The organism is Muricauda brasiliensis (assembly GCF_003057865.1).
Classification (GTDB): Bacteria; Bacteroidota; Bacteroidia; order Flavobacteriales; family Flavobacteriaceae; genus Flagellimonas; species Flagellimonas chongwuensis.
The window spans coordinates 633,449-691,119 of record NZ_QBTW01000011.1; the positions used below are offsets into that span (position 1 = coordinate 633,449).

46 protein-coding genes (2 of these 46 running past the window's edge) are annotated in these 57,671 nt (G+C 42.4%); 24 read left to right on the forward strand and 22 right to left on the reverse strand.

Going from position 1 to position 57,671, the window contains the following annotated elements:
* Positions 1–235: the beginning of a 5-formyltetrahydrofolate cyclo-ligase gene (locus DCK90_RS08805; protein ID WP_108245805.1), read on the reverse strand. 329 nt of this gene lie to the left of the window's left edge; 235 of the gene's 564 nt are visible here — the first part of the coding sequence; it begins with the start codon at positions 233–235; the stop codon falls past the left edge of the window.
* A 482-nt stretch (positions 236–717) separates the two neighbouring features.
* Here DCK90_RS08805 and uvrC point away from each other — a divergent pair, with 482 nt between their 5' ends.
* The 8 genes from uvrC (at position 718) to DCK90_RS08845 (ending at position 13,213) form a co-directional block, all read left to right on the forward strand.
* Positions 718–2,511 (forward strand): excinuclease ABC subunit UvrC, encoded by a 1,794-nt coding sequence (gene uvrC / locus DCK90_RS08810; protein WP_108245806.1) that lies wholly within the window; start codon positions 718–720, stop codon positions 2,509–2,511.
* 3 nt (positions 2,512–2,514) lie between these two features.
* Positions 2,515–4,788 carry a patatin-like phospholipase family protein gene (locus tag DCK90_RS08815; protein ID WP_108245807.1) on the forward strand — a complete coding sequence of 758 codons (2,274 nt, stop codon included), beginning with the start codon at positions 2,515–2,517 and terminating at the stop codon, positions 4,786–4,788.
* Positions 4,789–5,123: 335 nt separating this feature from the next.
* On the forward strand, positions 5,124–5,906 hold the full coding sequence (locus DCK90_RS08820) for a DUF3108 domain-containing protein (RefSeq protein ID WP_108245808.1): 783 nt from the start codon (positions 5,124–5,126) through the stop codon (positions 5,904–5,906).
* 13 nt (positions 5,907–5,919) lie between these two features.
* Positions 5,920–6,894 (forward strand): tryptophan 2,3-dioxygenase family protein, encoded by a 975-nt coding sequence (locus tag DCK90_RS08825; protein ID WP_108245809.1) that lies wholly within the window; start codon positions 5,920–5,922, stop codon positions 6,892–6,894.
* Between the two features lie 7 nt (positions 6,895–6,901).
* Positions 6,902–8,191, forward strand: coding sequence for a M23 family metallopeptidase (locus tag DCK90_RS08830; protein ID WP_108245810.1), 1,290 nt, complete (start codon positions 6,902–6,904; stop codon positions 8,189–8,191).
* Complete coding sequence (pgi, locus tag DCK90_RS08835) at positions 8,191–9,828, forward strand: glucose-6-phosphate isomerase (protein WP_108245811.1); 1,638 nt, start codon at positions 8,191–8,193, stop codon at positions 9,826–9,828. Before DCK90_RS08830 ends, pgi begins: the two co-directional genes overlap by 1 nt.
* Before the next feature lie 172 nt (positions 9,829–10,000).
* A complete protein-coding gene (locus tag DCK90_RS08840; protein ID WP_108245812.1) occupies positions 10,001–12,682 on the forward strand; it encodes a TonB-dependent receptor in 2,682 nt (893 codons plus the stop codon).
* Between the two features lie 93 nt (positions 12,683–12,775).
* Positions 12,776–13,213: a hypothetical protein gene (locus DCK90_RS08845; protein ID WP_108245813.1), complete on the forward strand. Its 438-nt coding sequence runs from the start codon at positions 12,776–12,778 to the stop codon at positions 13,211–13,213.
* A 54-nt stretch (positions 13,214–13,267) separates the two neighbouring features.
* Here the strand turns inward: DCK90_RS08845 and DCK90_RS08850 are convergent, their stop codons facing one another.
* Together DCK90_RS08850 and DCK90_RS08855 are read right to left on the reverse strand one after the other, a co-directional pair.
* Positions 13,268–13,669, reverse strand: coding sequence for a JAB domain-containing protein (locus DCK90_RS08850; RefSeq protein WP_108245814.1), 402 nt, complete (start codon positions 13,667–13,669; stop codon positions 13,268–13,270).
* Positions 13,670–13,766: 97 nt separating this feature from the next.
* Positions 13,767–14,804, reverse strand: coding sequence for an endonuclease/exonuclease/phosphatase family protein (locus DCK90_RS08855; RefSeq protein WP_108245815.1), 1,038 nt, complete (start codon positions 14,802–14,804; stop codon positions 13,767–13,769).
* Positions 14,805–14,905: 101 nt separating this feature from the next.
* Here DCK90_RS08855 and DCK90_RS08860 point away from each other — a divergent pair, with 101 nt between their 5' ends.
* Positions 14,906–17,641 (forward strand): TonB-dependent receptor, encoded by a 2,736-nt coding sequence (locus tag DCK90_RS08860; RefSeq protein ID WP_108245816.1) that lies wholly within the window; start codon positions 14,906–14,908, stop codon positions 17,639–17,641.
* Between the two features lie 9 nt (positions 17,642–17,650).
* Entirely contained in the window at positions 17,651–19,015 is a 1,365-nt protein-coding gene (locus DCK90_RS08865; protein WP_108245817.1) for a DUF5689 domain-containing protein, read from the forward strand.
* A gap of 3 nt (positions 19,016–19,018) precedes the next feature.
* Here the strand turns inward: DCK90_RS08865 and DCK90_RS08870 are convergent, their stop codons facing one another.
* A complete protein-coding gene (locus DCK90_RS08870; protein ID WP_108245818.1) occupies positions 19,019–19,549 on the reverse strand; it encodes a lipid-binding SYLF domain-containing protein in 531 nt (176 codons plus the stop codon).
* A 98-nt stretch (positions 19,550–19,647) separates the two neighbouring features.
* Positions 19,648–20,256: a DinB family protein gene (locus tag DCK90_RS08875; protein WP_108245819.1), complete on the reverse strand. Its 609-nt coding sequence runs from the start codon at positions 20,254–20,256 to the stop codon at positions 19,648–19,650.
* 275 nt (positions 20,257–20,531) lie between these two features.
* Here DCK90_RS08875 and katG point away from each other — a divergent pair, with 275 nt between their 5' ends.
* The 3 genes from katG to DCK90_RS08890 all read left to right on the forward strand — a co-directional run bounded on the left by katG (position 20,532) and on the right by DCK90_RS08890 (position 24,106).
* Positions 20,532–22,757 carry a catalase/peroxidase HPI gene (gene katG, locus DCK90_RS08880; protein WP_199912669.1) on the forward strand — a complete coding sequence of 742 codons (2,226 nt, stop codon included), beginning with the start codon at positions 20,532–20,534 and terminating at the stop codon, positions 22,755–22,757.
* 95 nt (positions 22,758–22,852) lie between these two features.
* Complete coding sequence (locus DCK90_RS08885) at positions 22,853–23,329, forward strand: ankyrin repeat domain-containing protein (RefSeq protein ID WP_108245820.1); 477 nt, start codon at positions 22,853–22,855, stop codon at positions 23,327–23,329.
* A complete protein-coding gene (locus DCK90_RS08890; RefSeq protein WP_108245821.1) occupies positions 23,330–24,106 on the forward strand; it encodes a nitrilase family protein in 777 nt (258 codons plus the stop codon).
* Here the strand turns inward: DCK90_RS08890 and DCK90_RS08895 are convergent.
* Both DCK90_RS08895 and DCK90_RS08900 read right to left on the reverse strand, forming a co-directional pair.
* On the reverse strand, positions 24,090–25,709 hold the full coding sequence (locus tag DCK90_RS08895; protein WP_108245822.1) for an Ig-like domain-containing protein: 1,620 nt from the start codon (positions 25,707–25,709) through the stop codon (positions 24,090–24,092). The genes DCK90_RS08890 and DCK90_RS08895 overlap by 17 nt on opposite strands.
* Positions 25,710–25,774: 65 nt before the next feature.
* Entirely contained in the window at positions 25,775–26,470 is a 696-nt protein-coding gene (locus DCK90_RS08900) for a ComF family protein (RefSeq protein WP_234414688.1), read from the reverse strand.
* Between the two features lie 48 nt (positions 26,471–26,518).
* On the opposite strand from DCK90_RS08900, the gene DCK90_RS08905 reads away from it, so the two are divergent.
* Both DCK90_RS08905 and DCK90_RS08910 read left to right on the forward strand, forming a co-directional pair.
* Complete coding sequence (locus DCK90_RS08905) at positions 26,519–27,415, forward strand: coiled-coil domain-containing protein (protein WP_108245824.1); 897 nt, start codon at positions 26,519–26,521, stop codon at positions 27,413–27,415.
* A gap of 36 nt (positions 27,416–27,451) precedes the next feature.
* A complete protein-coding gene (locus tag DCK90_RS08910; RefSeq protein WP_108245825.1) occupies positions 27,452–28,993 on the forward strand; it encodes a glycine--tRNA ligase in 1,542 nt (513 codons plus the stop codon).
* A gap of 101 nt (positions 28,994–29,094) precedes the next feature.
* On the opposite strand, the gene DCK90_RS08915 is transcribed toward DCK90_RS08910, so the two are convergent.
* The 7 genes from DCK90_RS08915 to DCK90_RS08945 all read right to left on the reverse strand — a co-directional run bounded on the left by DCK90_RS08915 (position 29,095) and on the right by DCK90_RS08945 (position 36,175).
* The gene (locus DCK90_RS08915; RefSeq protein ID WP_108245826.1) at positions 29,095–30,762 is read right to left on the reverse strand and encodes a formate--tetrahydrofolate ligase; all 1,668 of its coding nucleotides are present in this window, start codon (positions 30,760–30,762) and stop codon (positions 29,095–29,097) included.
* Positions 30,763–30,862: 100 nt separating this feature from the next.
* Complete coding sequence (locus tag DCK90_RS08920; protein ID WP_176619543.1) at positions 30,863–31,378, reverse strand: DUF3124 domain-containing protein; 516 nt, start codon at positions 31,376–31,378, stop codon at positions 30,863–30,865.
* A gap of 114 nt (positions 31,379–31,492) precedes the next feature.
* Complete coding sequence (locus DCK90_RS08925) at positions 31,493–31,975, reverse strand: GyrI-like domain-containing protein (protein WP_108245827.1); 483 nt, start codon at positions 31,973–31,975, stop codon at positions 31,493–31,495.
* A 6-nt stretch (positions 31,976–31,981) separates the two neighbouring features.
* The gene (locus DCK90_RS08930) at positions 31,982–32,329 is read right to left on the reverse strand and encodes an iron chaperone (RefSeq protein WP_108245828.1); all 348 of its coding nucleotides are present in this window, start codon (positions 32,327–32,329) and stop codon (positions 31,982–31,984) included.
* Between the two features lie 50 nt (positions 32,330–32,379).
* Positions 32,380–34,404, reverse strand: a complete 2,025-nt coding sequence (locus DCK90_RS08935) for a TonB-dependent receptor family protein (RefSeq protein ID WP_234414690.1) — start codon at positions 34,402–34,404, stop codon at positions 32,380–32,382.
* A gap of 66 nt (positions 34,405–34,470) precedes the next feature.
* Positions 34,471–35,577 (reverse strand): Gfo/Idh/MocA family protein, encoded by a 1,107-nt coding sequence (locus DCK90_RS08940; protein ID WP_108245830.1) that lies wholly within the window; start codon positions 35,575–35,577, stop codon positions 34,471–34,473.
* A gap of 37 nt (positions 35,578–35,614) precedes the next feature.
* The gene (locus DCK90_RS08945) at positions 35,615–36,175 is read right to left on the reverse strand and encodes a cysteine hydrolase family protein (protein WP_108245831.1); all 561 of its coding nucleotides are present in this window, start codon (positions 36,173–36,175) and stop codon (positions 35,615–35,617) included.
* 134 nt (positions 36,176–36,309) lie between these two features.
* Here DCK90_RS08945 and DCK90_RS08950 point away from each other — a divergent pair, with 134 nt between their 5' ends.
* Together DCK90_RS08950 and DCK90_RS08955 are read left to right on the forward strand one after the other, a co-directional pair.
* Positions 36,310–37,071 (forward strand): exodeoxyribonuclease III, encoded by a 762-nt coding sequence (locus DCK90_RS08950; RefSeq protein ID WP_108245832.1) that lies wholly within the window; start codon positions 36,310–36,312, stop codon positions 37,069–37,071.
* 63 nt (positions 37,072–37,134) lie between these two features.
* Positions 37,135–38,175, forward strand: coding sequence for an NADP(H)-dependent aldo-keto reductase (locus DCK90_RS08955; protein ID WP_108245833.1), 1,041 nt, complete (start codon positions 37,135–37,137; stop codon positions 38,173–38,175).
* Here DCK90_RS08955 and DCK90_RS08960 read toward each other — a convergent pair whose 3' ends face one another.
* From DCK90_RS08960 to panC, 6 genes are all read right to left on the reverse strand, one after another.
* On the reverse strand, positions 38,176–40,332 hold the full coding sequence (locus DCK90_RS08960) for an outer membrane protein assembly factor BamB family protein (RefSeq protein ID WP_108245834.1): 2,157 nt from the start codon (positions 40,330–40,332) through the stop codon (positions 38,176–38,178).
* 50 nt (positions 40,333–40,382) lie between these two features.
* Complete coding sequence (gene radA, locus DCK90_RS08965; RefSeq protein ID WP_108245835.1) at positions 40,383–41,741, reverse strand: DNA repair protein RadA; 1,359 nt, start codon at positions 41,739–41,741, stop codon at positions 40,383–40,385.
* A gap of 135 nt (positions 41,742–41,876) precedes the next feature.
* Positions 41,877–43,019, reverse strand: a complete 1,143-nt coding sequence (locus DCK90_RS08970; RefSeq protein ID WP_108245836.1) for an alpha/beta hydrolase — start codon at positions 43,017–43,019, stop codon at positions 41,877–41,879.
* Between the two features lie 25 nt (positions 43,020–43,044).
* On the reverse strand, positions 43,045–44,010 hold the full coding sequence (locus DCK90_RS08975; RefSeq protein WP_108245837.1) for a lysylphosphatidylglycerol synthase transmembrane domain-containing protein: 966 nt from the start codon (positions 44,008–44,010) through the stop codon (positions 43,045–43,047).
* 3 nt (positions 44,011–44,013) lie between these two features.
* On the reverse strand, positions 44,014–44,364 hold the full coding sequence (gene panD, locus DCK90_RS08980; protein WP_108245838.1) for an aspartate 1-decarboxylase: 351 nt from the start codon (positions 44,362–44,364) through the stop codon (positions 44,014–44,016).
* Between the two features lie 12 nt (positions 44,365–44,376).
* Complete coding sequence (panC, locus tag DCK90_RS08985; protein ID WP_108245839.1) at positions 44,377–45,225, reverse strand: pantoate--beta-alanine ligase; 849 nt, start codon at positions 45,223–45,225, stop codon at positions 44,377–44,379.
* A 102-nt stretch (positions 45,226–45,327) separates the two neighbouring features.
* Between panC and DCK90_RS08990 the strand changes: the two genes are divergently transcribed.
* The 6 genes from DCK90_RS08990 (at position 45,328) to DCK90_RS09015 (ending at position 54,934) form a co-directional block, all read left to right on the forward strand.
* A complete protein-coding gene (locus DCK90_RS08990; protein WP_108245840.1) occupies positions 45,328–46,137 on the forward strand; it encodes a glycogen/starch synthase in 810 nt (269 codons plus the stop codon).
* A 5-nt stretch (positions 46,138–46,142) separates the two neighbouring features.
* Positions 46,143–47,951 (forward strand): DUF4270 domain-containing protein, encoded by a 1,809-nt coding sequence (locus DCK90_RS08995; RefSeq protein ID WP_108245841.1) that lies wholly within the window; start codon positions 46,143–46,145, stop codon positions 47,949–47,951.
* A gap of 127 nt (positions 47,952–48,078) precedes the next feature.
* The gene (glmS, locus tag DCK90_RS09000; protein WP_108245842.1) at positions 48,079–49,926 is read left to right on the forward strand and encodes a glutamine--fructose-6-phosphate transaminase (isomerizing); all 1,848 of its coding nucleotides are present in this window, start codon (positions 48,079–48,081) and stop codon (positions 49,924–49,926) included.
* Positions 49,927–50,135: 209 nt separating this feature from the next.
* A complete protein-coding gene (locus tag DCK90_RS09005; protein WP_108245843.1) occupies positions 50,136–52,895 on the forward strand; it encodes a TonB-dependent receptor in 2,760 nt (919 codons plus the stop codon).
* Positions 52,896–53,057: 162 nt separating this feature from the next.
* Complete coding sequence (atpD, locus tag DCK90_RS09010; RefSeq protein ID WP_108245844.1) at positions 53,058–54,566, forward strand: F0F1 ATP synthase subunit beta; 1,509 nt, start codon at positions 53,058–53,060, stop codon at positions 54,564–54,566.
* 89 nt (positions 54,567–54,655) lie between these two features.
* On the forward strand, positions 54,656–54,934 hold the full coding sequence (locus tag DCK90_RS09015) for a F0F1 ATP synthase subunit epsilon (RefSeq protein WP_108245845.1): 279 nt from the start codon (positions 54,656–54,658) through the stop codon (positions 54,932–54,934).
* A 52-nt stretch (positions 54,935–54,986) separates the two neighbouring features.
* Here the strand turns inward: DCK90_RS09015 and DCK90_RS09020 are convergent, their stop codons facing one another.
* Both DCK90_RS09020 and DCK90_RS09025 read right to left on the reverse strand, forming a co-directional pair.
* On the reverse strand, positions 54,987–55,520 hold the full coding sequence (locus DCK90_RS09020; protein WP_108245846.1) for a GNAT family N-acetyltransferase: 534 nt from the start codon (positions 55,518–55,520) through the stop codon (positions 54,987–54,989).
* Positions 55,521–57,317 (reverse strand): M61 family metallopeptidase, encoded by a 1,797-nt coding sequence (locus DCK90_RS09025; protein WP_108245847.1) that lies wholly within the window; start codon positions 57,315–57,317, stop codon positions 55,521–55,523. It lies immediately after the preceding gene.
* 113 nt (positions 57,318–57,430) lie between these two features.
* On the opposite strand from DCK90_RS09025, the gene DCK90_RS09030 reads away from it, so the two are divergent.
* Positions 57,431–57,671, forward strand: partial view of a putative signal transducing protein gene (locus DCK90_RS09030; RefSeq protein ID WP_108245952.1) — the 5' portion only. It continues 146 nt past the right edge of the window; the window shows 241 of its 387 coding nt (coding positions 1–241); its start codon is at positions 57,431–57,433; its stop codon lies beyond the right edge, outside the window.

Genomic DNA, 57,671 nt, shown 5'->3' on the forward strand with positions numbered 1-57,671 from the left:
CAACTACTTTGGGAACCACTATATTCTTATCCCTGCCTTGCAACAACGTTATCAAGGGCAGCGTATCGACCTCGTTCTTGTCTTCGATACTCAAAAAGATATGGTAATAAAAAAAATCCCAAATAGGGATTTGAAGCGAACTATTGGCCAAGGCCAAACTTAAATCCGAGGCTTTTGTTGGAGATATTTCCGCTCTCAGATTTTTGTATTTTTTTCTCAGTTCATGTTTCAACATTGACTGTTGAAGATTTTGGGGTTGTTTGGGTACAATGGACTACTACTCTCCTTTTGTTGCAACGGAGAAAAAGATTTTGAAGAAAAGCATCAAAATCAAGTACATTCCCAAAACGATAATATAGTTTTCCATAGGATTGTAATTATATCGTTAAATGTAAGTAAAACATTTGAGAAGAATACCATGAAATGCACTTTTTATCGATGAAATGCATGATTTTTAGCAACAGTTTAACAAAACTTATTGATTGCCAAGCGCTTGATTGTAGGTTTCCCATAGTTTTTTTGTGGTAAATCCCCAGTTTTGATGAATATGGAATTTTTCAGGAAATTTTTCGCATTTTCTACTCACTTAAAAAAGTATCAATTAAGAAGGGTTATATGTCAATCCAAAATAGGAATTCATCAAGTTTAACAATAATCAAGACAATTAAAATATAACTTTGTTATAAAGTCAAGAACAGGTCACTTTTAGAGCAATCCATGTCCAAATCTACATCCTTAAAAGTACAATTGAGTGCGCTTCCCAATAACCCGGGAGTGTACCAGTTTTATGATGCGGACGGCAAAATTCTGTACGTAGGGAAGGCCAAGGACCTGAAAAAGCGGGTTTCTTCCTATTTCAACAAAAAGCAGGAGTACGGAAAAACCAAGGTACTGGTAAAGAAGATTGATTCCATAAAACATATTGTGGTGCCTACCGAGTCAGATGCCCTTTTACTTGAGAACAATCTCATAAAAAAATTGCTGCCGAGGTACAATGTGCTTCTCAAGGACGATAAATCCTATCCTTGGATATGTATCAAGAACGAACGGTTTCCTAGGGTGTTCTCCACAAGAAAGTTGATCAAGGACGGCTCGGAGTATTTTGGACCCTATACCAGCATGAAAACGGTGCGGACACTCTTGGATTTGATCAAAAGCCTGTATCCTTTGCGTACGTGCAACTATGATTTGTCAGAAGAAAAAATAGACGCGGGAAAGTACAAGGTATGTCTAGATTACCATTTGGGCAATTGTTTGGGGCCTTGTGAAGGTTTTCAAACGGAGAAAGAGTATCATGATCAAATTGAAGATATTAGGCAGATCATTAAGGGCAATTTAAAAGATTCCATTCAGGCCTTTAAACAACAGATGAAGCAGTATGCGGAGGAGATGGAGTTTGAAAAAGCGCAACGGGTGAAGGATAAAATTGATGTCCTTGAGAATTACCAGGCAAAATCCACGGTGGTCAACCCAAAGATCAACAATGTGGATGTGTTCACCATTATTTCTGATGAAACCCACGGATATGTGAACTTTTTACAGATTTCCCATGGCGCCATAATTCGGTCGCATACTTTGGAGATTAAAAAGAAGCTGGACGAAACCGATGAAGAGTTGTTGCAATTGGGGATAACGGAACTCAGGCAGCGCTTCAATTCAACATCTAAAGAAGTATACCTCCCCTTCCCCGTTACCGTAGAGGAAGATGCAAGGGTAACCCTTCCCAAATTGGGTGACAAACGCCGAATTTTAGATCTCTCCGAACGCAACGCGAGGTTTTATCGCCAAGATAGATTGAAACAGATCAAGATAACCGACCCTGACCGTCACACTAAACGGATCATGACCCAGATGAAATCGGATCTACGATTGTCAGAGGAGCCACGGCATATCGAATGTTTTGACAACTCTAACATTCAGGGCAGTAACCCTGTTGCGGCTTGTGTAGTTTTTAAGGACGGCAGACCATCCAAAAAGGATTATCGCCACTTCAACATAAAAACAGTGGAAGGCCCCGATGATTTTGCCAGTATGGAAGAAGTGGTCTTTAGGAGGTACAAAAGGTTGCTGAACGAAGAAGAGCCACTCCCACAGTTAATCGTAATCGATGGAGGAAAGGGACAACTGTCTTCAGCTTTAAAAAGTTTGGAAGTGTTGGGACTGCGTGGAAAAATAGCCATCATCGGTATAGCTAAGCGCTTGGAAGAAATTTATTTTCCGGATGACCCAGTGCCATTGTATCTGGATAAACGTTCGGAAAGCCTGAAAATAATCCAGCAGCTAAGGAACGAGGCCCACCGGTTTGGTATAACCCATCACAGAAACAAACGAAGCAAGGGCGCGATTAGTTCAGAATTGGTTAATATTGATGGTGTAGGAGAAAAAACTGCCCAACAATTATTGAAAAGCTTTAAATCGGTAAAACGAATCAAAGAAGCATCGTTGGAAACATTAACGGCCTCAGTGGGGGCATCAAAGGCCAAAAAAATTTACAAAACATTTCATAAATAGACCATGGGAAACAAGGCAATACTATTTACGGTTCTAATTGCTTTGCTCTGTTCAAAGGGGATTGCCCAGGATTCCCCGGAAAGCAGACCGCCAAAAGTAGGTCTTGTGCTCAGTGGAGGTGGAGCCAAAGGATTGGCTCACATAGGAGCATTGAAGAAAATCGAGGAAGCTGGTGTTAAGATAGACTATATTGGCGGAACCAGTATGGGTGCCATTGTAGGCGCATTATACGCATCCGGTTATTCTTCCCAAGAATTGGATTCCATATTCAGGAGCACCGATTTTACCGATTTAATACAGGACAACGTACCAAGGAGTGCCAAAACATTTTATGAAAAGGAAGATTCGGAACGCTACGCGCTTTCGCTGCCCTTCGAAAACTTTAAAGTATCCTTCCCACAGGCCATTTCTGGAGGGCAGAACATATACAACCTTTTGGTTCAACTATTGTTCCACGTAAAGGATGTGCAGGATTTTGGCAAATTGCCCATACCCTTTCTCTGTATGGCCACCAATGTGGAGACCGGAGAAGAGATTTTGTTGGATCACGGCTATCTACCGGAGGCCATTGTGGCGAGTGGTACCTTTCCCTCCCTTTTTGAACCTGCCGAGATAAACGAGCAAATTTTAATAGATGGTGGCGTGGTGAACAACTACCCGATCGCCCAAGTAAAGGCAATGGGAGCCGATATTATAATAGGGGTGGATGTACAACACGATCTGGCCACAAGGGAATCCCTTTCTTCCGCTACGGAAATTTTGTTGCAGATCAACAATTACCGCACTGTCAACGATATGAGGAAGAAGTCCAAGGAAACCGACGTTTATATAAGACCGGATATTGACGAATTCTCCGTAATTGCCTTTGACAGGGGTAAACAGATCATAAAAAGCGGAGAAAAGGCGGCCGAGGAAAAATTGGATGAACTAAAAGAAATTGCCCTAAGACAAAGTCATGCCCCAAAACCTAGAAAGAGAATCAAGGTGGCGGACAGCCTTGTCATTAACCGGATGATCATTGAGGGGAATGATCAATATACCCGGGGATACATAAAAGGAAAACTGCGGTTTGATCTGGCGGAAAAAATCTCTTTTGATGATTTACGACAGGGAATGAGCAACCTATCAGCAACGGGAAATTTCAAAGCTATTCGTTATGATTTGATTTCCAATGGTCTGGGAACGGACTTAATTTTAAAACTTAAGGAGAATCCGACCAAAATGTTCATTAAAATGTCCGCTCACTACGATGATTTGTACAAGAGTGCGGCGCTAATCAACCTTACCAAAAAGAATTTTTTGATGAAGGACGATGTGGCCTCGTTCGATTTTATTCTTGGGGACCACATCAGATACAATATGCAGTATTATCTGGACAAAGGATATTATTGGAGTTTCGGGATAAATTCCAAGCTGACCGATTTTGATTCGGAGATTGATTTTTCCCTCATCCAAGGTAATTTTGATGTTCCCCTTAACCCGAATATCCAAAGGATAAACGTAGATGTAACAGACCTTACCAATCAAATATATCTTCAGACCGTATTAAAGGAAGAATTTGCGTTTACCATTGGGGCGGAGCATAAATTTTTAAACTATAGTACAAGAACACTGGGCCAGTTGGATGTGGATCCAAATGTGGAAAATGATGCCTCGAACGGAAATCAAAGGACCAACTTCGAAAACTCGAACTATTTTAGTGCGTTCTCGCAAATAAAACTGGACACCTATGATGATAAGTACTTTCCCACCAGAGGGTTGATTTTTGATGGCGATTTTCATTTTTATGCCTTCTCGTCCGATTACAACGAAAACTTTTCAGAATTTGCCGTGGCCAAAGGAAAATTTGGAGGTGTCTTTTCCCCGGTCCACAATTTGAGCTTCAAATTGGAAGCGGATGCCGGGTTTAAACTAGGAACTACTCCAGTAAGTTCTTTTGACTTTATTTTGGGAGGCTTTGGAAACGATTTTGTAAACAATTTTGTGCCCTTTTTTGGATATGACTTCCTCAGTTTGCCGGGTAACAGTTACGTAAAGGGTTTCGGCCGTATGGATTATCGTTTTGCCCCCAAGCACCATGTGCTTTTTTCTGCCAACTACGCCACCGTTGCGGACGATTTGTTCAGGACGGGAGATTGGTTCGAGGAACCAAGTTTTTCAGGGTATGGACTTGGGTACGGCTTTGAATCTTTTTTGGGCCCTATCCAAATATATTATTCTTGGTCGCCAGAAATCAGTGAGGGTAATTTTTTCTTTAGTGTTGGGTATTGGTTTTAGTAAAAATCACTCGATCAAAAGACTCGATTCTCTTAATAATTTGTCAAAAAAACCAGTAAAACCAATCAATAATACAGAGGTTTAGTTAAAGTCCGTTAAAAACAATTTTTCCTACAAAACCTTGCCGTATCTTTACACCACATAAGGGGTGGTTCCCTTATAACTTTAAGTATTGGTTTTTCATAATTTAAAGTTTGGTTGGTTATTTAGGAAAAGCCCAGTCTCGAGACTGGGCTTTTTTTGTTTATACTATTTTGGAATAAGTTTTGTTTAAGTATATGTGAACAGTATAGCCCCTAAACTGATTTTACTAATTTTATACCAATAAATTGCACATGAAAAAGATAATCACATATACATTATGCCTTCTTTTTGCAATCTCGGCGTCGGCACAAAATCCGCGCCCGGCCTTTAAACCAGGGGAGTGGCTTAAGTTTAGGATTCACTATGGGTTTCTAAATGCCAGCTATGCCACGTTGCATCTTACATCGGAAACATTAAATAACGTTCCTGTGTACCACGTGGTCGGAGAGGGTAAAACCACGGGGTTTGCCAGTATATTTTTTAAGGTTGATGACACCTACGAAAGTTATTTTAATAGAGAAAATGGCAGACCGTACAAGTTCATTAGAAAAATAGATGAGGGTGGATATACCAAGGATATTGAGATTGATTTTGACTACAAACAGGACAAAGCTGTTCTCATGGACCACAAAAATGGGACACAACAGAATTTTACGATCAACAATCAAATACAGGACCTTATCTCAGCTTCATACTTTCTAAGGAGCAATTATAATCTGGAAGAATTTAAAGAAGGCGAATCCATTAATTTGGATATGCTCTTTGATGATGATGGCGTTTTTAAGTTCCAGTTGAAATATTTGGGAAAAGAAATCCTAAGGACCAAGTTTGGAAAGGTAGAATGTCTTAAATTTAGACCTTTGGTTCAGTCCGGTCGGGTTTTTAAGGAAAAGGAAAGTCTAACGCTATGGGTTTCCAACGATTGGAACAAGATACCCATCAGAATCAAGGCAGATTTGGCCGTAGGCTCCCTTAAGGCCGATCTTGATGGTTACAACGGACTGAAAAACCAGTTTAAAATAATAATGGATTAGTATATAGGTGTTAATGGATAAGGATGCAAAAATCGCTTCCCAAATCAATAAGCTGGAGGAAAAATACAAAAACTCGGGCCAGGACCTAAGCTCCTATTTGGACGGTCTTCTTTACGAAAGATATCTTACTTACTGGGATTATATCCACTTGGATACGTTGTTGAGCCTTCAAATACCAAGGACTCATTTCCCGGATGAGGAAATCTTCATCATGTACCATCAGATAACCGAGCTCTATTTTAAGCTTATTCTCCACGAACAAAAACAAATTGTTGAGGATAAATCCCAGGATGTAGCTTTTTTTATTGAAAAGGTCAGAAGAATCAATAGCTATTTTAAAGCCCTTATATCATCGTTCAGTATTATGATCAAGGGTATGGAACGAGAACAGTTCCTGCGTTACCGTATGGCACTTCTTCCGGCCAGTGGATTCCAATCCGTACAGTACAGGATGATTGAATTTTATGCAACACCATTGGAGAATATGGTGCATTCATCCGAGCGAGACTCATTTTCTTCTGAAAACAGTATAGAAGAACTGTTCGAGCATGTGTATTGGAAAAAGGGAGCCACCGATTTGGAAACAGGAGAAAAAACATTGACCTTAAAACAGTTCGAGGTAAGATATACGCCTCGACTCTTGCGAATAGCCAACCAAGTAAAGGACAGTACGGTATATCAAAAATATTTACAACTTCCAGAGGCAACCCAATGCAATGAAGAACTGATTTCGGCGTTAAAAGAGTTGGATTTGAACGCCAACGTAAATTGGCCATTGATGCACATGGGTTCGGCCCATAGATATTTGGCCCGGGAGGGCAAGGATGTAGAGGCGACTGGCGGAACTAATTGGAAGGACTATTTGCCGCCCAGTTTTCAGAAAATAATTTTTTTCCCAACTTTGCATACCAAAGAAGAGTTGGACACTTGGGGTAAACAATGGGTGGACCACGTTTTTAACCCCGCTAAAGAAGAATACAAGGAATAGAAGAAAAATGCAGAAAATTTTTGGGGCAATTTTGATGCTTGCCGTGATGGCAACATCTTGCAAACAGACAAAGGAACAACCGATAGAAGAAGTTGCAAAAGTTGAAGTGATAGAAAAACTTCCCGTATTGCATTATGGTTTTAATCTTGAAGAATTCAATGTAGTCCACGATACGGTCCGTAACGGTGACAGTTTTGGGGAACTTATGTTGAAGAACAAAGTGGATTACCCTAAAATCGCCCATATTTCAGAGAATTACCGAGATACCTTTGATGTCCGCAAAATCAGGGTTGGTAAGCCCTATATCATCCTAAAATCCAAGGACACTTCTGAGGTGGCCAAAGTCTTTATCTATCAAAACGACAAAATAAATTATACCGTGGTGGATCTGCGCGATACTGCGGCCTTTGCCTATAAGAACAAGAAGAAAGTTACGCTTAGGGAGCGCGAGGTAGGTGGAGTGATCAATAGCAGTCTATCCGAGGCAATGGATAATTTGGGGGTCGATTACACCGTAACTTTGAGTTTGTCCGAGATTTACGCATGGACCATTGACTTCTTCCGGCTGGAAAAAGGTGACAAGTTCAAAGTCGTTTTTGATGAACGATACATTAATGATACTATATATGCAGGAAGAGGGCCCATTAAGGCCGCACTTTTTGAGCACAAGGGAAAAACCGTGTATGCCTTTCCGTATGTGGCAGATTCCGTGAACAACATATTGGATTATTTTGATCAAGATGCCAATAACTTGAGAAGTACATTCCTAAGAGCGCCCATAAAATTTGGATACCGACTATCGTCTAGATACAATCTGAAACGCAGGATTGCCTACTACGGTTACAAAGTGCGCCCACATAAAGGAACCGATTACGCAGCACCTGTTGGAACCCCAATTGTTGCCACTGCAGATGGAACCGTGACCGAGTCGACCCGAAGGGGCGGAAATGGAAAATATGTGAAGATTAAACACAACGGCACCTACAGTACCCAATACCTCCACATGAAAGCCCAAAAGGTAAAAAGAGGAGAGTTCGTCCGACAAGGCGATGTAATAGGATGGGTGGGAATGACAGGTAACACTGGAGGCCCGCACGTTTGTTATCGTTTCTGGAAGAACGGAAGACAGGTGGACCCATTAAAGGAAAAATTACCCGAAGCCGACCCCATCGCCGATTCTTTAAGAATGGATTATATGGCACACATATCCCCGTTAAAAGAACAATTGGATTGCATAGAATTTATTGACATAGCACCTACAGAACCCGAAGAAACCTTAATATCATACACCCAGTAATGGCACTACCCACAATCGACCCCACAACTACGGAAGCCTGGAAAAAACTTAAACAACATTATCAAGAAACCAAAGACGTCCATTTAAGGAAACTATTTTCTAACGAAAAAGGCAGGGGCAAAAACCTATCCATCCATTGGGAGGATTTTTTGGTGGACTATTCAAAGAATAGAATAACGGATACAACCATTAAGTTGTTATTGGAACTTGCCGGGGAAGTGGGCCTTACCCAGGCCGTAAAAGGTTACTTTGATGGCGAACTCATTAATCAAACCGAAGGAAGGGCCGTATTGCACACAGCCTTGCGCGCCAAAAAGGGTACAGAGGTTTTTGTTGATGGCGAAAACATTGTAGATGAAGTTTTTGAGGTAAAGGAGAAAATTAAATCTTTTTCCGAAGCAGTAATATCCGGAGAACGTAAGGGCCATACAGGAAAAGCATTTACCGATGTTGTAAACATTGGTATCGGCGGTTCCGATTTGGGGCCGGTAATGGTGACTGAAGCCTTGAAATTTTATCAAAACGATTTAAAGACTCATTTTGTAAGCAATGTGGATGGTGATCTGGTGCACGAAGTATTGAAAGAACTTGACCCCGAGACCACTTTATTTGTAATCGTTTCCAAATCCTTCACTACACAAGAAACCTTGAGCAATGCACTGACCATTAAAAAATGGTTTTTGAAGACAGCATCAGAAAAAGATGTGGCCGACCATTTTGTGGCCGTATCTACCAACCTTGAAAAGATTAAGGAATTTGGAATTGCAGATGAAAATGTGTTCCCGATGTGGGATTGGGTCGGAGGTAGATTCTCCCTTTGGAGTGCAGTTGGATTATCCATAGCACTTTCTGTGGGTTACGAAAATTTTGAGGCCCTTTTGAATGGCGCCCATCAGATGGACGTTCACTTTAAAGAAACCCCGTTTGATGAAAACATTCCTGTCATTCTTGCCTTGATCAGTGTTTGGTACAATAATTTCTATCAAGCGGAGACCGAGGCCATAATTCCATACACACAATATTTGCACCGTTTTTCTGCCTACCTACAACAAGGTATCATGGAAAGTAACGGTAAGAGCATGGATAGGGCCGGGAACAGGGTCGGTCATGAAACGGGTACTATCATATGGGGCGAGCCCGGCACCAACTCGCAACATGCCTTTTTCCAGTTGATTCATCAAGGAACCAAATTGATTCCGACCGATTTTATCGGCTACAAGAAATCTTTGCACGGCGATGTGGACCATCATAATAAATTGATGGCAAACTATTTTGCACAGACCGAGGCTCTAATGAACGGAAAAACTGCGGAAGAGGTAAGGAAAGAATTGAAATCCCAAGGATTATCTGGCGAAGAGCTGGAAAAACTGCTTCCTTTTAAGGTTTTCGAGGGCAACAAGCCTACCAATACCATTTTAATAGAGCAGCTTACCCCTAGAAGCTTGGGCTCGCTCATCGCAATGTACGAGCACAAGATATTTGTACAAGGCGTGGTCTGGAACATCTTCAGTTACGATCAATGGGGCGTGGAACTCGGTAAGCAGTTGGCCAAAAATATTCTGAACGATATTGAAAATTCAGATATTGGCAAGCACGACAGTTCAACATTGAACCTTTTGCATTTTTTTAAGGAGTAAATTGCCATCTGCTCAAATCCCTGCATAAAGCCTAAACAATTGTCTGTCAGATAATTTGTTTTGTTAATTTAGTGTTAACTATATTTGCGTGATTTTAACTTTGACTTAATCGTAGAATGTCAAAAATGGATCACATTTGCAGCGCTAATTAAACACTTAAACACTGAATTAAATGAAAAGAATCTACTTGGCTATTGCGGCGATTTTGGTTTCCGCGATGGCATTTGCACAAGGAACTCTTACTGGTACGGTTACGGATGGTGACCTAGGAGGACCACTACCAGGAGCTACCGTTATGGTGAAGGGAACATCTAACGGAACAACTACCGATTTTGATGGCAATTTTACCATAGAGGTTAAACAATCCTCTGGAACATTGGTTGTATCTTACATGGGATTTATTTCCCAATCTATTGCCTTTACTTCTGCAGGAAACGTTGGAACTATTGATCTTGTTCCGGACGCACAAGAGCTTGGAGAGGTTGTTGTTGTAGGTACAGGGATTATTGACCTTGCTACGGATAGACAAACGCCAATCGCAGTTTCATCTGTGCCGATCAAAACGATTCAAGAGAAAATAGGTACGCAGGACGTTACTATGACTTTGGTGAACACGCCTTCTGTTTATGTTTCTGGACAAGCAGGTGGTTTTGGTGATACCAACATGCGAGTTAGAGGATTTGAGCAGGATAACACTGCCTTCCTTTTGAACGGTCAGCCGATCAACGGTATGGAAGATGGTTTAATGTACTGGTCCAACTGGTCAGGTATTAACGATATTGCTTCCGGTATCCAGATTCAAAGAGGTCTTGGTTCTTCCAAATTGGCCATTTCTTCCGTTGGTGGTACGGTTAACTTTGTGACCAAGGCTACCGAGATGAACGAAGGTGGATTCGGATATGCAACTGTTGCCAACAACAACTATATCAAAACATCTGCTGGGTACAACACGGGTATCTCCGATAAAGGTTGGGGTATGAGCGTTATGCTTTCCCACTGGCAAGGTGATGGTTACAACGAAGGTAACTTTGGTGAAGGTCAAACGTATTTCATTTCCGTTGGATACAGACCAAATGATTCACACAACTTCAACTTTTTGATTACTGGAGCTCCTCAGTTCCACGATCAAAACTTTACTAAATCCATTTCTTCTTATTTGGAGTATGGAAGAAGATACAACAATAACTGGGGTACTTTCCAAGGTCAATATATGACCGAAAGAAGAAACTTTTACCACAAACCAGTTGCTAACTTAAACTGGGACTGGAACATTAACTCTACTACCAACCTTTCCACTGTACTTTATGCCTCTTGGGGTAACGGTGGTGGAACCGGTAACTTGGGTAACAGGATTAGAACTGCCGAAGGTAGAATCGATTATGATGCGATTTATGCACAAAATGCACAGGTAACTAATGGTGCCGGTGTAAACTTTGGTGATGAACCAGCCTACATTACAAGATCTTCCATGAACTTGCATAACTGGTATGGATTGATTTCCAACTTGGAAAAACAATTGGGCGATAACTTGACTTGGAACATCGGTTTCGATTTAAGAACCTATTACGGAAAACACTTTAGGGTAGTTTCTGATTTCCACGGTTTGAATTCTTGGTCAGAAAACATTCGTTTGCTTGACCAAAACAATAATCACGAGCCTTATGGAACTTTTGGAACTTACAAAGTTTCCACAGCTACAGAAACATTTAAACCATCTGGTTGGGAAGCGGCTTTTGAGTCTTATCCTGAATTACAGAAAACAGATTATAGCAATGATGAGCGAATTTCTTACGGTGGTTTGTTTACCCAAATGGAATATGCTACGGATACATTCTCTGCCTTCTTCCAAGGTTCTGTCTCTAACCAGTACCACCAGAGATTTGACTATTACCAATATGCCGATGCAGCTTTGATCAACGGAACATCACCTCAAGGGACAGGTGAGCCTTTGCCAGCTGGAATCGAGCCTGGTGTTGATTCAGAAAAAGTAAATAACTTCGGTTATAACGCAAAAGGTGGATTTAGCTATACACCAACTTCTCAGCACAGCTTCTATGCTAACGTTGGGTACTACAACCGTCAGCCTTACCACGATAACATTTACTTGAACTTTACCAACCAAGTGAACCCGTTGACAGAGAATGAAAAAATCTTTGGTTTGGAAGCAGGTTATAACTATTCCAGCTCTATGTTCTCAGGTAGCATTAACTTGTACAGAACGTCTTGGAAAGATAGGGTAGCTACTAGTTCTGATGTTGTTGACGATGTTGTTACCTATACATCTGACTTCGGAACAGAGCAATTGCACCAAGGTGTTGAAGTGGACTTCAAATTCCGTCCGGTTGCCGGTCTTAGCATCAACGGTTTTGCTTCTATCGGAGATTGGGTATATAAAGGAGATGCTGTAAGCCAAGTAACAGATGAGAATAGAAACGTTATCAGCTTCGAATCTGAAGATTATGATGGTGGTAAGGTTGGTGGTGCCGCACAAACCTCTGGTGGTTTAGGTGTTGCCTACAGAATCAACAAAAACTTCTCTGTAGATTCTGATTGGAGATACTACACTGATCTTTATTCTGATGTTGGTGCTATCAAAGAAAACTTGAAATTGCCTACATTTAGCTTGTTGGATGCCGGTGCCACTTTTTCTGTGCCATTGGGTATGAACAAAACCAAGCAGTTGAAAATAAGGGCAAACGTGAACAACGTATTGAATCACATTTATATCTCTGAGCTTACAACCGCTAATTTTGTGGAGCCAGGAGACGAAACTTACAAAGGGATTAATGTTTCCAACCAAGGATACTTTGGTTTGGGTAGAACTTGGAACGTTACATTGCGTTACGATTTCTAATTCACCTTTTAATAAAATTAAAGCCCCTTGTGTTTGCAAGGGGCTTTTTTTATGCCCAAAATTCCGTATTTTTAGACACACAAACTATACCTAATGGAAATCATCAAGAACCTACACTCTTATTTGGCCTATGTGGTTTTGGCCGTTTTAGTTATCGCAGTAATCAATGCCATAGCGGGCTGGTTGGGCAAAAAGGACTTCACCCTTCAAAAAGACCTTCGTATAAGCTTGTTTGCACTTATTTTAAGCCATATTCAATTATTGGTAGGACTGTTGTTGTATTTCACCTCTGGAAACGGACTAAAGGCCGTTCAGACTTTGGGAATGGGTGGATTGAATGCTCCTGCAAGACTTTTGGCGGTAGAGCATCCATTCATAAATATTATTGCTTTGGTTTTGATAACCATAGGTTGGTCCCGTCACAAAAAATTGATGGAAAGTGAGCGTAAGTTCAAGACCATCTCTATTTTTTACGGACTTGGATTGTTATTGATTTTGAGCCGTATTCCTTGGGGACAGTGGTTTGCATAAAGTAATTCCCGCGAAGGCGGGAATCTTACACAGTTTACTTAGTAACCTTTTTCCTTAAATGGTCACGTAGTTTATCTCCGTGATTATAATATGGTCCAGTAGTTCTATTTCTAATATAGCGGCAGCTTTTTCCATACGTTCTGTGAATGCTATATCAGCCTCACTTGGCTCCAAGTTACCAGAAGGATGATTGTGGCAGAGTACGATTTTTTGGCATTGCTTGGCTGCTGCCAAACTTAAAACTTGGACTGGTGTGACAATGTTTCGGTTGTTCGTTCCAATCGTCACTAATTCAATGTACTCAATATCGTTTGCCGCATTGAGCCCAATGGTCCAGAAATATTCTTTTTGCCTGTGGAGTCTGTTTTGTCGCCACAAAACCTTTTGCATAATGCGCGCAATATCATCGGTGCCGGATATATGTTTGTCCTCGTCTTTGGGAAGTCGTACTGTCATGAGCTAAAGATATTAAATGTTTTGTCACCTTGAGCACAGTCGAAAGGCAGACAAAACATCTCGCCTGCACTCGATGTGATTATTTGTTGGAAATCCATCATTCCATCTCCTTCAATAAAAACAAATACGCAGGAAAGTGGTCGCTATACCCAGCCGTATAGCTACCACCCGAGTAGGTGCGCAACGGATAACCTTTAAACCGGCCTGCATCGGTTCGGATAAATTTTGTCGCAAAAATACCGGCTTTCCAGAAGGATAATGTAGTGTGGTCTTCGGTCACCAAATTGGATGTCATAAAAATCTGGTCAAACAAGTTCCACTTGTCTTGGTAGGCCAATGAACCAATTCCTTTTTTGAACATCGCTTCCATTGGGTTGTACAGGCTGACACTATCCAATTGGCGCTTTTTGCCCTTCGTTTTCAGGATTTTTTTCAAACTGTCATCAATGGGGTCATCGTTTAGGTCGCCCAAGGAAATAATCTTCGCATCCAAATCCAATTCTTGGATGGAATCAATAATTCGCTTGTTCAACAAAGCTGCACGAACACGTAAAGGCGAACTTTTAGCAGCCCCGCCCCTGCGTGATGGCCAATGGTTTACAATAAAATGAATTTCTTCACCATCCATGGTGCCGCCCACCACCAATTGGTCACGGGTATATTGTCGGTCTCCCATATCATCAAACAACAAAAGCCGATGACTTTTAAACGACGATGGGATAAACGCCGCCTTTTTATAAAGTAGCGCCACATCAATACCGCGCGCATCAGGAGAATCAAAATGAATGATACCATAATCCTTATCCCGTAAATTGGGATGTTGCACCAAATCTTCCAGCACATCTAAATTTTCAACTTCACAAAGCCCCACAATATCCGGGGAGGTTTTGGAAGTTTCGGCACCAATTTGCGAAATGACTTTGGATAGGTTCTCTACCTTTTGTAGATAGCGCTCCTGCGTCCAATGATAACTACCCTCGGGAGTTCGGTCATCATCAAAAGTGAGTGAATCATTTACCGTATCGAACAAGTTTTCACAGTTGTAAAAAGCAATGGTTCTTAAGGTATATGTCTTGGACTTTTGTCCATAAAGTGAGGTCGATATTAATACAAGTAGGCATATTAATAATCGCATTTTATTTTGATTTTGTGGCTAAAATAAGTAGAATTGTTTGCTTTTTCGCAGTTTGTACAGCAATTACAACCCCTATTTACTTACTTAACCTATAATAAGATATGAGGCTAGCCACAGCATTGGCCTTGCTTTGTTGTTCCAATTTGCTGTACGCACAACAAAGTACTCGCATTACAGGGCAATTGATGGAGAAAGGGTTGGATGCATCTATTTCCAATGCCATAATTGCCATAGAAAACACTTCTCAAGAATTCGTAACCGACAACGAAGGCAAGTTTGAAATAACCTTGACCGAAACTGGGGGACAAATGCTTCGAATATCAGCTTTGGATTTTATTTCTAAGCGATTTTCGGTCTATTTGGAAGGAAACCCGATTGATTTGGGAATAATTTATCTAGAGAGGGACATTGCCCACGAACAAACCGATAACTTGATTTCCCTTACCGATGGAGACCTCTCTGACGATTTCGAATCTGTTTCCAGCTCGATGGGCTTGTTGCAATCCACTAGGGATATATTTCTGAACCGTGCGGCTTTTGATTTTGGACAGGCCTTCTTTAAGGTCCGAGGCTATGATTCGCGAAATGGGCAAGTATTGATGAACGGAATCCCAATGAACAAATTTTTTGATGGCAGACCCCAATGGAACAATTGGGGTGGACTGAATGATGTAGTCCGGAACCAAGAATTTACCAATAGCCTAACGTTGAATCCGTACACGTTCGGTGGAATTTTGGGCAATACCAACATTAATACCCGACCCTCTGGTTTCCGCCCAGGCCTAAGGTTATCCTCATCATTTTCCAACAGAACCTATCGCGGTAGGTTAATGGCGACGTATAATTCGGGAGAAAAGCCAAGCGGGATGGCGTATTCCGTGTCCGCTTCGCGTAGATGGGCCAAGGAAGGCTATGTGGAGGGCACATTGTACGATGCCTATTCCTTTTTTGGAGCAGTGGAATACCAATTCAATCCACAAAATAGTATCACTTTTACCTCGATTTTGGCACGAAACCGTCGTGGACGCTCATCTGCCTTGACGGAAGAAGTTTTTGATTTAATGGGAGGTCAATACAATCCGTATTGGGGAGAGCAAGACGGTAAAATCCGGAATTCACGGGAGCGAGAGATTTTTGAACCCTTGTTCCTTTTCAACTATGCTCTGAACAAGAAAAAATTCAATTGGAATGTTGGTGTTGCCTATCAAACAGGAATCAATTCCAGAAGCAGGATAGGCTATTACAATGCGCCGAATCCCGACCCAACGTACTATCGTTATTTGCCCAGTTACCACATCAACAGTTCTATTGGAGCAGATTTTATCAATGCAAACTTGGCCAAAGAAGCGTTTTTGGAAAACCCACAATTAGATTGGAAACAATTGTATGAAGCCAATACCAACAATAATGATAAGGCAGCTTATTTGCTTTATGATGATGTTGCCCAAAATACCACCATTTCGGGAGCCACAAATTTCAATTACACGTTGAATGATTTCATCAAACTGGGATTTGGAGGGAATTATAAGACTACCTCTTCTGAGAACTATGCCATGATTTTGGATTTATTGGCAGCTTCGTATCACGAGGATATGGACACCTTTTCCAATACTTTGAACAATGTCGATGGAGAACTACAGAAAACCGAAGGAGAAAAATTCAATTATCACTACAATTTGGATGCATCTCAAATGGAAGGCTTCGCCCAAGTACAGTTCACCTCTAAAAAATGGAACGGGTTTGCATCGGCATCGTATTCCAATTTTAATGTACAGCGTGATGGTCTCTTCAAAAATGAGCGCTATTTGGAAAACTCCTTTGGAACAGGCGAAAAAACAACGTTCTCCAATTTGGCCTACAAAGGAGGGTTCACTTATTTTTTAACGGGACGACATTGGTTTACGGCCAATGCGGCAATGGTGGAAAGACCTCCCATCATTCAGAATATATTTATCAATCCACGGGAAAACAATGAAATAGTTCCCGAGCTTCAGAAAGAGGTGGTGAGCAGTGTCGATTTAAGCTATTTTGTCCGTTTGCCCAGTTTAACGGGACGAGTCAGTGCATTTTACACAAGGTTCCAGCATACCACCGATATCAATTTCTTTTTTGTGGATTCAGGATTGGGTTCCGATTTTGTTCAGGAAGTAATCACAGGCTTGGACAGGCTTCACAAGGGCATCGAGTTTGGGTTTGAGTACGAGGCATCATCCAGTGTAAAATTGACCGCTGCCGGAAATGTGGGGCATTATGTGTATGCCAGTGACCCCTCCGTTCAAATCAATTTTGATACCGCAGGCGCCGAAGATGACCTGATTGCTCCCGAGGGAAATATAGATTTGGGAATTGCCAATCTTAAGGATTTAAAATTGGCCCAAGGGCCGCAAACTGCATTGGCGCTCGGCGTATCCTACCGAGCTCCAAAATATTGGTGGGTAAGCAGCACGACCAATTATCTCACGAATAATTATAGCAATCTTTCCACCATTACCAGAACGTCCAGTTTCTTGATGGATCCTGAAACAGGCAAACCATTTCCCGATGCTTCGGAAGAAAATGTGTCAAAATTGCTAAAGCAAAATAAACTGGACGATATCTACTTACTCAATCTGGTCGGGGGTAAATCTTGGTTGATTGATGGAAAGTACATTAGCTTTTTTGCAAGCATCAACAACGTTTTTGATACAGTTTTCCGCACCGGTGGCTATGAACAGAGCAGGAACGGAAATTTTGGACAGCTGAAACAAGACAACCAGAGTGGTTCGCCCTCCTTCGCCCCAAAATATTGGTACAGTTACGGAAGAACCTATTTCTTGAATTTGGCCATTAGCTTTTAATACCTACTTATGAAAAAATTGATTTTTAAAATTATGGGAGCCATCAGTTTGATGTCTGTTGTATGTTGCGTGGATGGAAGAGAATTTGATGAACTAGACTCAAGTTGCACAACCGATTTGGCAGCGAACATCACTTTTGAAGAATTGGACTCCCTGGTGCAAGATGATGTAATTCAGATTCAAGACGATTTGATTTTGGAAGGGTATGTGATTTCATCCGATCGGACGGGTAACTTTTTCGGGGTGCTGTATCTTCAAAATGCATTGAGCAATCCATCAAAAGGAATTCAACTGGAAATGGATTTGAGAGAATCACATTTACTGTTTCCGGTCGGGAGCAAAGTCTTGGTGAAGTTAAAAGACCTATATCTGGGAAAACGAGGCGAAAATATTCGAATGGGAAGTGTTTTTTCTTCTTTTGGAAATCTTTCTATTGGAAGATTGCCCTCAGTAAAAGTTTTTGAACATTTTTTGGTTTCATGCGAAGGAAGAGGAATTCCAGAACCGTTGATTGCCACCATTCCCGAAATGGATAGCTTACCATCTAATATATTGGTAAAATTGGAAAATGTAGAATTTGCTGAAGAAATTTTGGGCGAAACCTATGCTGTAGCCCAAGAAGAAACTGAAAGAACACTAGTGGATTGCGAAGAAAACGGGATTAAGCTTGTGAACAGTGGGTATGCCGATTTTCAAGCGGAAGCATTGCCCGAACCAAACGGTAAACTAACCGCGATTTTGACCAAAGACGGTAAAACGCCACAACTCATAATTAGAAGCTTAAAGGACGTAGATTTTGTGAATGAACGGTGTCCGGAGATTATTACCGAGTTCACTTCCAATAAAATTTTTATTTCGGAATTGGCCGACCCCGATAACAATGCCGGTGCTCGTTTTGTGGAGCTGTACAATTCATCTTCCGAGCCTTTGGATTTAAACCTATGGACGCTTCGCAGATACACCAACGATAATACAGAAGTGAGCTCCACCATTGATTTATCGGATTTTATAATCGGTGCTAAGAGTACCTTGGTCATATCTCCCAACGCAGCAGAGTTTGAACTGGTCTACGGGTTCGCTCCCGATTTGGGAGTGTCCACCAATAGTCCAGCGGATTCTAACGGAGATGATAATTTAGAGTTGGTCGACCCCTTCGGAACAGTAATCGATGTGTTCGGGGTAATCGGAGAGGATGGCTCGGGAACCAACCATGAGTTCGAGGATGGCCGGGCCGTTCGCAATCCTGATATTTTGGAAGGAAATCCTGTCTACACTTTTGGTGAATGGACCATTTTTAATGATTCGGGAGATGCCGGCACTACTGATTTACCCCAAAATGCCCCCGAGGATTTTTCCCCAGGGGTTCGGGATTAGTTTTTAAAATGCCTTGTAACTAAATTTTTGTCCACCAACCGAAGCATCGGCCATAAGACCAGCTTTTGGAAGTGCAAAAACAGCTACGCCATCTTTATATTTGGCATTAAAGGCGATGCCTGATTTTAAGGCAACTGCGGAGGTTTCTGCTGCAAACTGGAACTTCTCGGTCTTAAAGCGTTGCAAATCCACGTCGGTTTCAAAGAAAATTACTTCGATGATGGCCTGTCCACCAGCCTGAAGGCCAATGTTCAATTTTTTAAGGTCGGCCATACCTACAGCGGTGCCATTTTCGTAAACCACACCGTTACCGGATGCGCCACCGATAATAAAACCGCCTTTACCAACATTGGGGAATATGACATAACCGGCAGAATTCTCAAAAAAACCGTCCAAGCTAGGACTGGTTTCCAATAAAGTGGATTTTGCCTTTTCAGCATCGGCCATTATTTTTTCATCCTTTCTACTTTGGGCCGATATGGAAATGGTAAATAGAAAAATGGTAAGCATCACAACTGAATGTATCCTTTTCATAATATCTTATTTTAGGTTATCCAAAATTAAATAAAGAACCCCTTCCTGTCTGGAAAGGGTTTGCTAATTATTGTTAAGGAAAGCCTATAATTTATCTATTACATTTGCGGAAAATCCTCATCTTCCATCACCTCCTCCATTTGTAGCACGTGCCTTTCCATATGTCCTGCGATAAAAACAATGAGCTGTGCGGCGTCTACGGTACCAAAAGGTAGTTGGGCGTAACGGTTTCTTAAATCATCTTCGGTAGTTTCAACATACTCCATAAGTTCTTGGCGAATGGCAAGCAACGCCGCCAAGGCTTCTTCCGTGGACCCGTACTGTCCACTTGGCTCAAAGGGTTCGGATGTTTTTACTTTTTGGCTTCTGTCCGCGACCATGGACATGATTTGGTCATCCTGAAATACTAGTGAGTCTTTTAGGGAAGGGTTAGGGCCGTCAGCCACACTTTTATGTACTGATTCAATGAACATTTTTTCGGTCAGAGCAAGGTGTTCCACGTTTTCGGCAATGGACCAAGAGGTTGGGTCGGGCTTGTAGTCGAGTTGTTCATCGGAAAGTCCATCCAATACTTGTTTCATGTGTTCTCGACTTTCTGTTAAATGTTTCATGATCCATTCTTTGTCCTTTGGGTCAAGTTGTGTTCCTGGATTTTTGGTAAAACCGAAAAATAGAACAATGGCTAAAGGGAAGAGTAATTTTTTCATTTGTAATGGCGTTTTTATTTTTTTATACAGTTTCTTAATAGTTAGTACTTTAAAGATAATTCAAATAGTAATATCAAATAATAAATTAACGAATGAGTAAAGAAATCCTTAAATTTAGGAAAGCATGCAGATGCGTCCAGCACACACATTATTCAGATGGATTAAAATAGATGATGACTATTATTTAATAGTATTTTAATATCGATTATCTATTGTTTGGAAAGTGAATCATGTAATTTTACAGAAGCTATTAATTAACACAGAACTATAATATCATGAGTAAAGAATTGGCTAATGGTGCAGATGAGGGCATGTGCCCTTTTCTGAACGGCGAACTGAAACAAGTGGCCGGAAGCGGTACCCAAAATCAAGATTGGTGGCCCAATAGGCTTAAATTGGAACTTTTGAGCCAGCATTCAAATAAAATAGATCCATTTGGAGAGGAATTCAATTATGCGGAGGAATTCAAAAAACTGGACTACGCAGCTTTGAAGAAAGATATTTTGGACATAATGACCGATTCAAAGGATTGGTGGCCGGCTGATTTTGGAAGTTATGCCGGATTGTTCATACGTATGGCTTGGCATAGTGCAGGAACGTATCGCGCCGGTGATGGTCGCGGAGGAGGAGGACGTGGTCAGCAACGTTTTGCACCGTTAAATTCCTGGCCGGACAACGTGAGCTTGGACAAAGCACGTCGACTGTTATGGCCCGTCAAACAAAAATATGGCAAGAAAATTTCTTGGGCAGACCTTATGATATTGGCCGGAAACGTGGCCTTGGAGTCCACAGGGTTCCGAACTTTTGGTTTTGCAGGAGGTCGTGAGGACGTTTGGGAACCAGACCAAGATGTATATTGGGGAAGCGAAACGGAATGGTTGGCCTTGAGCGATACGCCAAATAGCCGTTACTCCCACAATAAAGAGGAGCGTGATTTGGAAAACCCATTGGCCGCAGTTCAAATGGGATTGATTTACGTAAACCCAGAAGGCCCTGACGCAAATCCCGACCCGATAGCTGCAGCACACGATATAAGGGAGACCTTTAAGCGTATGGCGATGAATGATGAGGAAACCGTGGCGCTAATAGCTGGCGGGCATACCATAGGCAAGACACATGGTAATGGAGATGCAGAGCAGGTAGGTGGAGACCCCGAAGGAGAGGATTTGGCATTACAAGGTTTTGGATGGGTCAATAAAAATGGTACAGGAAAGGGCTCCGATGCCTTTACTTCCGGATTGGAAGTGACGTGGACGTCTACTCCGGTACAATGGAGCAACGATTTCTTTAAGTTCTTGTTCAAATACGAATGGGAATTGACAAAAAGCCCTGCAGGAGCACACCAATGGGTGGCAAAGGATGCTGATGCCATAATTCCCGATGCTTTTGGAGGACCTAACAAGAAACCGACCATGTTGACTACCGACCTGTCGCTTCGTTTTGATCCCGAATATGAGAAAATTTCTCGCCGATTCATGGAAGACCCACAAGCCTTTGCCGATGCGTATGCGCGTGCATGGTTTAAGTTGACCCACCGTGATATGGGACCACGTTCCCGTTATTTAGGTCCAGAGGTGCCAAAAGAGGAGCTAGATTGGCAAGACCCTATTCCAGCAATCGATTATACTTTGGTAGACGATGCGGATGTAAAAGAGCTAAAGGAAAAAGTATTGTCATCTGGGCTATCCATTTCTGATTTGGTGTATACTGCATGGGCATCGGCTTCCACTTTCCGTGGCGGCGATAAGCGCGGAGGGGCCAACGGAGCCCGTATCAATTTAGAACCCATGAACGGTTGGGAGGTTAACAAGGACACTGGTAAAGTGATTTCTACACTTGAAGGTATCAAAAATGAATTCAGCGAAAATGCTGTTGGAGGAAAGAAAATTTCCTTGGCTGATATGATTGTGTTGGCCGGTAGTGCAGCTGTTGAAAAAGCAGCTAGTGATGCAGGCTTTTCGATTAAGGTGCCATTTAGCCCTGGCCGTAATGATGCTAAACAGGAGCAGACCGAAATAGAGTCCACCAACTATCTTGAGCCAAAGTATGATGGTTTTAGGAACTACGTTAAGGAAGGGGTAAAAGTTAAAGCGGAACACCTATTGGTGGACAAGGCTCAATTGCTTACCCTTACCACCCCCGAAATGACGGCTCTAGTTGGAGGATTACGTGTATTGGGCGCCAATTTTGATGGGTCAAAGAAAGGAGTTTTCACCGATAGAGTAGGCGTGTTGAGCAACGATTTCTTTGTGAACCTACTGGATATGGGCACCCAATGGAAGGCCGTAGATGAGGAAAAATCGTTGTACGAAGGAAGCGACCGTGAGTCCGGCGAAGTAAAATGGACCGGAACACGTGTGGACTTGGTATTTGGTTCCAACTCTATATTGCGTGCCGTAGCCGAAGTTTATGCAGCTGAAGATGGAAAACAAAAATTTGTTGAAGACTTTGTAGCAGCATGGACCAAAGTGATGAACCTAGATCGCTTTGATTTGGATTAATCCATTCGAAGCAAAAAATAGAAAAAGAAAATTAATTGCAATTGCTGCCATGACCCAATCGGTTATGGCAGTTTTTTTATAACTTTCAATCACCTATGAGCAATAAAGAAGAACTCTTCGATAATATACGACTTGGGAACTCAGAAGCTGTTGAGAACCTATTGGGAAGCAACCCTAAACTTTTGGAAAGTAAAGACCAAAGAGGCTCTACTCCACTACTGTTGGCCGCTTACTATGGCCATGAGAATGTGGTGGAGTTTCTGTTGGAAAAAGGGGCCGCAGTCGATGCTTTGGATGGCTCTGGAAACACGGCCTTAATGGGAGTTTGCTTTAAAGGTTACACAGATATAGCCAAAAAATTGGTTGATGCCGGGGCCAATGTTAGTCAAAAAAATGCCATGGGAGCAACCTGTCTTATTTATGCCGTAACCTTCAACAGGAAGGAGATTGCCGAACTATTGTTGGAACATGGGGCAGATACCACGGTTAAAGACGCCAGGGGAAAAACCGCTATGGATCTGGTAGTGGAACAGGGAAACGCAGAACTGGAAGAACTTTTAAAAAAATACTAGATGTCCACAACTTTGAACCTTGCTTTGATTCAGACCGATTTGTATTGGGAAGACCCGATAAGCAACCGAAAAATGTTTGAAGAAAAGATTGAGGGCATTTCAGACGATGTGGATTTGATTATACTTCCCGAAATGTTCACCACAGGTTTTACCATGAAGCCTGAAAAAATTTTACTGCCCGAAAGCAAGGGAACACTCGATTGGATGAAAAAAATCGCCCAAGAAAGCAACACGGCGCTTATCGGAAGCATTGTTTTTCAAGAAAGCGGAAAGTTTTTCAACCGATTGTTCTTTGCATCCCCCAATGGAACTGTAGCAGCCTACGACAAAAAGCACACCTTTACGCTGGCCGGTGAAGATGAGGTATACGAGGCAGGCCGTGAAAAGCTCATATTTGAATATAAAGGCTTCAAAATTTGTCCAATGATCTGTTATGATCTTAGATTCCCGGTTTGGTCCAGAAATCTGGAGGATTACGATGTACTGATCTATGTTGCCAATTGGCCAAGTAAGAGAATCAATGCCTGGGACACACTACTAAAGGCAAGGGCCATCGAAAACATGTCCTACTGTATTGGGGTAAACAGAACAGGAATCGACGGATTGGATTACGAATATCCAGGACATTCAGCGGTTTACGATGTTCTTGGAGAACCATTGGCCTTTTCTCGAGATCAAGAAGTTCTGTATGCTACCTTGAACAAAGAGCATGTTTCATCCACCAGAAAGCAACTACGATTTTTAGAAGACCGCGATAACTTTAGTTTGATAGGATAAAGGTTTCCTCCTTTTCCCAGTTCGCCCTAATTTCAATAGTTCCGGGATAGTAGCTAATTTCTTCAGGCTGCCTTTTTTCAAGATAATTTCCCGTATCCAATTTCCCGTTACCGTTTTCATCAAAAATAACACGGGCAACATAATTCCCCGGATTCAAATTGTTGAACTCAAAAGCTTGGGGTTCGGTGGCAAAAATCTCCCGTTGTACCTCACCCTTTTCATTGGTTAGCTGAACAATTACAGGGAAAGTAACGTTTCCGCTCAAAATCATTGTTAAATTACCGTAATCTGCAAAGCTACTGGTGGATAGGTTATAGGCCAAAGAATCGTTTTGGATGCCAAAGAAGTCAGTTATCGCGCCCGGTAACAACGAAAAGGAATATTTTTGGTTGGGCTCCGTTTCAAAATCAAAATCTATTTTGTTGCGAAGGGTATCCAGTTCGTAAGTATATGCCGCAGGGATGGAATCGCTCACCATTAGGGATATGTTGCTGGTGTCCATAGCAGCAATCGGCGTATTGGCCAAAATGCTGAACGTGTCCTCAAAATTGAACTTTCCGTTCACCGAGGCTGATAGTTTTAAGGAATCCATGGGCAAGTTTCGCATCTTTACCGTGAATGTATCCAGCACCTGAACCTTATCATTCCTTACCGTAAAAATAATGGAATCCAAATCCGTTGGCGTAAACCAGTAATTTAAGGTGTCCTTGGCCCTTTCTTTTAATATGGTACTGCTTACCGAATCGGGCAAGGTCGTCAAGGTTTCAATCACCATATCCCTATAATCACCTTGATAACCAAAAATGATTTTGTTGTTCGCCGCCAAACTGGGCACAGAAGGTTTGTAATTCAATTGCTCACGAAACAGGTTTAGTCCATAAATAGAATCGGTGGGTAGCGTTATGGTGTCCTCGATAAAGCCAATCTTATCCTGTCCTTGGTCGAACATATTGTTTTTGTTCACATCCTTCAATCCGAATAGGGCATACTTTCCTGCCTTTAAGTTCCTGAGCTCAAAAAATGGAAGACTATCACCCGTGTTGGTGATGTATAAGGGTGGTTGTTTGTAAATAGTGGAATCTGTGTAAGAACTATCAATTTCGTACAGCATTACACTTATAAACTCATCTGCTTTTCGGTTGATGGCATCTTTTACCGCACCGCTCAAGGTGAGAGAATCCAAATAATCCCCGGTAGAGAATACGTAGCTCAAAAAGCTATTGGGATTACCTTCGTTGTTGTCCACGATGCTTTGTCCAAAATTAATGGTGTAGGTCGTGTTTTCGCGGAGCGTATCCTTAATTATCACTTCAATATACCTGCTTGGACCTCCCATGGGAGATATTGTGGCCGGGTTTTTAAATGGAGGTGATACCACCAATTGGTTTTGCACATCTTCCAGTTTGATGAGCTCATCAAAATAGAGACGAATTTTTGTTGCCTTAAAATTAGTACTGAAGTTTTTAGGTTCCGCCCGAACCAATTTAGGAGGTGTAATATCTTTGGGTCCACCGCTCGGGGAACCTCGTTTGGCACATTGCCAAAGGGCAAGCACCATAAAGGTAACAAAAAGAAGTCCCAACAGTTTTTTTAAGTACACCATGCCTAAAAATAATGTGGAACAAAGAAACAACTAATTTGAAAACTTGGGCCTCGCATTAATAAATTTTAACCCTCTGGCACAACGGCCATGGTCAATACCGAAACCGATACGCCCTTTTGTTGTAGAAGTGTTTTGGTACAAGATTCAATGGTGGCTCCCGTGGTAATCACATCGTCCACCAAGAGCACATGTTTAAATTTCCGGTGGTTTGATGCATTTAAAGTAAAAGCATCCTTTGAGCTTTCCCAACGGCTTTGCCTATTCTTTTTGGTAAGGGTCTTTATGTTTTTTGTTTTGATCAGCCAATCATCGCAATAAGTCGCGCCAATTTGTTCTGCAATGGTTTTGGCAAACAGTGCCACTTGGTTGTAACCGCGTTTTTTTAGTTTTTTTGGATGAAGAGGTACAGGTACTACAGCATCAATATTGTTTAGTTGCCCATTTTCCATTAAAAGGGCACCACACCATTCCCCAAAAAAGCCTCCGATTTCTTCCTGATTCTTGTATTTTAACCAGTGCAATAAATTTTTAACAAGGCCATTTTTTGTAAAAAAAACAAAAGAAGCAGCCTTTTTTATCGGGATTCTACCATAAAATCTACGGTCCACTGCATTTTCTTCCAGATAGTTATGATCGGTGAGTGGCACATCATGTCGACAAACGGCACACAAAATACGTTCTCCACTAAATAATTGGGTATTACATCCAAAACATACCCTTGGCAATAGGATGTTGTTAATCTCGTTTATTATCTTAGCCAACCTTTTTGGTGTCAAATCTTATACAATTTAGAGTAGTCTGTCAACCCCATGAACTCCCAAGATAATAATTTCAACTACAAAATTATCTTTGCCGCAATGGCAGCGGTCATTGTGGGTATACTTATTGCCTTTTATTACAGCTATGCACAGTCCAAAAATCAAATGATCTACCTAGAAGAGGAAAAAGGACTTTTGGTAAAAGATTTGACATTGATGCGGGCTGAGGTCGACCGGTTATCGGGATTGAACGAGGTGAACGAAATTGAGCTACAGACATCACGTTTTCGGGTACAGCAACTTCTAGACTCGGTAGGAAGGTTAAACTTTAGTATTACCAAACTGAAGGACACTAGAAAAGAACTACGAAAATTGGAATTGCGTTTTGACAGTCTTAAGCTCAAGAACAACTTTTTGCGCTATAACAACAGTTTATTGGCGAGCAAGTACGATGAAACCATCAAACAACTGGAAGAACTTCGGGGCAGGGCCAACAATATGCAGCGAACGGAATCCTTGCTTCGCGAAACCAATAAGGAGCTCACTAAGGAACTCCGTATCAAAAGTTATCTCAAATTACAGGATGCTGAAGGAAGCGGATTTAGATTAAGGGCGGGCAGGCCCATCAAAACGAACAAGGCTTCAGTAATCGAGAAGTTGAGAGGATGTGTCACTATTTTAAGCGACGCCAGCTCTCGAGGGGACATAAAGGTGCTATATCTACAATTTTTGGACCCCAATATGGCCATTATCGAGGACAATGCCAATACAATTTCGGTTAGTGGGAATACCTATAGCAAAAAGGTAGAGATTGTTTATACTGGAAAGGAGATCAGTATTTGCGATGCCATCACCGTTCCAGAGGGCTCGTTGGTAGAAGGAATTTATACCCTGAATGTGTTCGAGGACGAAAGATTGTTGGCTTCGACTGAATTTCAGCTGAAATAGCATACTACTTTTTGGGTAAAATTCTATTTTTGCCCAATGGCAAATCAGGAAGACATTTTTAAGAAGGTTATCTCCCACGCGAAGGAGTACGGTTATGTATTTCAATCTAGTGAGATCTATGATGGACTTAGCGCTGTTTATGACTACGGACAGAACGGTGCCGAGCTAAAGAAGAACATTCGTGAATATTGGTGGAAGGCAATGGTGCAGCTCAATGAGAACATCGTGGGTATTGATGCTGCCATATTTATGCACCCCACCACATGGAAGGCCTCTGGCCACGTGGATGCCTTCAACGACCCTTTGATAGACAACAAAGACTCCAAAAAAAGATACCGTGCCGATGTCCTTATCGAGGACTATGCTGCCAAAATTGAAGCTAAAATCGATAAGGAAGTTACCAAAGCAGAAAAACGTTTTGGTGATAGCTTTGATAAAGAACAGTTCCTGACCACCAACCGGAGGGTGATGGACTACCAAGAAAAGGCCGATACCATCTTAAAACGTATGGGTAAATCCCTTGCCAATGAGGATTTGGCCGATGTTAAGGCTTTGATAGAGGAATTGGAGATTGCCTGTCCACTTTCTGGATCTAAAAACTGGACCGACGTAAAACAGTTCAATTTGATGTTCGGCACCAAGTTGGGAGCTTCTGCAGATAGTGCGATGGACCTTTACCTTCGCCCGGAAACCGCGCAAGGTATATTTGTCAACTTTTTGAACGTACAAAAAACCGGAAGGATGAAGATTCCGTTTGGGATTGCCCAGACCGGTAAAGCCTTCCGTAACGAGATTGTAGCCCGTCAGTTTATTTTCCGAATGAGGGAGTTTGAACAGATGGAAATGCAATTCTTTATAAAACCGGGCACCCAAATGGAGTGGTACGAAGCTTGGAAAGAAAAACGAATGAAATGGCACCTTTCACTGGGAATGGGCGAGGACAACTATCGCTTCCATGATCATGAAAAATTGGCCCACTATGCCGATGCTGCAGCTGATATCGAATTTAAGTTTCCCTTCGGATTCAAGGAGTTGGAAGGAATCCACTCCCGCACCGATTTTGATTTGGGCAAGCATGAAGAATACTCAGGTAAAAAACTACAATATTTCGACCACGAAGAAAACAAGAGCTACACCCCTTATGTTTTGGAAACTTCCATTGGTTTGGACCGTATGTTCTTGGCCGTATTCTCCAACTCGTTGCAAGAAGAGGAATTGGAAAATGGCTCCACTCGTACTGTGTTGAAGATTCCAGCAGTTTTGGCACCAAACAAAGTTGCCGTTCTGCCCTTGTTAAAACGTGACGGATTACCAGAAGTAGCACAAAAATTGGTCGATGAGTTAAAATGGGATTTCAATGTGGATTATGATGAAAAGGATGCCGTAGGTCGTCGTTACCGTCGTCAAGATGCGGCTGGAACGCCTTTCTGTGTTACCGTGGACCATCAAACATTGGAAGACGATACCGTGACCATTCGCCACAGGGATACCATGGACCAAAAACGCGTGAAACTTTCAGAGGTGAAAGATATCATCTCCAAAGAAGTGGACATGCGTTACTGGTTACAAAAAATCTAATTTGTTAAATTTCGTAAAGGTTGTCAGGTCGAGCGCAGTCGAGACCTGTTTTCAGTATTTTAACTCAATAATCGTTCGAATCCGAACGAGATGGTAGGGTGTTAGAACAAACCTGTAATTTCCCCGTCATCGTTTATATCGATACCTTCGGATGAGGGGCGCGTTGGTAATCCTGGCATACGCATGATGTCTCCTGTGATAGGGATTAGGAAGCCAGCTCCGACCGCTATTTCAATTTCCCGAACGGTAATGATAAAATCCTTTGGCCTGCCCAAAAGTTTTGGATTATCGGATAACGATTTTTGCGTTTTGGCGATACAAACTGGTAGATGATCTAGTCCTAAATCCGTTATTTTACGCAAATTAGCTTTCGCCTTCGCGGTATAGTCCACATATTCCGCGCCATAAATTTCGGTCGCAATAGTAGCAATTTTATCGGTTACGCTGCTATTCCAATCGTAAAGAGGTTTAAATGATGATTCTTTGGATGATACGATATCGACGACCGCTTTGGCGAGTTCCTCGGCACCTTCACCTCCCTTGGCCCAAACATTGGCCAAGGCCACCCGTATTCCTTTGGACGCTGCCAATGCCTTGACAACGGCAATCTCTTCCTCCGTGTCAGATATAAATTTGTTGATGGCGATTACAGGCACCATTTTAAACTTACCGATATTTTCCAAATGCTTTTCCAGATTAGGAAGTCCTTTTTTCAAGGCTTCGACATTGGGTTCCGTTAACGATTTTAAATCGGCTCCTCCGTGATATTTTAGAGCTCGAATTGTAGTGGTGAGTACAACAGCTTTTGGAGTTAGGCCAGCACTTTGACATTTGATATCAAAGAATTTTTCGGCTCCGAGGTCAAAACCAAAACCAGCCTCGGTTACTGTGTAATCAGAATAGGACATTCCCATCAAGGTGGCAATTACGGAATTGGTCCCCTGTGCAATGTTGGCAAATGGTCCACCGTGAATAATGGCCGGGTTTCCTTCAATGGTCTGCACCAAATTGGGTTTTATGGCATCTTTCAACAAAGCGGTCATGGCACCCTCAGCTTTCAAATCTTTTGCGTAGATAGGTTGTTTATCGTAGGTATAGCCGACAAAAATATTTCCTAATCGCTTTTTTAAATCGCTCAAACTTTCCGCCAAACATAAAATCGCCATAATTTCAGATGCTGCGGTTATGTCGAAACCGGTCTCTCTGGGCACACCCGAAGTAGTACCGCCCAGACCTACGATTATTTGACGCAAGGAACGGTCGTTCATATCCATAACGCGTTTCCAGCCTATAGTTCTAGGGTCCAGTAACAACGAATTGGTCTTACTTTGGATATTATTATCGATAATCGCCGATAATAGGTTATGTGCTTTTTCTATGGCGGAAAAATCGCCAGTAAAGTGCAGATTGATGTCCTCCATGGGCAACACTTGGGAATACCCGCCTCCCGTGGCCCCTCCTTTGATTCCGAACACAGGGCCCAACGAAGGCTCGCGCAATACTACGGTAGATTTTTTCCCCAATCGGTTCAAACCTTCGGAAAGACCGATGGACATAGTGGTTTTGCCCTCACCGGCAGGGGTCGGGGAAATGGCCGATACCAAAATAAGGTTGCTGTTCTGTGCTTTTTCCCGATTTATGGCATTCAGGGGAAGTTTGGCCTTGTATTTTCCATACAATTCAATATTGTAAGGGTCGACACCAAATTTTTCAGCAATGGAGGAAATATGTTGCAGCGAAACGCCTTTGGCGATTTGTAAATCTGTCATAGTAAATTCTTATGTGTACATGGAAAGGAATTTCCAAAATGTATCTACAATATACTATAATCGGTTGAGTAAAACTATGACATTTGTGCATATAGAGAAGCTATTCCACACGTTTGCCCTCTGTGGTAAAAGAGAGTCCTTGTTGGCCAGAGGTGGAAATCATAACACCTTCAAAATAGGGTTCGTGAGAGGAGGGCTTAATGGACCATTGGAATAAAAAGTTGGCTCCTGTTCCTCCGGAACGGTCCTTTTCATCGATAACGATTTCTACAGTTTCCATTGGTTTAATATAGATGGTTTCGTCAAAATATGTCCTGATAGGGTTACCCTTGGTATCAAAATACTCTGCCTTATTGATGTAAATCGTGTCCCTTAGATTGGTGTTTCGCATGCTTATGGTGCTCGTAAGATTGTGGGTGCGGTGTTCCGTTTCACTGTAAATTTCGGAGTATACGGATAGGTACGATGTTCCGCTCATTAATGAGTCTTGAACTGAAATGGTGGCAGTTCTGTTGCTCCAGTTCACGGGGTCAATGGAACTTACCTCTTTCTGTGCTTTTTCGGTACAGGAAAAAATCAATAGTAAAACTATAAGAGAGACAAAATTTCTAATCATATACTTGGCAAAAGGATAACTAAGATACGGATTACGGACCAATGCCTTGTAACGTATGATCATTGTTTTTGAAAACGACTTCTCCTAGCACTTTGAAATGGGCTAAACGATTTTTTATTTTTTCTTGATAGGAACCCAAAACTCCTCCTCAGAATCTGGATGTTCCCCTTTGTATTTGTCACCCATTAGTGCAAAATAGGGACGGCTGTCCATTTCGTATTCCGAATTTGGAAGCCATTCTCCATACATATATTTGAAAGTTTCCATGCCCTCGCTGGGTTTTCCTTTGTATGGAAACACGGCATACAATCCTTCGGGAATTATAAGGGTGTCCATGCCATTGGGAACCTTGTCTATTTTGGTAACGGCAATGGCTGCCCACTTTTCAAATTCTTGGGTTGGGTCAAAATTTTGAAAAAATGTTGTAGTTGGGTATATTTCAACCGCATAGCTTTTATTATGGATAGTGTGCTCTATTTCTTTTTTACGGGGTGAAAAGCTTTTCCATAGTTCAAAGGTATTGTTGTGAGCAAAGGAGGTGATTGACTTTTTCCCAACCAAAATAGTTTTGGGCAGTATTTCTATTCGTGGATGCATGAAATTTTATTTGGCCTTAGCATTTTCCTCAACCCTAAACTTAACGATTTGTTCAATGAGCTCGAAAGGAATGGGTTGGTCCAGAGGAAACTGCACCGACCCTTTTCCTTGCTTGTATTTAGAAAGCTCATTTTGAAATGCTTCGTGCCCAGAAGGTGTTGCATAAAAACCGATATGATTTTTGTACCCTGCAAAGTATACGAGCGGCTTTCCATTGGTTTTATAACCCGGCATACCATAAGCCATTTTTTCAATGGCTTGGGGCGCTATGTTTTTAATGATAGCCCGTACTTGTTGAAGTTGCTGTTGAACTTCTTCGGGGAATTTGGAAATGTATTCATCTATTTCATTCACGGTCAGCTCGTTTTGGGTCTTAAAGATAGGTCAAAAGCGTCAACGTGAAACTAGAAGACATAGTTCAATTGTAGGCCTCCAAAATAATTTCGTCCATTTCCAGGATAGTAATATCTAGGTTGTGCCCCTCCAAATCCAACAGCGTTGATCAATACGGACTGGGCATAATTGATATCAAAAATATTATTGATGCCCGCGTTCATCCCCAGACTTATATTGGATGAAAGCGATGTTCGAAACCCCAATTTGGCGTGGAACACATTAAAGGCATCACTGGTGATAGAATTGGAATCCGTCATGGGAATCTCATCCACAAACTGATGGGTCAGGTTCAATCTCAGACCATTGGAATGCCTAAAATCTATTCCTGAGCTCAATCGGTTCTTCGGTACCCCGGTGAGCGGATTGCCCGAGTAATCGTTGTCACCGTCCACAAAATCCACAAAGCTATGGTCGTTCAGGGTATAGCTGAGATAGGGTGAAAAAGTGATTGCTGGAGATAGCTTTCCTCTATACAGTAAATCAACCTCCACACCTTGATGGCGTGTTTTTCCCGCATTCCTTCCTATGTATTGGTCTTCACCGACCCGCTGGGCCACCAAAAGGTTTTTCACGTCCATTCGATATGCCGCAAGGTTGACCGATAGTTTTTTCTGCAGTAGCATCCAATCGGTACCAAGTTCATAGTTAGTTCCTGTTTCTTGGGCAATATCCGGGTTGATGACACCTCCAGGGGTCAATGTCTCCTCTAAACTTGGGTTGGAAAATCCCCTACTGACATTGGCATAGATGCTTCCATTTTTGATTTGATAGGAGAGCCCTGCGTTCGGAAGCAATATGGCATCAAAATCACGCTTGGCCGAGGCATTGTCCGATCCATCGCCGAAGAGGTCCCTAAAATCATAATGGGTTTTGTTCCAATTAAGGCCCACTTGGCCGGAGAGTCTTTCAGTAATAGGATATGTGAAGGTTCCAAACAGGTTGAACTGTCTCCTAAATTCAGAATTGTCGCTAAGTTGTGAGCCTTGCAGGCTTCCATTACCGTTATTTTCCTGGTAAAGGTTCTCAAACGTTCCCCAATGGTACTCGTCCCTATAAAACTCGCCACCGAAACTGATATCCGCCTTTCCCCAATTGCCCGTAAAATGGCTTCGGAAACCATAACCATTGGTGAATTCGTCCAGAATGTCAAACGGTCTGGGTTCGTAATGATCCAAATAGGTGTAGAAGACACTGGTAGTGTTCTGTAACTGCTCTGAAAATTGATAAGAATGCGATAGGCCTGTCAAAATATACTTGTTGGCTTCGTAGCCCTGAGATTCAAACCAGTTCGAAGGTGCCCGCGTAGGGTCTTCCTCAAAATCGGTAAGATTGATGGAACTCGGTATATGCGCCGTGTAGTCGATATAGTTAATTAAAAGGGCAAGACTGCTTTTTTGTCCCGTTCGCAACTTGGTGTTCAAGAGCAGCCCATCACGTTGGAACTGGCTGTTCTGGCGGTAGCCATCGGTTTCCAAATGGTTATAGCTAAGGGACATGTCAAGGCCATCCTCCGAATGGGAGAAGGTCAGGTTGTCCTTGAGCATATTGTAGGACCCGATTGTGAACGAATTGATAAGCTGGGTCCTATTTTGAACGGTCGCTTTGGTGTCCAGTAAAATAGCGCCACCCAGATTGGCCCCAAATGCTGAAGCTTTTGGACCTTTGATAATCTCTACCGCGCCTAGATTCTCAAAATCGAAGGCTTCGATAGTAGAGGAGCCTGTTCCGTTCGTTACAGGAATTCCATTAAAGTACATTCGCAACTTGTTGGTACCATAAGGTGTTCTGGCACCCATGCCCCGTACGGTAATACGGTTGGTATTGATGGCTCCGGAAAGAATGTAGACCCCGGAAATTTGGTTGATAGCCGATGGAATATCAACAGGGTTGAACCGTTCAAAAGTTTGTCCTGCTATTTTGGAAGAGATCGTTATGCCCGTGGCTTTTTTGGGGATGGCATCTTGGGTCAGCACCACCTCGTCCAAACGGGTTATGGAATCTTTCTGGGTATCTTGTGCTATCATATCTGCCATGATAAGGAGAAATAATGCACAGGGTAAATATTTCATAGAATTTAAGGGAATCGTTAGCAAAATAAATTATTTTTCGAGGAAGATAGTAACTCCTTTTTCAGCACTTTCACGAGCGGCATCTAAAATTTCAATGACCAGCATATTGTTTTCTAAAGAAGAAAGATCAAATGGTGCCATATTGATAGAACCGTTCACTACGCCTGCCAAAAATGAGAATCCATCAGTATAAGGAGCAGGTCTTTTGGGCAGGGTCATTTTCTCTTCTTGAAAACCATCATACCCTTCTGCCATACGAATTCTTAGCTCCTTGCCGTTATCCGCATAGATGGCTCCCGTTAGTCCATAGAGTTCCATATCCTTTCTTCCTATGGGCCAGTTCCAAGAGGGCTCCAAAATGGCCTGCGAGTCATCATAGGTAAGGATGATGGTCGCATCATCATCAACTTTTGGATTATTTTCCGATTGCATTTGTTGTATGACGGCGGTAACGGTATTGGGTTTTTTCCCCTTTTTTAGCCATGTCACCAAATTGGCTCCGTAACAACCAAAGTCCGTTATGGCACCTCCCCCATTCAAAATAGGGTCTTGGAGCCACTCCAAAAACTCTTCGTTTACACCAATTTTTACAGGTCCTCGATGACCATCACGAACAATCACTTTTCGTAGTGCTCCAATTTTTCCATTGTCCAAAAGGTCTTTGGCCCGGTGGTTGGTAGGATACCATGTTGTTTCGTAATTGGTGAGTAAATGTATGTTGTGTGCCTCGGCTAGGTCTTTCATCTTTTTGGCATGTTCCATACTAACGGCCAAAGGCTTTTCCACCATTACGTGTATTCCTTTTGGTGCGCAGATTTGAACTACTTCCAGATGATCATATATGTTGCCAAAAGCGGTCACCGCCTCTGGCTGGGTGGCAGAGATCATTTCTTCCAGACTGTTGTAGACCAAATCCATGGAAAGCTCATATTGATCAACATATTTTTGGGCAAGTTCGTGATTGGGCTCGGCAATGCCGACAATTTTTATATCTCCAATATTTTCACGGCCTAAAATAGAATGTACGTGGGTGTGCGTGAGTCCAGCAATACCAATTTTAAGAGGGTCTGATTGGCCAAATAGGGGCGTGTTTGTAAAAAACAAACAAAACAAAAAGAAAAGGACTGATCGTGCCATATGGATTACTGGGATTTTAATGCTATAAAAATAGTGACTAAATGTTAAGTTCAAGTTTGCCCAACAAGGTATCGGTATCCATGATGGTTGCGAATTCATCTTTTAAGTTGGCGAGTTCCGAATGAAAAATTACCTCGGCACTATAGGCATTGCCATCATATCCTATTTTATCAAAAGCAGCGGTCGCATCCGAGACCAAAACTACCTTAAAACCCAAGTTGGAGGCCATTCGAACCGAAGTTGAAATACAATGCTCAATAGTCAGTCCTGCGATTACTACATCTGTTATCTTCTTTGCTTTTAGACTTGCTTCCAAATTTGTTCCAATGAATGCACTGTTCACATTTTTTTCAAAAACCGGCTCACTGATCAATGGACGTACCTCCGGATGGAAATCGTTGCCCATTTTGTTGGGATATAGCGGTGAATCAATATTGGAGGAATTATGCTTTACATGAAAAACGGGCAAACTTTTAGTTCTGAAAAACCGCAATAACTTCCCGCAATTTTTTTCAGCATCCAAATTGTTTCGCTCCGTGCCATAAAATGAAGTTTCTTGAAGCCCTTTTTGGACATCGATCAAAACAAGTGTGGTCATGAGGATGAAATTTGCCTAAAATTAAGGGAAATCTTTAAGAAAGGAGCCTGAGATTCTTTAGATTGATGATACCATTGCAAAAATCAATTTTAGGGAGCCGTCTACAATAGCTATTTTTGAACAAATTGAATCAAATGAAGATTGCATCATACAATGTTAACGGAATCCGTGCCGCAATGAACAAAGGTTTTGTGAACTGGTTACAGGCTGTTTCACCGGATATTATTTGTCTACAGGAAACCAAGGCCATGGAAGAACAAGTGGATACCCATCTTTTTGAAGAAGCCGGCTATCCCTACCACTATTGGTTCAGTGCCCAAAAAAAGGGGTATAGTGGAGTAGCATTGCTGTGCAAAGAGCAACCTGACCATGTGGAGTTTGGAACGGGCATCGATTATATGGATTTTGAGGGAAGGAACATCCGTGCAGATTATGGAGACCTTTCTATAATGAGCATGTATTTGCCTTCTGGGACCAATTTGGCTCGTTTGGACCACAAGCTAATGTATATGGCCGATTTTCAGAAATATGCGGATCAACTTAGAAAAGAGCGTCCGAATTTAATTGTTTTGGGAGATTACAACATCTGTCATGAAGCCATAGATATTCACGACCCGGTCCGAAATAAAAACGTTTCAGGATTTTTACCTGTGGAACGTGAATGGATAGGAAGTTTTATGGATAGTGGTTTTATTGACAGTTTCAGGCACTTCAACAAAGAACCGGACAACTATACTTGGTGGAGCTATAGGGCCAATGCGCGGGCCAACAACAAGGGATGGCGTTTGGATTACGGTATGGTAGCGGAACCTTTGGCAGATAGGTTGAAACGGTCCGTGATTTTGTCCGAAGCTAAACATAGTGACCATTGTCCTATTTTGTTGGAGGTGGATTAATAACAGTTCCGTAATGTCCGATACTTCTGTTTGACTATCTTTAAGCGTCCTAAATTGTAACAGATGAAATATACCAGAATACCACATACCGATATCCGAATATCCAAAATTTGTTTGGGCACTATGACCTGGGGACGTCAGAACAATGAAGATGATGCCCACGAACAGATGGATTATGCCTTGGATGAAGGAGTGAATTTTTTCGATACCGCAGAACTCTATCCAGTTCCCGCAAAAAAGGAGCTGTATGCGGTAACCGAGGAACTTATCGGAAATTGGTTCAAAAAAACCGGGAATCGGGACAAAGTGGTGCTGGCATCCAAAATTGCTGGACCCGGACATGCTGCAAAGCATATACGCAGTACAGGTTTTAGCAAGGAATCCATTATCAGTGCGGTTGAGGGCAGTTTAAAGCGTTTACAAACGGATTATATTGACCTATACCAGCTCCATTGGCCGGAGCGTAACACGAACTATTTTGGGCAGCGGGGATACAATGCCCATGCCGTGGATGTTTGGGATGATAATATCCACCAAGTGTTGGAAACACTCCGTGATTTAATTGCCGAAGGCAAAATTCGACACGTGGGGTTATCAAACGAAACCCCTTGGGGCACTATGCGCTATTTGGAAGAAAGCAAAGTACACCAATCTTTGCCCAGAATGATGACCATACAGAACCCATATAACCTCTTGAACCGTTTGTTCGAGGTGGGACTTTCCGAAATTTCCATGCGGGAACAGATTGGGCTTTTGGCATATTCCCCTCTTGGATTCGGAACATTGAGCGGAAAATACCTTACCGAGATTCCGCCGAGAAAGGCGAGGGTGACCTTGTTCCCAAATTACAGTAGATATAGCGGTGATACAGCTGTTGCCGCAACTGAACAATATGCAGAATTGGCAAAAACCCATGGTTTGAGCATGGCACAGATGGCCTTGGCCTTTGTGAATACACGACCCTTCTTGACCAGTAACATTATCGGCGCTACCAGCATGGAACAGCTCAAGGAAAACATTGAAAGTATTCATGTGGAGCTCTCCGATGAGGTATTGGAAGGCATTGAGGAAATCCACAATGCTATTCCGAATCCAGCGCCTTAGTTATTCCAAAGCGTAAGCACGGTATTCATCACCGGAGGCGGTTCCCATTTTGCCGCCACCACAGGAAATTACTATATATTGTTTGCCATCAACTTGGTAAGTGATAGGTGTGGCATAACCGCCTGCAGGCAGTTGGTCCTCCCAAAGTGTTTTGCCCGTTTTCATGTGGAACGCACGTATTTTTTCATCCTTGGTAGCCGCAATAAAAAGCACGCCACCTTTGGTGACAACAGGTCCCCCATAATTTTCCAGCCCTGAAACGGGAATGTTGGGGTCGTTCAAACTTTCTTCGTGCCCTAAAGGTACAGTCCATAAGTATTCACCTGAGTTGAGGTCGATGGCATTCAAAGTTCCCCATGGCGGTTTTACCACGGGATAGCCCCTGTCATCTTTAAATCTTGCAAAGCTGGAAATGGAATAGGGCACGTCTATTTTTGTATCTTCAACCCTATGGTCTTTGGGTTTCTCCATACCCATTAAAAACTCTACAATGGCAGCGGATTCTTCTTCAGAAAGATTGGGCATGCCCGGCATGGCACCGCGGCCTTTTTTGATAATGGTTTTTATTGAGTCGGTTTCCAACCTTAGCTTCACATTTTGAAGTTCAGGGATCCCGTTCAAACCTTGCAAATCGCCACCATGGCATCTAGCGCAGTGAATTTGTGCCAAACTTTGACCAACGCTTGAGCCTTCCGACCCGTCACCAACTTCTTTCATCTTAATGATCCAAGCCATTTCGTTGGCGTTTACATACATTACACCATCACGGGGGTCAAGTGCGGCCCCGCCCCATTCGGCACCACCATCGGCCCCTGGAAATAGAATCACTCCGGTGGTATCCATGGGGGTAAATTGCCCTTGTGATGTAATGGAGTTGAATTTTTCTAGCACAGTGGGTGCTTTATCGGTTTCGTTGCCTGGCACCAAATCATCCACAAAGGCAGTCCGGTCTGGGGCATATAAATCCTCTTCTGTTAAAATTTGTCGTGCAAATGGTGCTGGTTTTAATGGTAATGGCTGTGTTTCAAATGCTTTTTCTCCAACCAACTTGGAGCTTGGATATGCTTTTTCCTCGATAGGGAATAAGGGTTCCCCAGTGATTCGATTAAACACGAATACATGGCCACTTTTGGTAACCTGAGCAACGGCAGGGATGGTTTCTCCGTCCCTAACAATATCAACTAAATTGGGTGGTGCGGGCAAATCCCTATCCCAAATATCGTGGTGCACCATTTGAAAATGCCAGATGCGTTCCCCGGTGTTTGCGTTGAGTGCCAAAAGCGAATTGGCAAAAAGGTTGGACCCTTTGCGGTCGCCCCCATACCAATCAAACGCTGCTGAACCGGTGGGAATGTAGACAATGCCTTGGTCGTTGTCCAATGCCATGCCGGGCCAGCTATTGGCACCGCCGACCTTTTTATATGCCTCGGCAGGCCAAGTGTCGTAACCAAACTCACCGGGTTGTGGAATGGTGTGGAACGTCCATAAAATTTCGCCCGTGAGCACATCGTAGGCGCGAATGTGTCCCGGAGAAGAGCCGGGTCCTTCGCCCACTCGGGTGCCCTGAATCAATATGTTTTGGAAAACCGCCCCCGGCGAGTTGGAGACCACGGACAATTTGCTTGGGTCTCTGTCCAAACCTTCCCTAAGGTCTACACTTCCATTATTGCCAAAACTTGAAATGGGTTGGCCCGTTTCAACATTTATGGCATAGAGTTTTGGTCCTGATGAGAAAAAAATACGACTGGGTTCCTTGCTTTCAGATTTCCAATAATTCAATCCGCGGTTGAGTCCCAAGCCAGATTCATCCTTGCTATTTGGTGAAAATTTCCAGATTTCTTCCCCTGTCTTCGCGTTGATGGCGAACAGTTCAATGGCTGCATTTACTCCGTAAAGCACATTTTTAACCATTAAAGGGCTTGTCTGTATCTGTGTAGTTCTACCTTCTTGTAGCCCTCCACTTTTGTAACTCCAAGCGAGTTTTAATTGAGAAACATTTGTGGTGTTAATTTGGTCAAGGCTGGAGAAATGTGTCCGTTCGGGGTCGCCCAAATAATGCTCCCATGTGGTGAAATAGGCCTTTTCTGTATTGGTTGGATTTGAATCGTTACAAGAAATAAGAATGGATAGGGGAATTAGCAGTAAATATTTTTTCATGCGCAGTTTGAATGTTCCCTAAATATAGAAAGAAACACGCAATTACTGTTCTATCCGAATAGATGGGCCACTACATCTTCAATCTTGGAGACTTTTTGAATCTGGATACCAGACTTTTTTAGTCCAATCTTGTTGTTTTTGGAGACAAAAATTTTGGAGAAGCCCAGTTTTTCTGCTTCCAGAATGCGTTGGTCCACGCGTTGTACGGGTCTTATTTCTCCTGCCAGTCCAACCTCTGCGGCAAAGCAGATGCCTTTTTCAATGGCGATATCTGAGTTGCTGGATAAAATGGCGGCCATTACGGCCAAATCGATCGCAGGGTCGTCCACGGAGATTCCGCCTGTAATATTTAAGAACACATCTTTGGCCCCCAATTTGAAACCTGCGCGTTTTTCCAGAACAGCCAGCAGCATGTTTAAACGTTTAGCATTGAACCCAGTGGCTGAGCGCTGGGGCGTTCCATACACGGCGGTGCTTACCAAAGCCTGAATCTCGATAAGCAAGGGCCGCATACCTTCCACCGTTGCAGCGATGGCAGTACCGCTGAGGTCTTCCTCGTTTTTGGAAATCAACACTTCGGAAGGATTGTTCACTTCGCGTAGCCCACTTCCCTGCATTTCGTAGATACCAAGCTCGGCAGTGGAACCAAATCGATTTTTGAGGGATCGAAGAATACGGTACACATAATTCCGGTCGCCTTCAAACTGAAGGACGGTATCGACCATATGCTCCAAAATTTTAGGTCCGGCAATGGTGCCGTCCTTGGTAATGTGTCCCACCAAAATCACTGGGGTGTGACTTTCTTTTGCAAACTTGATGAGCTCGGCGGTGCACTCGCGAATTTGGGAAATGCTTCCCGCAGCGGATTCGATATAATCGGTGTGCAGGGTCTGAATGGAATCGATGACCATCAAATCGGGCTCAATGGTCGAAACCTGTTGGAAAATATTCTGTGTTTTGGTCTCGGTAAGGATGTAGCAGTTTTCGCTGTTAGGTTGAATACGGTCTGCACGCATTTTTATTTGCCTTTGACTTTCCTCGCCTGAAACATAGAGAATTTTATAAGGCAGCTTCAAAGCAATCTGGAGCAGCAAGGTACTTTTTCCGATGCCTGGTTCACCTCCTAACAAAGTTAGAGATCCTGGTACAAGCCCACCACCCAGAACACGATTGAATTCTTGGTCCAACGTGTCCAAACGGAGTTCTTTTTCTTGGGTAATCTCAGAAACCCGAAGCGGCTTGTTTGCCTGTTTGGCTACGGTATCGGCCTTCCAACTTTTTTTATCCTCTTTTTGGACGACTTCTTCCACAATGGTGTTCCATTCCTTGCAGGAGGAACATTGCCCTACCCACTTGGGGAATTGGGTTCCACAGTTTTGACAAAAAAATGCTGTTTTGGTCTTGGCCATTCAAATTAAATGAGGGGCCTAAAGATATGGATTTAGATGATGGATTGGATGGTTTTTTAGATTCTTGGATTTTTGGACCGATAGATTTTTAGTCAAGTCGATCCAAATATCGGATCAATCCAATAATCCAAGGTTCTAGTATCCAAAGTCCGCTTTGAGCGCATCAATTTTTTCCAGGGCCATATCCTTGGTCAAAAAGTCGATTTCTTCCAATTGGAATGCTTTTTCGAAGGTTTTGAACGCTTTTTTGGGCTCTCCTATGAACTCATAGTGTTCGGCTTCAAAATAAAAGCCCATCATGGTTTCGGGGAATTGTTTTTTGCAGAGTTCTGCCAATGGTTTTAACGATTCATAGTCCTGTTTTTTCAGACAGGCGGCATAAATGGCCATGATATCATTAAGCTCCACTGGCTTTTCAAAACCAAACAGATTTTCAATGGTTTCGTAACGATTCTCTAAATAATTGTAAACTGGTTCTTCCGATGTCAATATATCGGATTTGTATTCGGCAGGGGTAATGGGTCTGTAAATGCTGAATACATTATCGAAAGCTTTGCTTATACCATATGCTGCAATGGAGGTGTGGTCTGCATTTTCGTATTCATCAAAAAAGTAATGTAGTGATTCTCGGGTAATGGAGTTGATGCTGGCATTCATTTGAAGAATTCGTTGTCTATCGTCAGTAGGTTGTTTTTCTATAATCAGGTTGTAAAAAATGGTCTGGTCCAATTCGGATAGTCGTGCAGGGACCCTGCTTTCCATTTCGGTGGCGAGTACAGGCGAAATACTGATATAGGAGTTAAAGAAGGATTGCTCTTTGAATAAAAAGTAGTTTCCAAAATTAGCGGTGATATCATAACCAACAAACATTTTGAAAGGGGCAATGTTGTAAGTGGTGGCCAAGTAGGGAATAAGTTCGGTTCCCAAAAATTCGTAGAACATTTTACCCTTTTCGGTGGGCAGCCCAGATACTTCGTCATAGTCGCAATCTTCCCAGCGCAAATCGTTTTTTAGTTGGTCGACGCCCACTACGATAGCTTCGGGCATGCGGTCGAACTTGCTTTGGAACTTTACATTGGCCACAACAAGGTCGAACAAATATTCCGCGTCCAACACAACTATCAATGGATATGTTTTTTCATCGGAATAGTCTTCGGGGAAATAGTAGGAAACATCCCTTCGTTCTTGAAGTTTGAAGGACTCAAATATTTCTTTTTTTACTTGAGCGCTCAGGTTCAAGCAAGTAAGGCCTATCAGTAGAAATAGACATTTTTTCATTGGTTAAGATTTAGGCGGCTGGGGCTTACCGATTTCTATTCAATAACGGTAATACTAGGAAGGATATTGTACCGAAAACTACGACCATCAACGTCTGTGCTATCCACATGATCCACCCGAATGCGTCCCCGGAAACGGAGCTGATGCCATAAATGCCCAAGGCCGCGCTCACAGCTATGGGGTAAAGGCCAATTCCTCCGTTGGTAGTGGACATGGCAAAAGCACCGGCCACAAAGGCAACCAACAATTCGTCAAGGGATAGTGGAATGGTTTCTTCTACGGTATATTTTATGACCCAGAACATGCCAAAATATGCTATCCAGATAAACAAAGTATGAAGTATAAACGGCCACTTGTTCTTCATTTTGAAAAGGCTCAGCACGCCTTCTTTTAATCCGTTGAGGAATTCCTTGAGTTTGATGGCCAAAGGTGATTTGGATTTACGGATGATATAAGACCCTAAAAAGAGTCCTACGATACCCACCAGCAATATTCCTATAGCACCGATAATGTTCACGCCCCTTTCTTCCAAAAAGCCAAGGATGAAGTCGGTTTGAAGCACCAAAGTGATCATAATGATGATCAAGAGCATCAACAAATCGATGACCCTTTCGGTTACTATGGTCCCAAATCCTTTTTCAAAAGGAACTTTCTCGTAAGTGGTGAGTGCGGTGGCCCTTAATATCTCACCGGAACGGGGTATTCCCAAGTTGGCGAAATAGGAAATCAATACAATGAATATGGTGTTGACGGTCTTGGGGCGATAGCCCAAGGGTTCCAAAAGGTATTTCCAGCGAATGGCACGCGAAATATGGCTGAGTATACCAATTATAATGGAAATGGTCACCCACAATGGGCTTGCATTGGAAATATAGTGGATGATTTGTTTTCGTTCCTCTGGAGTGGTGGAGTTGTATGAATACCAAACCAAAAACAGCCCAAATGCAATGGGCACGAATATTTTAAGGAATTTTTTGAGGGATTTGCCCAAAATTTATTGGAGTAGATTGGTTTCTTCGTTGGGGAAAACCAATGCTGGATTAAATGTTTTTGCCTCTTCGATATCCATCCATGCATAAGTGATCAGGATCAATACGTCTCCCACGGCCACTTTTCTGGCTGCGGCACCGTTTAATGTAAGCTCCCCGGAATTTCGAGGACCAGGAATGGCGTAAGTTTCCAATCGTTCGCCATTGTTATTGTTCACGATCTGCACTTTTTCGCCCCTAATTATATTGGCGGCATCCATAAGATCTTCGTCTATGGTAATGCTTCCTATATAGTTAAGGTCTGCCCCGGTAACTTTTACTCGGTGTATTTTAGATTTTACGACTTCTACTTGCATGGTGCAAAATTATCAATTCAATCTTAGATTATCAATTAAGCGAACACCGTCTGCGTAAACGGCGATAAATGCTCTATATTTTTGGTTGTCCTGAATTTTTAAGGCCGGCGTTAATGTGTTCTCGTCGGCGATTTCAAAATATTCGAGGTCAAACAAGGGGTGTTGTTCAAATTCAGATGTTGCCCAATCCGTAATATCTATTGCACTTTCCGTGCCAAATTTTGTTTTGGCAGATTGTAGCATACTATAAATAAAACCAGCCTCTTCGCGGGTTTTTTTTGACAGTCTTTCGTTGCGGGAGCTCATGGCCAAGCCATTCGGTTCCCGTTCAATGGGGCATCCAACAATTGTGTAGGGTAAATTCTTGATCTCGGACATTTTTCGGATAATCTGTAGTTGCTGAAAATCCTTTTCGCCAAAATAGGCTTTGTCCGGGGCTACGGTTCTGAGCAAAAGCTCCACGATAGTGCCGACACCATCAAAATGGCCTGTTCTAAATTCCCCTTCCATTACCTTGTCCAAACCATCGAACTCATAGGATTCAGAAGTGATATCACCTCCGTAAATTTCATCCACAGTAGGTGCAAACACTACAATTTGGTCCGAAACCTGCTTTAAGAGCTCAATATCTTTCTCGAATGTTCTTGGATATTTGTCCAAGTCATCTTTTTTGTCGAACTGAGTAGGGTTTACAAAAATACTGACAATGACCAAATCATTTTCCGAAAGTGCTTTTTTTACCAAGGAGATATGACCCGTGTGAAGCGCGCCCATGGTGGGTACAAGACCAATGCTACGGTCTTTTTTTCGCTGTTCTTGGGTAAAGGCGTTCAGTTCTTTTTTAAGGTCGAATATCTTCATATACAGGTACAAAAGGGTGCAAAAATACTATAAATACAGCTAATCAGCATAATTTTTGTACTTTTGCAGCTATGTTTTTCGGATAAACAAAAGAAAGCGTTTATGAATGGTAAAAAGGTATTGTTTGTATCTTCTGAATTAGTTCCCTACCTCCCAGAGAATCCTGTTTCCTTAATGTCGTATGAAGCACCAAGAATGGTGAACAGCAATGGTGGTCAAATTCGCATTTTTATGCCAAGGTACGGAAACATCAACGAAAGGAGGCATCAATTACATGAGGTAATACGTTTATCGGGGATGAACCTGGTGATCAATGACATGGATATGCCCTTGATCATAAAGGTGGCCTCTATACCAAAAGAAAGAATACAGGTCTACTTTATAGACAACGACGAATATTTTAAAAGAAAGGCAACTTTTGCCGATTCTGATGGCAATTTATTTCCGGACAATGATGAACGTGCCATTTTCTTTGCAAAGGGAGTTGTGGAGACGGTGAAAAAGCTGAACTGGTCACCGGATATTATCCATGTGCATGGTTGGATGGCCTCTATGGTGCCACTTTACTTGAGAAAATATTACGCGGACGAGCCTCTGTTCTCCGAAAGCAGGATAGTCACTTCCGTTTATGGAAAAGATTTTGAAGGAGAGCTGGATGCTACAATGATCGATAAAATTGCTTTTGATGGTATTGACAAAGAGGAGGTTTCGGTACTGTCCAAGCCCGAGTATAATAATTTGTTAAAGGTTGCCGTAGATCATTCCGATGCCGTTATTTTAGCCGCGGATGATTTGTCCGATGACCTAAAAAGCCATATTGACAATCTTTCCGTACCAGTTTTGCCATACGTTCCACTTCAAGAAGCGGAAGAGGCATACACGAATTTCTACAATACAGAGGTTTTAAAATAGATTGAATGAGATTTTCCAATATTTTCAAGGTTTCGGCACTGTTTGGAACTTTGTTTTTACTAATTGTCTCTTGTGAAGAGGAGTTGGATACCATAGGTGAAGGAGTTATTGATGGTGAGCCATTTACAACAGGTAAAGTTGAATATGACGTGTTTGCTTACAACAAGGGTATAACCGCTGTTCAGACCAATAGGCTGCCCGTATATCAACTAGGCACCTTCAACGACCCCATATATGGTCAAAGAAAGGCGAGTATTATTTCGCAGCTTCAATTGAGTACGGGTTCACCAACATTTGGGGATTTGTCACAAGCAAGTGAGGATGACCCCGATAACGATCAAGAAAACGAAACCGTAAAAGAGGTATTTCTTAATATCCCTTTTTTAACCGCGCCATCACCCGATAGGGATGGTGACGGAGTTCCTGACGACCTTGAAAATGGAGATGATGCCGATGACCCAAACTCTGATTGGGATGGTGACGGTGTATCTGATAATCAAGAAAGAATAATCGGTTCTAATCCGTATAATCCCGATGAAGATGGAACCGGAGACAATTTTACTCCCAATGTATATCCCAATAGGTTCGATTTGGATAGTATATACGGAGATAGAAACCAAACTTTTGATATCGTAGTCTCACGGTCTAACTACTTTCTTAGGGATTTGGACCCAAATTCAAACTTTCAGGAAGCACAAGAATATTACTCCAACCAGGATTTCTCCAGCTTTATTGGTGAAGAGCTTACCATTACAGGTCAAAACACCGTGATAATTGATGATATTGAGACAGTTGTAATGGCTGAGGATGATCCCGATACCGATGTGGACGAATCGAAAACTGTTGTAGATGATAGAATACCTCCGGGGATTCATATTCCTTTGAACCCTGATTTTTTCCAACAGAATATTTTGGATAAAGAAGGTCAGTCTGAGCTGTTGAACAATTCAAATTTTAAAAATTTCCTTCGGGGAGTGCATTTGACGGGAACAGATATGGAAGAATTAATGTTTTTGTTGGATCTCACCCGCGCAAACATTACCATAACCTATACTTACGATGACTATGATGCCGAGGCCGAAGAAACCGTTACGGAGGAAAAAGACTTCGTCTTGAACTTTTTGATTAGTTCACAACAGACAGGGGTTACTGGTAATGCAGTAAATGTTTTTGAGAATGAAATGTTGCCCCCAGAGGTGGTAAGCGCAATGGACAATGGAGAAAACGCTTCTAGAATTTATGTAAAGGGAGGTGCTGCCGTTACAGAGGTACGTTTGTTTGACGAGGTAATCAACGGTGGGGCAGGTATAATCAATCAGATTAAACAGAACAGTTGGATAATAAATGAAGCCAATCTTGTATTCTATGTGGATCAGGAGGTTGTAGATGCTTCGGTAGTCGAACCACCAAGGCTTTACATCTACAATGCAGAAACAAACAGGCCCATTTTCGATGCTTCGAACGAAGATCCTAATATAAATGGAGGAACAAACCCGTTACAATATTATCTGAATCATGGTGGTATATTGGAGCAAGAAAATAATAGGGGAGTAAAATATAAAATACGTATTACAGAGCATATCAACAATATTATAGTTCGTGACTCCACGAATGCAAGATTAGGGTTGACATTAACGCCTAATATGGCCTTGCTTGGACTTCGGGAAGCGATTGGCACTGACATGCAAGGAGTCGATTATCCCATTGCCGGAACAGTTAGTCCTTTGGGCACTGTTCTTTATGGAAGCAATGTGTCCAACGAGTTTGAGGATAAAAAACTAAAACTGGAAATTTTTTATACTCAGGCCAACTAATTGGGATTGATTTATCGTGGTTTTTTGAACGTTCATCGTTTTAAAACATCTTAACCTGACATTTTAAGCCAAACCTTTTAATTTTGATGACTAACCCCCAAATGGTTATTAACTTAAAAAAAATCTTATGTGTGGAATAGTTGGTTATATCGGACATAGAGACGCCTATCCGGTAATCATTAAAGGCTTGCAAAGACTCGAATATCGAGGGTACGATAGTGCCGGGGTGACCTTGTTCGATGGAAAAAACATTCATTTGGCCAAAACAAAAGGAAAGGTCGAGGATTTAAAAACCAAGGCCGAAGCCACTATCCCTACCAATGGTAAATTGGGGCTTGGCCATACAAGATGGGCAACCCATGGTGTGCCAAACGATGTAAACTCCCACCCGCATTACTCAAATTCAGGTGACTTGGTGATTATTCACAATGGAATCATCGAAAATTATGAATCCATAAAGCAGGCATTGATTAAAAGGGGATACACTTTTGAGTCCGATACGGATACCGAGGTGCTTGTAAATTTGATAGAGGAAGTTAAGAACAAAGAAGGGGTAAAACTTGGAAAAGCCGTACAAATTGCATTGAACCAAGTGGTCGGGGCATACGCCATTGCAGTGTTTGATAAAAATAAACCGGATGAAATCGTAGTTGCCAAATTGGGTAGCCCACTCGCAATCGGAATTGGGGAAAATGAATATTTTATTGCCTCTGATGCCTCTCCCTTTATAGAGTTTACCAACAATGCCGTTTATCTCGAAGATGAGGAGATGGCCATTATAAGAATAGGCAAGGAAATCAAAATGCGTAAGATCAAGGACGATGCCATCGCCTATCCGAACATTTTGGAGCTCCAGCTTAACCTGGAAGAGATAGAAAAAGGTGGTTACGACCATTTTATGCTCAAAGAAATCTATGAGCAGCCCAAAGCTATCCAAGATACATACAGGGGACGTCTTTTAGCGGACAAGGGAATTGTTAAAATGGCAGGGATAGACCAAAACTTGGAAAAATTCCTAAATGCCAATAGGATTATAATAGTTGCTTGTGGTACCTCTTGGCATGCAGGTTTGGTTGCGGAGTATATTTTTGAGGACATGGCGCGGATACCGGTAGAGGTAGAATATGCTTCGGAATTCAGGTACCGTAACCCAGTAATAACCGAAAAGGATGTTTTGATAGCCATTTCTCAATCCGGTGAAACCGCAGATACTTTGGCAGCGATTAAATTGGCAAAGGAAAAAGGAGCGTTTGTTTTTGGAGTTTGTAATGTGGTGGGTTCATCTATAGCAAGGGAGACCCATGCAGGGGCCTACACGCATGCTGGACCGGAAATAGGTGTGGCTTCCACCAAGGCGTTTACTACCCAGATTACAGTATTGACTTTGATTGCTTTGAAATTGGCGCAAGAAAAGGGAACATTGTCCCAATCCAAATACCACGAATATTTGGCAGAATTGGAGGCAGTACCCACTAAGGTAGAAAAAGCACTGTTGTCCAATCCATTGGTTGAAGAAATTTCAGAAACATATAAGGATTCAGCGAACTGCTTGTATTTGGGTAGGGGCTACAACTTCCCTGTAGCACTGGAAGGAGCTTTAAAGTTGAAGGAAATTAGCTATATCCACGCCGAAGGGTATCCTGCGGCTGAAATGAAGCATGGTCCAATTGCCCTTATCGATGAGCAAATGCCGGTTGTGGTGATTGCTACAAAGAAAGGCCACTACGAAAAAGTGGTCAGTAACATTCAAGAAATCAAATCTAGAAAAGGTAAGATTATTGCTATTGTTACAGAAGGCGATCAAACTGTAAAAGAATTGGCAGACCACGTAATTGAAGTCCCGGAAACATCGGAAAGTCTGTCTCCGCTTCTGACCACCATACCATTGCAATTACTATCATACCATATAGCTGTAATGAGAGGGTGCAATGTGGATCAACCAAGAAACTTGGCAAAATCGGTGACTGTCGAGTAAGACTTACAAAACATATATATTGGATTGAAAAGGCGCTGGAAACAGTGCCTTTTTTGCTGAATACGTATATTTGAATAGGATTTTTTGCCAAAAAAGTATTATGCATGCATAATTTTTTTCAAATTTGTATCATCGGAATAAAAAAAAATGTATCTTCCCGATTGATACTTAACACGCACAAAAACTAAATTAACTCTAATCCATAGCAAATGAAAAAACTTATGTTTGTTTCCCTAATGCTGCTGGGTTTGGCGTCCTATGGTCAAACCACCGTACAGGGAAAGGTAGTTGATGAAAATAATGAGCCCATACCGGGAGCTAATGTATTGCTGGTAGGGAAAGCGGAAGGAACCACTACGGACTTTGATGGAAATTTTACTTTTAATACGGACGAAGTCCCTCCGTTTAGACTTCAATTCTCAAGTATTGGCTTCTCGGATTTTATAACAAATGTTACATCAAACAACCAAACGCTCACTATTACCCTCTCGGAGGCCAACACCATGTTGGACGAGATTGTAATTTCTGCATCACGGACGCCCGAGCGTATTTTTGAATCCCCTGTATCGGTGGAGCGATTTGGACTCAGGGAAATCAAGAATACCACCGCAGAATCCTTTTATGGTGGGCTTCAAAATTTAAAGGGAGTGGATATAAACACGAACAGTTTAACGTTCCAGTCCATCAACACAAGGGGTTTTGCCACATTTGCCAACAACAGGTTCCTGCAATTGGTAGATGGGATGGACAACACCGCCCCCGGTCTTAACTTTGTCTTGGGTAACTTGGTGGGGATGTCCGAACTGGATGTGCAGAGCGTTGAGATATTACCTGGTGCATCTTCTGCATTGTACGGTGCGGGTGCATTTAACGGTATCTTGTTCATGACAAGCAAAAACCCATTCGATTTTCAAGGTATTAGCGCCTATGCCAAAGGTGGGGTAACTACTCAAGATGCTGCCGGGAGCAATTTCTATAAAGATTTTGGTGTAAGAGCGGCACACGCATTTAGCGATAAGGTTGCTGTTAAAGCCAACCTTTCCGTTTTGACAGGTGAAGATTGGCATGCCAATAGCCGAGTGGATTTGAACAATCCCGGAGCTGACCGCTCCAATCCCGCTTACGATGGATTGAACGTATATGGTGATGAGGTTTCTACAACGTTGGATTTTGATGCAGCTGCGGGATTCCCATCTGGAACAGTCGGTTCAGCCACTATTTCCAGAACAGGTTATGATGAAGCCGATTTGGCAAATTATAATGCAGAGAGTGTAAAAGCAGATTTCGCTGTCCACATCAGGCCCTTCGCCGATGATTTAGAAGTGATTCTGAACAGTAGAATAGGTAGAGGTACCACTATTTATCAAGGAGCCAACCGCTATGCCGTAGCAGGATTTACGATGCAGCAGCATAGACTGGAAATCAAAAACGACAATTTCTTTTTAAGAGGATACATTGTTTCTGAAAATTCAGGAGACGCCTACGATACACGTTTTGCAGCTATCAACGTAAACCGAGCATGGAAATCCGATACACAATGGTTTACCGATTATGCCGGAGCATATATACCAACATACCTAGGGAGTATTCAAGGAGCAGGCCTGACCCCGGAGGAAGCCTCTGCACAAGCCCACATTACAGGTAGGCAGGCGGCCGACCAAGGCAGATTGATTCCTGGTACTCCAGCGTTTGAAAGTGCGTTCAATACTGTAATCAATAATGGGGACTTGACTACTGGAGCCAAATTTATTGATAAGACCAAATTCCGTCACGTAAACGGTAATTATAACATCGCCCATTTGATTGATGATTGGGCCGATATTCAAATCGGTGGATCGTTCAGGGAATATGAATTGAATTCCCAAGGAACCATTTTTACCGATATCGACGGCCCCATCAAATACAATGAGTACGGTGCCTACCTTCAAGTACAGAAAAAGTTTTTGGATGATCGGTTAAAGTTTACCGGTTCTGCCCGTTACGATAAAAACGAGTTTTTTGATGGTTTCCTATCACCAAGAGTTTCACTTGCCTATACCTTGGGCGAGGAAAGAAACCATAACCTTAGGGTTTCTGTGCAACAAGGTTTTAGAAACCCGACCACCCAAGATTTGTTCATCGGACTTAATGCAGGACGTGCTATCTTGGTAGGGTCCGCGCCGGCCAACTTGGATAGGGATGTACGTACTTTTGAGGTAAGTGCACAGGGTCAAGCCCTTATTGGTCAATCCACGGTAGAGCTTGTTGGTCGAGATGCTTACGAGAATGCTTATTCAACTAGTTCTTTGCAGGCCGGAACACCGGAAGTGGTAAACACACCATTGGTGCAACCTGAAGAAATTACCGCTTTTGAGGCCGGATATAGAGGTCAAGTGGGTAAATTTACTATTGATTTAAGTGGATATTACAACAGTTATTCCAACTTTTTGGCGAATACAACCACTGCGGTTCCATTCTACGGTGAAGCAGGAGACGGAGGTCTTTCCTTGCTAGCTTTGCAGAATGGGGATTTTCAAGTCTATCAAACCTATACCAACTCCGAAGCAGATATCAATTCTTATGGTGCTACCGTCGGTGTGGACACCAAACTTGGAAACTTTGATCTGGGTGTAAACTATACCTTTGCCGAGTTGGATATTGATGAGGGCAGGTATCCTGACCTTAGGACCAATTTTAACACACCAAAGCACAAGGTAAAGGCATCCTTTGGTAATGCGGCACTTTTCAAAAACTTTGGTTTTAATGTAAACTACAGATGGAGCGATAGCTACTACTGGGAAGCTTCCTTCGCAGATGGAGATATTCCTGCCTATACCGTTTTGGATGCTCAGGTCAATTACTCCGTACCATCCATAAAGTCTATTTTCAAACTGGGAGGATCTAACCTGTTGGGCGATGAGTACTACACTGCCATCGGTACAGGGTTCATAGGTTCGATTTACTATTTATCTTGGACCATAAATCCTTAATTGACAGTAAAAAAGCAAAACTAAAGGCGTTGGAATTTCTAACGCCTTTTTTCTTTAAAAAAAAGCTGAAATCGGTTTCTGAATAAAAATGTAAAAGCATATCTTTGCAGCCGAAAAAATAGCGGTTATTTTCCGCGTATTCAATTATAAATAAACATACTAATGTCTAAAGTAACAGGTAAGGTTGCCCAAATTATAGGCCCGGTCATTGATGTTGAGTTTGAATCAGGGGTAGAGATCCCAAGAATTTATGACTCCCTTGAAATTGCAAAAGCTGATGGCTCAAGATTGGTTTTGGAAGTACAATCACACATTGGTGAGAATACAGTAAGAACCATTTCTATGGACTCTACCGATGGATTGAGTAGAGGAGTTGAAGTAGTAGCTACCGGTAATCCAATTCAAATGCCAATCGGTGAAGATGTTTACGGACGTCTTTTCAATGTGATCGGTGATGCTATCGATGGTTTGGAGGAACTGCCTAAAACTGGAGACAATGGACTTCCAATTCACAGGGAAGCACCCAAATTCGAAGACCTTTCCACTTCCACTGAGGTGCTTTTTACAGGTATCAAAGTAATCGACCTAATCGAGCCTTATGCAAAAGGTGGTAAAATTGGATTGTTCGGTGGTGCCGGGGTAGGTAAAACCGTATTGATTCAGGAGCTGATCAACAACATTGCAAAAGGTCACGGAGGTTTGTCCGTGTTCGCAGGTGTTGGAGAGCGTACTCGTGAAGGAAACGATTTGCTTCGTGAGATGTTGGAGTCCGGTATTATAAAATACGGTGACGATTTCTTGCACTCCATGGAAGAAGGAGGATGGGATTTGTCCAAAGTGGATAAAAAAGCAATGAAGGAGTCCAAAGCTACCTTCGTGTTCGGTCAGATGAACGAACCACCAGGAGCACGTGCTCGTGTGGCATTGTCCGGTTTGACCATTGCTGAGTACTTCCGTGATGGATCAGGAGAAGGTCAAGGAAAAGACGTTCTTTTCTTCGTAGATAACATTTTCCGTTTTACCCAAGCAGGTTCAGAGGTATCCGCACTTTTAGGTCGTATGCCATCTGCGGTAGGTTACCAGCCAACATTGGCAACAGAGATGGGTGCCATGCAGGAAAGGATTACATCAACAAAAAGAGGTTCCATTACATCCGTACAGGCGGTTTACGTTCCTGCGGATGACTTGACGGATCCAGCACCAGCGACAACATTTGCTCACTTGGATGCTACAACCGTACTTTCACGTAAAATTGCCGAGTTGGGTATCTATCCTGCTGTGGATCCTTTGGATTCAACGTCCAGGATTTTGACTCCGGATATTTTGGGTAAAGAGCACTACGATTGTGCACAACGGGTAAAAGAGTTGTTGCAACGTTATAAAGAGCTTCAGGATATTATTGCCATCTTGGGTATGGAAGAACTTTCTGAAGAAGATAAGTTGGCCGTAGGTAGAGCTAGACGTGTACAACGTTTCTTGTCTCAGCCTTTCCATGTAGCTGAGCAGTTTACCGGTATTCCAGGGGTGTTGGTGGATATTAAAGAGACCATCAAAGGATTTAACATGATTATGAACGGTGAATTAGATCACCTACCAGAATCTGCCTTTAACCTTAAAGGAACCATCGAGGAAGCTATCGAGGCTGGAGAAAAAATGTTGGCGGAAGCATAAAAAAGATTTGAGATGCTAGTATTGAGTAGTTAGAAATCTCAACTACGCACATCTCACTACTCATATCTAATATCTCAATACTAATAAATATGTATTTAGAAATAGTATCACCCGAAGCCACTTTATTCTCAGGCGAGGTAACCTCGGTTACCGTACCTGGAGTGGATGGAGAATTTCAGATGCTGGAGAACCACGCAGCAATCGTGTCTCTTTTGCAAGCTGGAAAAGTAAAAGTGAAAGGTAATATCACCATTGATGAAGCCTTTGCGGATAAATTTTCCAAAGGAAGCAATGGCGAAACTATCTTGAACATTTCAAGCGGCACGGTCGAAATGAAAGACAATAAAGTGATTGTTTTGGCCGACTAGGGTAAATGAATAGATTCACAATAAAAAAGCCGCTCCTTTTGGAGCGGCTTTTTTATTTATAAGATGATAACACATGCCATTCTTTTCCATTTGAATTGTATATGGTCAAGGTGTTAAAACCTATAGCCGTATGCGCCACCAAAGACCGTTTGTTTTTGCCATCCACTTCGGTGATTATGGTATCAAAACCCTTGGGCAGTTTCTCCTTCATGGTTTGATACAGCTTTCGAAAAATACCTTGTCCTCGATGGGTTTTCGCTATACAAATCTGCCCCATGGCCATATAGTTGACCTTTCTCTCAAGTACTTTATCGATTTCTTGAAACATGGGGCGAAGTACTTCAATATCGTTACCGAATCTTGGGTGCATGCACAAGGCGTAACCTACCACCTTATTATCATCCACGGCAATAATGTGTCCGCACACCTCATTCATGGCTTGCAGTACATCCAAGGTGTGTTCCACGGTCACGAAACCCTCTTTTGTGCTTTCGTCTTCGCTTATGTTTTTAGGTAAATTTCGCTGCTGAAGTTCTAGAATCTGTTCCAGTTCCTTCAAAGAGACCGCTTGTTTGTAAATGACCATTTATTCCACCTTAAGCCATTCTTTTCGTTGCTCTAGCATCTTTTTGGATGGTTTTGCTTCCTTATCCTCCATCAAACTAAACGTGTAATCTGGGCTAGGTGTCAGGACCATTTCCGTTGTTTTCTCAATTCCGTATCTAGAAAATTTAACCTCTACAGGTTCGCCTAAATTAAATTGAGCCAGATAATCTTCAAAAGATTGACCTGTCGTAACAGGTTTGTCGTTAATGCTCAGAATAATATCACCATTGTCAAGACCAGCTTCGTATGCCGGACTTCCAATGGAAGTGTTTCTACGTACCGCATACCCCGAATCGTCAGCTCCCATGGAGACGTAGGCCCCAAAATATGGTGATGCTTCCAGTTGTTCCAACACAACACCAACGGATTCCATGAGTTTTTTATAGTCGGGCATTTCACTTTTGTAGATGTAACTATTGAAGAAATTGTCTCCAAAAGATTTGCCAGCGTATTCGTTTAAGGCATCATGAAGGTTTTGGATGGTATATGGAATTTCCGTTTTACCATATTTTTCCCAAACGAGCTTCATATAATCGTCAAGGTTTAAAGCTTTCTCTCTTAGCGACAAATCCAACGCAAGACCCAATACACTTCCGTAGGAATAGTAAGAGATGAACATATTTTCTCGGTTCACAGGGTCAACAGAAGTAGCGGCATCCACAAAAGGCGCTTGAAAACTCATTTCAATCGGATTAAAAAATTGGCGGGCTGGAGAGTTCCAAACGTAATTGAAGGTTCCTGCCAACCCTTCTACGTATTCTTTAGGAGATTCAAGTCCGGCCCTACACAAAATCAAACCCGTGTAATAGCTTGTAAACCCCTCGGCAAACCATAGTGCCCCGCTCATATTGGCTTCTTCAAAGTCAAAAGGCTCCAAAGTTTTAGGGCGGATGCGCTCCACGTTCCACGCATGGAAAAACTCGTGTGATACTGTCCCGATATTACGTTCCATTCCGCCGTCTGCCAAACTACGGGTACTGGTTAAAATGGTGGAATTACGGTGCTCCATACCATCACCGGAGGCATTGGGAATATAGCAGGCCAAGAAAGTGTAATTGCCATAATCAAACTCGGGAAGCTCTCCGTAAACCTCTTTTTCAGCAAGAACAACTTTTTTTACTTTTTCAAAATATTCATCGGCCTCTGCTTCGGTTCCATTATGATGGAGTGCAAGATTGATGGTCTTTCCGTCCACCCCAAAAGAACGAAGCATGTAGTTGCTGATTTCCGTAGGGCTGTCCATAAAATAATAGAGGTTCGGAGCCGAATAGGTAGTGCCCGAGACCAAAGGAAGCTGCGTGGCCACTTTCCAATCCAAATCTTCGCGTACATTGAATGTCACTTCAAGTTTGCGTTCACTGAGTTCGGGCGAAAACATAAAAGTTGCGGGAATATTCAAATGGGCATGTGTTTCATCCACTTGAGAGTAGGTGCCGCCACCGCGATTGGCAAACAAAATATATTTGATGTTGATGGTTCCATCATGTCCGCTGACATGCCAAGCATAAGGGTTGGGCCTGGTAACCGTCAATGTGTTTCCTTTACTGTCCGTAGCTTCGAAACCATATACGTTTTTGGCAAATTCGTGAAGCGCGTAACGTCCAGGGGACGTTCTGCTCATTCGGAATTCAACGATATCATCGGTCAAATTAGGAAAGGTGGCTTCTATAACCGCTTCGTGATGAACGGCATTATCAAAAGAAATTTGATAAGTATTGGTCTGGCCAGTACTAAGCAACCCTGTGAATAGTGCTAAAAAGGAAAAGATAAATTTCATTTTTGGAATAGGTTTAAGAACGACTAAGATACTGTTTAATCACCGTAAGTGCTACATTTGTGTTATGAGGAAATATGACGAATTTTGCAATTGCTGATGAATTATTTAACCACATGAAAAAGGAGTTTCACACTTTGGGTACATTTGAGTTTCCTGCGGATGCCGTGGTCATTAAAGGGAAGCTCGAAGCAGAAGGAATCCCAGTATTCTTAAAGGATGAGAATACGATAAACTCCTATTCAATGGTGAGCAATGCCATGGGAGGTGTTAGGCTTCAGGTCTATTCTTCGGATATGGAAAGGGCCAAGCAGATTTTTGATGAGGTCAGAAGTTACGCCACGGACGATTTTGGAA

Excerpts from the sequence above, each read along its gene's own strand:
- uvrC (WP_108245806.1), top strand. The coding sequence starts at position 718 with ATGTCCAAATCTACATCCTTAAAAGTACAATTGAGTGCGCTTCCCAAT.
- DCK90_RS08815 (WP_108245807.1), top strand. The coding sequence starts at position 2,515 with ATGGGAAACAAGGCAATACTATTTACGGTTCTAATTGCTTTGCTCTGT.
- DCK90_RS08820 (WP_108245808.1), top strand. The coding sequence starts at position 5,124 with ATGAAAAAGATAATCACATATACATTATGCCTTCTTTTTGCAATCTCG.
- DCK90_RS08825 (WP_108245809.1), top strand. The coding sequence starts at position 5,920 with ATGGATAAGGATGCAAAAATCGCTTCCCAAATCAATAAGCTGGAGGAA.
- DCK90_RS08830 (WP_108245810.1), top strand. The coding sequence starts at position 6,902 with ATGCAGAAAATTTTTGGGGCAATTTTGATGCTTGCCGTGATGGCAACA.
- pgi (WP_108245811.1), top strand. The coding sequence starts at position 8,191 with ATGGCACTACCCACAATCGACCCCACAACTACGGAAGCCTGGAAAAAA.
- DCK90_RS08840 (WP_108245812.1), top strand. The coding sequence starts at position 10,001 with ATGAAAAGAATCTACTTGGCTATTGCGGCGATTTTGGTTTCCGCGATG.
- DCK90_RS08845 (WP_108245813.1), top strand. The coding sequence starts at position 12,776 with ATGGAAATCATCAAGAACCTACACTCTTATTTGGCCTATGTGGTTTTG.
- DCK90_RS08850 (WP_108245814.1), bottom strand. The coding sequence starts at position 13,669 with ATGACAGTACGACTTCCCAAAGACGAGGACAAACATATATCCGGCACC.
- DCK90_RS08855 (WP_108245815.1), bottom strand. The coding sequence starts at position 14,804 with ATGCGATTATTAATATGCCTACTTGTATTAATATCGACCTCACTTTAT.
- DCK90_RS08860 (WP_108245816.1), top strand. The coding sequence starts at position 14,906 with ATGAGGCTAGCCACAGCATTGGCCTTGCTTTGTTGTTCCAATTTGCTG.
- DCK90_RS08865 (WP_108245817.1), top strand. The coding sequence starts at position 17,651 with ATGAAAAAATTGATTTTTAAAATTATGGGAGCCATCAGTTTGATGTCT.
- DCK90_RS08870 (WP_108245818.1), bottom strand. The coding sequence starts at position 19,549 with ATGAAAAGGATACATTCAGTTGTGATGCTTACCATTTTTCTATTTACC.
- DCK90_RS08875 (WP_108245819.1), bottom strand. The coding sequence starts at position 20,256 with ATGAAAAAATTACTCTTCCCTTTAGCCATTGTTCTATTTTTCGGTTTT.
- katG (WP_199912669.1), top strand. The coding sequence starts at position 20,532 with ATGAGTAAAGAATTGGCTAATGGTGCAGATGAGGGCATGTGCCCTTTT.
- DCK90_RS08885 (WP_108245820.1), top strand. The coding sequence starts at position 22,853 with ATGAGCAATAAAGAAGAACTCTTCGATAATATACGACTTGGGAACTCA.
- DCK90_RS08890 (WP_108245821.1), top strand. The coding sequence starts at position 23,330 with ATGTCCACAACTTTGAACCTTGCTTTGATTCAGACCGATTTGTATTGG.
- DCK90_RS08895 (WP_108245822.1), bottom strand. The coding sequence starts at position 25,709 with ATGGTGTACTTAAAAAAACTGTTGGGACTTCTTTTTGTTACCTTTATG.
- DCK90_RS08905 (WP_108245824.1), top strand. The coding sequence starts at position 26,519 with ATGAACTCCCAAGATAATAATTTCAACTACAAAATTATCTTTGCCGCA.
- DCK90_RS08910 (WP_108245825.1), top strand. The coding sequence starts at position 27,452 with ATGGCAAATCAGGAAGACATTTTTAAGAAGGTTATCTCCCACGCGAAG.
- DCK90_RS08915 (WP_108245826.1), bottom strand. The coding sequence starts at position 30,762 with ATGACAGATTTACAAATCGCCAAAGGCGTTTCGCTGCAACATATTTCC.
- DCK90_RS08920 (WP_176619543.1), bottom strand. The coding sequence starts at position 31,378 with ATGATTAGAAATTTTGTCTCTCTTATAGTTTTACTATTGATTTTTTCC.
- DCK90_RS08925 (WP_108245827.1), bottom strand. The coding sequence starts at position 31,975 with ATGCATCCACGAATAGAAATACTGCCCAAAACTATTTTGGTTGGGAAA.
- DCK90_RS08935 (WP_234414690.1), bottom strand. The coding sequence starts at position 34,404 with ATGGCAGATATGATAGCACAAGATACCCAGAAAGATTCCATAACCCGT.
- DCK90_RS08940 (WP_108245830.1), bottom strand. The coding sequence starts at position 35,577 with ATGGCACGATCAGTCCTTTTCTTTTTGTTTTGTTTGTTTTTTACAAAC.
- DCK90_RS08945 (WP_108245831.1), bottom strand. The coding sequence starts at position 36,175 with ATGACCACACTTGTTTTGATCGATGTCCAAAAAGGGCTTCAAGAAACT.
- DCK90_RS08950 (WP_108245832.1), top strand. The coding sequence starts at position 36,310 with ATGAAGATTGCATCATACAATGTTAACGGAATCCGTGCCGCAATGAAC.
- DCK90_RS08955 (WP_108245833.1), top strand. The coding sequence starts at position 37,135 with ATGAAATATACCAGAATACCACATACCGATATCCGAATATCCAAAATT.
- DCK90_RS08960 (WP_108245834.1), bottom strand. The coding sequence starts at position 40,332 with ATGAAAAAATATTTACTGCTAATTCCCCTATCCATTCTTATTTCTTGT.
- radA (WP_108245835.1), bottom strand. The coding sequence starts at position 41,741 with ATGGCCAAGACCAAAACAGCATTTTTTTGTCAAAACTGTGGAACCCAA.
- DCK90_RS08970 (WP_108245836.1), bottom strand. The coding sequence starts at position 43,019 with ATGAAAAAATGTCTATTTCTACTGATAGGCCTTACTTGCTTGAACCTG.
- panD (WP_108245838.1), bottom strand. The coding sequence starts at position 44,364 with ATGCAAGTAGAAGTCGTAAAATCTAAAATACACCGAGTAAAAGTTACC.
- panC (WP_108245839.1), bottom strand. The coding sequence starts at position 45,225 with ATGAAGATATTCGACCTTAAAAAAGAACTGAACGCCTTTACCCAAGAA.
- DCK90_RS08990 (WP_108245840.1), top strand. The coding sequence starts at position 45,328 with ATGAATGGTAAAAAGGTATTGTTTGTATCTTCTGAATTAGTTCCCTAC.
- DCK90_RS08995 (WP_108245841.1), top strand. The coding sequence starts at position 46,143 with ATGAGATTTTCCAATATTTTCAAGGTTTCGGCACTGTTTGGAACTTTG.
- glmS (WP_108245842.1), top strand. The coding sequence starts at position 48,079 with ATGTGTGGAATAGTTGGTTATATCGGACATAGAGACGCCTATCCGGTA.
- DCK90_RS09005 (WP_108245843.1), top strand. The coding sequence starts at position 50,136 with ATGAAAAAACTTATGTTTGTTTCCCTAATGCTGCTGGGTTTGGCGTCC.
- atpD (WP_108245844.1), top strand. The coding sequence starts at position 53,058 with ATGTCTAAAGTAACAGGTAAGGTTGCCCAAATTATAGGCCCGGTCATT.
- DCK90_RS09015 (WP_108245845.1), top strand. The coding sequence starts at position 54,656 with ATGTATTTAGAAATAGTATCACCCGAAGCCACTTTATTCTCAGGCGAG.
- DCK90_RS09020 (WP_108245846.1), bottom strand. The coding sequence starts at position 55,520 with ATGGTCATTTACAAACAAGCGGTCTCTTTGAAGGAACTGGAACAGATT.
- DCK90_RS09025 (WP_108245847.1), bottom strand. The coding sequence starts at position 57,317 with ATGAAATTTATCTTTTCCTTTTTAGCACTATTCACAGGGTTGCTTAGT.